Annotated in this window: 44 protein-coding genes; 34 read left to right on the top strand and 10 right to left on the bottom strand. The window is 50.1% G+C overall.

Annotated features, from left to right (window positions below):
- Positions 1-367 precede the first annotated feature (367 nt).
- From dpaL to C7R91_RS24795, 10 genes are all read left to right on the top strand, one after another.
- On the top strand, positions 368-1,606 hold the full coding sequence (dpaL, locus tag C7R91_RS24750; RefSeq protein WP_047071800.1) for a diaminopropionate ammonia-lyase: 1,239 nt from the start codon (positions 368-370) through the stop codon (positions 1,604-1,606).
- Positions 1,603-2,763: an ArgE/DapE family deacylase gene (locus tag C7R91_RS24755; RefSeq protein WP_047071801.1), complete on the top strand. Its 1,161-nt coding sequence runs from the start codon at positions 1,603-1,605 to the stop codon at positions 2,761-2,763. The genes dpaL and C7R91_RS24755 overlap by 4 nt, the downstream gene beginning before the upstream one ends.
- Positions 2,764-2,836: 73 nt before the next feature.
- Positions 2,837-4,618 (top strand): sigma-54-dependent Fis family transcriptional regulator, encoded by a 1,782-nt coding sequence (locus tag C7R91_RS24760; protein WP_047071803.1) that lies wholly within the window; start codon positions 2,837-2,839, stop codon positions 4,616-4,618.
- Between the two features lie 99 nt (positions 4,619-4,717).
- Entirely contained in the window at positions 4,718-5,275 is a 558-nt protein-coding gene (gene lepB, locus C7R91_RS24765) for a signal peptidase I (protein WP_047071804.1), read from the top strand.
- A gap of 111 nt (positions 5,276-5,386) precedes the next feature.
- Positions 5,387-5,602: a hypothetical protein gene (locus C7R91_RS24770; RefSeq protein ID WP_047071806.1), complete on the top strand. Its 216-nt coding sequence runs from the start codon at positions 5,387-5,389 to the stop codon at positions 5,600-5,602.
- Between the two features lie 95 nt (positions 5,603-5,697).
- Positions 5,698-7,194, top strand: coding sequence for a helix-turn-helix domain-containing protein (locus tag C7R91_RS24775; RefSeq protein ID WP_047071808.1), 1,497 nt, complete (start codon positions 5,698-5,700; stop codon positions 7,192-7,194).
- Positions 7,195-7,357: 163 nt separating this feature from the next.
- A complete protein-coding gene (gene hutU, locus C7R91_RS24780) occupies positions 7,358-9,028 on the top strand; it encodes a urocanate hydratase (RefSeq protein WP_047071810.1) in 1,671 nt (556 codons plus the stop codon).
- Positions 9,029-9,033: 5 nt separating this feature from the next.
- Positions 9,034-10,308 carry an imidazolonepropionase gene (gene hutI, locus C7R91_RS24785; protein ID WP_047071812.1) on the top strand — a complete coding sequence of 425 codons (1,275 nt, stop codon included), beginning with the start codon at positions 9,034-9,036 and terminating at the stop codon, positions 10,306-10,308.
- Between the two features lie 72 nt (positions 10,309-10,380).
- Complete coding sequence (locus C7R91_RS24790) at positions 10,381-11,721, top strand: YjiH family protein (RefSeq protein ID WP_047071814.1); 1,341 nt, start codon at positions 10,381-10,383, stop codon at positions 11,719-11,721.
- A gap of 72 nt (positions 11,722-11,793) precedes the next feature.
- The gene (locus C7R91_RS24795; RefSeq protein ID WP_047071816.1) at positions 11,794-12,432 is read left to right on the top strand and encodes a pyridoxamine 5'-phosphate oxidase family protein; all 639 of its coding nucleotides are present in this window, start codon (positions 11,794-11,796) and stop codon (positions 12,430-12,432) included.
- Between the two features lie 54 nt (positions 12,433-12,486).
- Here the strand turns inward: C7R91_RS24795 and C7R91_RS24800 are convergent, their stop codons facing one another.
- The 3 genes from C7R91_RS24800 to C7R91_RS24810 are packed head-to-tail and all read right to left on the bottom strand — an operon-like array spanning position 12,487 to position 15,939.
- Positions 12,487-13,923 (bottom strand): eCIS core domain-containing protein, encoded by a 1,437-nt coding sequence (locus C7R91_RS24800; RefSeq protein WP_047071818.1) that lies wholly within the window; start codon positions 13,921-13,923, stop codon positions 12,487-12,489.
- 2 nt (positions 13,924-13,925) lie between these two features.
- Positions 13,926-15,533 carry an MORN repeat-containing protein gene (locus tag C7R91_RS24805; protein WP_047071820.1) on the bottom strand — a complete coding sequence of 536 codons (1,608 nt, stop codon included), beginning with the start codon at positions 15,531-15,533 and terminating at the stop codon, positions 13,926-13,928.
- Positions 15,534-15,552: 19 nt separating this feature from the next.
- The gene (locus C7R91_RS24810; RefSeq protein WP_047071821.1) at positions 15,553-15,939 is read right to left on the bottom strand and encodes a DUF4280 domain-containing protein; all 387 of its coding nucleotides are present in this window, start codon (positions 15,937-15,939) and stop codon (positions 15,553-15,555) included.
- Positions 15,940-16,110: 171 nt separating this feature from the next.
- Between C7R91_RS24810 and C7R91_RS24815 the strand changes: the two genes are divergently transcribed.
- The 19 genes from C7R91_RS24815 to C7R91_RS24905 all read left to right on the top strand — a co-directional run bounded on the left by C7R91_RS24815 (position 16,111) and on the right by C7R91_RS24905 (position 42,980).
- A complete protein-coding gene (locus C7R91_RS24815; RefSeq protein ID WP_047071822.1) occupies positions 16,111-18,867 on the top strand; it encodes an adenylate/guanylate cyclase domain-containing protein in 2,757 nt (918 codons plus the stop codon).
- Between the two features lie 18 nt (positions 18,868-18,885).
- Complete coding sequence (locus tag C7R91_RS24820) at positions 18,886-21,048, top strand: ATP-binding protein (RefSeq protein WP_047071824.1); 2,163 nt, start codon at positions 18,886-18,888, stop codon at positions 21,046-21,048.
- A gap of 130 nt (positions 21,049-21,178) precedes the next feature.
- Positions 21,179-21,733 (top strand): Pvc16 family protein, encoded by a 555-nt coding sequence (locus tag C7R91_RS24825; protein WP_258183171.1) that lies wholly within the window; start codon positions 21,179-21,181, stop codon positions 21,731-21,733.
- Positions 21,733-22,539, top strand: coding sequence for a hypothetical protein (locus C7R91_RS24830; RefSeq protein WP_047071827.1), 807 nt, complete (start codon positions 21,733-21,735; stop codon positions 22,537-22,539). Before C7R91_RS24825 ends, C7R91_RS24830 begins: the two co-directional genes overlap by 1 nt.
- A gap of 173 nt (positions 22,540-22,712) precedes the next feature.
- Positions 22,713-24,473 carry a phage tail sheath subtilisin-like domain-containing protein gene (locus C7R91_RS24835; RefSeq protein WP_047071828.1) on the top strand — a complete coding sequence of 587 codons (1,761 nt, stop codon included), beginning with the start codon at positions 22,713-22,715 and terminating at the stop codon, positions 24,471-24,473.
- Positions 24,474-24,510: 37 nt separating this feature from the next.
- The gene (locus C7R91_RS24840; RefSeq protein ID WP_007721341.1) at positions 24,511-24,942 is read left to right on the top strand and encodes a phage tail protein; all 432 of its coding nucleotides are present in this window, start codon (positions 24,511-24,513) and stop codon (positions 24,940-24,942) included.
- An 86-nt stretch (positions 24,943-25,028) separates the two neighbouring features.
- Positions 25,029-25,406 (top strand): hypothetical protein, encoded by a 378-nt coding sequence (locus tag C7R91_RS24845; RefSeq protein ID WP_047071832.1) that lies wholly within the window; start codon positions 25,029-25,031, stop codon positions 25,404-25,406.
- Positions 25,403-25,594, top strand: a complete 192-nt coding sequence (locus tag C7R91_RS24850) for a DUF6760 family protein (protein ID WP_007721336.1) — start codon at positions 25,403-25,405, stop codon at positions 25,592-25,594. The genes C7R91_RS24845 and C7R91_RS24850 overlap by 4 nt, the downstream gene beginning before the upstream one ends.
- Before the next feature lie 5 nt (positions 25,595-25,599).
- Positions 25,600-26,064 carry a phage tail protein gene (locus C7R91_RS24855; RefSeq protein WP_047071834.1) on the top strand — a complete coding sequence of 155 codons (465 nt, stop codon included), beginning with the start codon at positions 25,600-25,602 and terminating at the stop codon, positions 26,062-26,064.
- 33 nt (positions 26,065-26,097) lie between these two features.
- Positions 26,098-29,931, top strand: coding sequence for a hypothetical protein (locus C7R91_RS24860; protein ID WP_047071836.1), 3,834 nt, complete (start codon positions 26,098-26,100; stop codon positions 29,929-29,931).
- Positions 29,932-29,987: 56 nt separating this feature from the next.
- Positions 29,988-30,623 (top strand): CIS tube protein, encoded by a 636-nt coding sequence (locus C7R91_RS24865; protein WP_047071838.1) that lies wholly within the window; start codon positions 29,988-29,990, stop codon positions 30,621-30,623.
- Positions 30,624-30,630: 7 nt separating this feature from the next.
- On the top strand, positions 30,631-31,746 hold the full coding sequence (locus C7R91_RS24870) for a phage late control D family protein (protein WP_047071840.1): 1,116 nt from the start codon (positions 30,631-30,633) through the stop codon (positions 31,744-31,746).
- Positions 31,743-32,468 carry a phage baseplate assembly protein V gene (locus C7R91_RS24875; RefSeq protein WP_047071842.1) on the top strand — a complete coding sequence of 242 codons (726 nt, stop codon included), beginning with the start codon at positions 31,743-31,745 and terminating at the stop codon, positions 32,466-32,468. Before C7R91_RS24870 ends, C7R91_RS24875 begins: the two co-directional genes overlap by 4 nt.
- A 16-nt stretch (positions 32,469-32,484) precedes the next feature.
- Complete coding sequence (locus C7R91_RS24880) at positions 32,485-32,886, top strand: GPW/gp25 family protein (RefSeq protein ID WP_047071844.1); 402 nt, start codon at positions 32,485-32,487, stop codon at positions 32,884-32,886.
- A 48-nt stretch (positions 32,887-32,934) separates the two neighbouring features.
- Positions 32,935-36,009 carry a putative baseplate assembly protein gene (locus C7R91_RS24885; protein WP_047071846.1) on the top strand — a complete coding sequence of 1,025 codons (3,075 nt, stop codon included), beginning with the start codon at positions 32,935-32,937 and terminating at the stop codon, positions 36,007-36,009.
- Between the two features lie 17 nt (positions 36,010-36,026).
- Positions 36,027-38,270: a putative baseplate assembly protein gene (locus C7R91_RS24890; protein ID WP_047071848.1), complete on the top strand. Its 2,244-nt coding sequence runs from the start codon at positions 36,027-36,029 to the stop codon at positions 38,268-38,270.
- 33 nt (positions 38,271-38,303) lie between these two features.
- On the top strand, positions 38,304-40,403 hold the full coding sequence (locus tag C7R91_RS24895) for a phage tail protein I (protein ID WP_236697929.1): 2,100 nt from the start codon (positions 38,304-38,306) through the stop codon (positions 40,401-40,403).
- 36 nt (positions 40,404-40,439) lie between these two features.
- On the top strand, positions 40,440-42,077 hold the full coding sequence (locus C7R91_RS24900; protein WP_047072046.1) for a hypothetical protein: 1,638 nt from the start codon (positions 40,440-40,442) through the stop codon (positions 42,075-42,077).
- 78 nt (positions 42,078-42,155) lie between these two features.
- A complete protein-coding gene (locus C7R91_RS24905) occupies positions 42,156-42,980 on the top strand; it encodes an aldo/keto reductase (RefSeq protein WP_047071852.1) in 825 nt (274 codons plus the stop codon).
- A 54-nt stretch (positions 42,981-43,034) separates the two neighbouring features.
- Here the strand turns inward: C7R91_RS24905 and C7R91_RS24910 are convergent, their stop codons facing one another.
- Positions 43,035-43,772, bottom strand: coding sequence for a YheC/YheD family protein (locus C7R91_RS24910; protein WP_052773422.1), 738 nt, complete (start codon positions 43,770-43,772; stop codon positions 43,035-43,037).
- Between the two features lie 227 nt (positions 43,773-43,999).
- Between C7R91_RS24910 and C7R91_RS24915 the strand changes: the two genes are divergently transcribed.
- Positions 44,000-44,746: an IclR family transcriptional regulator gene (locus tag C7R91_RS24915; RefSeq protein ID WP_047071855.1), complete on the top strand. Its 747-nt coding sequence runs from the start codon at positions 44,000-44,002 to the stop codon at positions 44,744-44,746.
- 26 nt (positions 44,747-44,772) lie between these two features.
- Here the strand turns inward: C7R91_RS24915 and C7R91_RS24920 are convergent, their stop codons facing one another.
- The gene (locus tag C7R91_RS24920; RefSeq protein WP_047071857.1) at positions 44,773-45,915 is read right to left on the bottom strand and encodes a glycosyltransferase family protein; all 1,143 of its coding nucleotides are present in this window, start codon (positions 45,913-45,915) and stop codon (positions 44,773-44,775) included.
- Positions 45,916-46,068: 153 nt separating this feature from the next.
- Between C7R91_RS24920 and C7R91_RS24925 the strand changes: the two genes are divergently transcribed.
- The 4 genes from C7R91_RS24925 (at position 46,069) to C7R91_RS24940 (ending at position 49,513) form a co-directional block, all read left to right on the top strand.
- Entirely contained in the window at positions 46,069-46,701 is a 633-nt protein-coding gene (locus tag C7R91_RS24925) for a TetR/AcrR family transcriptional regulator (protein WP_047071860.1), read from the top strand.
- A gap of 9 nt (positions 46,702-46,710) precedes the next feature.
- On the top strand, positions 46,711-47,214 hold the full coding sequence (locus tag C7R91_RS24930; RefSeq protein WP_047071863.1) for a DUF4188 domain-containing protein: 504 nt from the start codon (positions 46,711-46,713) through the stop codon (positions 47,212-47,214).
- 105 nt (positions 47,215-47,319) lie between these two features.
- A complete protein-coding gene (locus tag C7R91_RS24935; RefSeq protein WP_255322414.1) occupies positions 47,320-48,645 on the top strand; it encodes a phytoene desaturase family protein in 1,326 nt (441 codons plus the stop codon).
- On the top strand, positions 48,623-49,513 hold the full coding sequence (locus tag C7R91_RS24940) for an RNA polymerase sigma-70 factor (RefSeq protein WP_047071865.1): 891 nt from the start codon (positions 48,623-48,625) through the stop codon (positions 49,511-49,513). The genes C7R91_RS24935 and C7R91_RS24940 overlap by 23 nt, the downstream gene beginning before the upstream one ends.
- A gap of 48 nt (positions 49,514-49,561) precedes the next feature.
- Here C7R91_RS24940 and C7R91_RS24945 read toward each other — a convergent pair whose 3' ends face one another.
- The 5 genes from C7R91_RS24945 to acnA form a co-directional block, all read right to left on the bottom strand.
- Positions 49,562-50,875 carry a phytoene desaturase family protein gene (locus C7R91_RS24945; protein WP_047071867.1) on the bottom strand — a complete coding sequence of 438 codons (1,314 nt, stop codon included), beginning with the start codon at positions 50,873-50,875 and terminating at the stop codon, positions 49,562-49,564.
- 186 nt (positions 50,876-51,061) lie between these two features.
- On the bottom strand, positions 51,062-51,385 hold the full coding sequence (locus tag C7R91_RS24950; RefSeq protein ID WP_047071868.1) for a DUF3892 domain-containing protein: 324 nt from the start codon (positions 51,383-51,385) through the stop codon (positions 51,062-51,064).
- A gap of 255 nt (positions 51,386-51,640) precedes the next feature.
- On the bottom strand, positions 51,641-53,233 hold the full coding sequence (locus tag C7R91_RS24955) for an alkaline phosphatase family protein (RefSeq protein WP_047072048.1): 1,593 nt from the start codon (positions 53,231-53,233) through the stop codon (positions 51,641-51,643).
- Positions 53,234-53,310: 77 nt separating this feature from the next.
- Positions 53,311-54,492 (bottom strand): alanine racemase, encoded by a 1,182-nt coding sequence (alr, locus tag C7R91_RS24960; RefSeq protein WP_047071871.1) that lies wholly within the window; start codon positions 54,490-54,492, stop codon positions 53,311-53,313.
- Positions 54,493-54,703: 211 nt separating this feature from the next.
- Positions 54,704-57,433: an aconitate hydratase AcnA gene (acnA, locus tag C7R91_RS24965; protein WP_047071873.1), complete on the bottom strand. Its 2,730-nt coding sequence runs from the start codon at positions 57,431-57,433 to the stop codon at positions 54,704-54,706.
- Between the last annotated feature and the right edge of the window lie 238 nt (positions 57,434-57,671).

The following is a 57,671-nucleotide window of genomic DNA, read 5'->3' on the forward strand; positions in this document are numbered from 1 at the left end:
AAATAAGCGAAGATCTTTGGGGCACCTACCGAGGCTCCATGGAAAAAGAGAAACACGCCTTTAAGCGTCCACCTCTGAAAAGCATCCCTGAACCTCTACTTTGGACGCGGTTTCGCTTTTTCCATGGAGCCGTGCAGTGAATCCCCCTAGCAGGTGACCCAAGAAGCTGGAGCGTTTTCTCCTGTTTCCTCCCACCACAGCAGCCGGAATAACGAGTCTCAAAAACATACTTAAAGTATCAAATTGATATAAATAAGTCTCATTATGATACGATCATCCACCGAAATAATAAGCCACCTATGCCTCAACCGTTGGCACGATCCTTGCTTAATCAATTAGGATGAAACCACCTAAGGAGGAAGCATCAATGGATAAACGACCACCAATTTACGTTGTGAAAAATAAGAGAAAAAATAGCGAGAGTTCTCGCATTCCTACCTATTTGACCGCAAACGAAACTCGTTTTGCCAAAGCTTTTCACCAATCTCTTGCAAACTACGAGCCGACTCCCCTTGTTGCATTGCCTGCCCTGGCACATGAGCTGGGAGTAAGACAGGTACTTGTAAAAGATGAGTCCAAACGATTTGGGCTCAATGCCTTCAAGGTTCTGGGAGCTTCTTACGCGATGGCGCGTTTTTTGTGCGAGAAGCTGGGGAAATCGACAGAAGAGATGACCTTTGAAGCACTGTGCTCCCTAGAAATGAGAGAGAAAATCGGAGAAGTCACCTTCGTCACTGCGACAGATGGCAATCACGGACGGGCAGTTGCATGGGCTGCGAAGGCGCTCGGACAGCATGCTGTTGTATACTTGCCCAAAGGCTCCGCCCAACAACGGGTAGATGCGATACGCGAGGCGGGCGCACAAGCCCACGTCATCAACGGAAACTACGATGAAGCCGTGCGTCTTTCTGAACAAATGGCCAAAGAACGTGGCTGGCAAGTGATTCAAGATACGGCATGGGAAGACTATACGACCATTCCCATGTGGATCATGCAGGGCTATACGACGATGGCAGCAGAGGCCATGGAACAACTCTCAGCCCTCACCGACGCCCAACAGCCGACGCATCTATTCTTGCAGGCAGGTGTCGGTTCCATGGCCGCCGCAGTCTTGGGACATTTCGTAGCGGCGTCAGCAAACAAAGACCTAACAACCGTGATCGTCGAGCCGCATAGCGCCAACTGCATGGTTCTCTCAGCAGAAAAGAACGACGGGCAGCCACATGCAGCTACGGGAGAGCTAGGAACCATCATGGCAGGTCTGGCATGTGGCGAGCCGAATCCGATGGCATGGGAGATCTTGCAGGAGCATGCAGACTTCTTCGCCAGCTGTGCCGATTACGTGGCGGCAAACGGCATGCGTATAATTGCGGCACCGACCGGAGACGACCCTACCATTGTGAGCGGGGAAAGTGGAGCAGTTGGAGTAGGGCTGCTCGCTGCCTTGATGGGCAAGCCAATGTATCATCAACAGCGTGAGCAGCTCGGCTTGAATGAAAATTCCGTTGTTCTGTGCTTTAGTACGGAAGGTGACACGGATCGGGATATATACAGACGCATCGTCTGGGAAGGCGCATGCCGAGAAGAGGAGGAAATGACAAAATGAACGTGACGATCAATCGAGACGAACTGATTTCATTGGTGCAGGATTTCATTCGCATTGATTCGGTGAACCCGTACCTGGATGAGGATGGCCCGGGCGAAAAAGCGATCGCCGCTTTTATTCGAGAGCGTTTGGAGGCGGCAGGACTGGAGGTCCATGTCACGCCTATTAACGACACAGCGGTCAATGTCGTCGGGATCCTACGGGGAACAGGCGGTGGCCAATCCTTAATGTTGAACGGACATATGGATACCGTGAGTGCAAAGCGCATGGAGATTCCGCCGTTTGAGCCCACCGTTGTGGACAACAAAATTTACGGCAGAGGCAGTCAGGACATGAAGGGCAGTCTGGGGGCCATGATCGCCGCAGTTGAGGCAATCGCACAGGCAAAGGTTCCGTTGGCAGGAGATGTCATTTTGACTTTTGTTGCTGACGAGGAGTATAAAAGCATCGGCACGGAGGAGTTGTTAAAGGCATACAAAGCAGACGCGGCGATATGCTGTGAGCCTTCCGATCTGGCGATTGGCGTCGTTCACAGAGGATTTGCCTGGGTCAAATGCGAGGTGCTGGGCAAGGCAGCTCACGGCAGTCGTCCAGCGGAAGGGATTGATGCAATCGTTCGGGCGGGCAGGGTCCTGCAAGAGCTGGAGCGTCTCTCGGATAGGTTGGCTCAAGGTCCCGCTCATCCGATTCTCGGTGCCGCATCTGTTCATGCTTCGCTCATTCAAGGCGGAACGGAGCTGTCCACCTATCCAGACTATTGCCGCATCGACTGGGAGAGAAGGACGTTGCCGGGTGAGACAGAAGCAGATGTTGCAAGTGAAATAGAAGAATTACTACAGAAGCTGCGCGCTGAAGATGAGTCGTTCCAAGCAAGCGCCGAGCTGACATTTTTGCGGGAGCCATTTGAAGTCGGGCTGGATGAACCTGTTTATATAGCCCTTCAGGCCGCATGTAAGAGCGTGATGGGAAAAATACCCGAAGTATGCGGATTCTCGGGATGGACGGATGCGGCATTATTGCAGGAAGCGGGAATTCCTACCGTCTTGTTTGGACCAGTGGGTGCCGGTCTGCATGCGGCAGTCGAATATGTAGAGGTGGATAGCTTGGTAGACATGAGTGCTATCTTAGTGGAGACGATTTGCGATTTTTGTAGGTAAAAAATGCATAAGACCTGGCTTCTCCTATGATGCGCTATAATGGAGGCAAGAGATTGACGGGAGGGGAAGCCAGATGCCCTTGCGAGAAATTCAAGAAAGTGTGCAGCAGATTGCTTCGGCAGTTGCATCCGTTCTGCGCGTAGAGGTAGAGATCGCGGACAGTCAGTTTTTGCGGATCGCAGGGACCGGGAAGACTGAGGCTGGCGTTTTGCGGACGATGGCAGGAGAGGACCATATATACCGGGAGTCGTTGCTCGCGGGGCATCCTGTTGTGATTATGCATCCAGGGCAGGATGAGCGGTGTCGTCCCTGTATGCATTATGGGAATTGTGTGGAGACGGGAGAGATTTGTTGCCCGATTCAATTAGACAATGAAAATATAGGTGTGATCGGCCTGCTCGCTTTCGATGAGGAGCAGCGCGAACGGTTGTTTGCGGATGTGGATGCGATATTGACCTATTTGCAAAAAATGGCCGAGCTGATCGCCATTAAGCTAAAAGAGCACTACTTGTACGTCGAGCAGCAGCATACGGTAGAAAAGCTGCGTGTCGTCATGGATGAAATGGACAAAGCCATGTTTCTCGTCGATCAAGACAACCGGATCATTCAGGCGAACCAGCGTGCCCGTCAATATTTGCGGCTCGATCACGACGACAGTCAAACGGCAGAATGGATAGATGCCATTCGCCGTGCAGATGCCGCGCAGTCTGCGCCAAAGCAGGTCGTTCTGTCGATCGGGCAGGAAGACAAGACATTTTTGTTTGCCATCAAGCCCATTCTACTGGAAGGAACGGTCAAAGAATGGGTGATTACGCTTGATGACGTACAGGAAGTCGTACAAATCGCAAGGCAGGTGAGTGGATACTCAGAGCCCGACCCTTTTCGGATGATTGGCGGAAACAGTCCTGCGATTGTACAAGCGAAGGAAGTGGCAAGACGTGTAGCAGCCAGTGATTCGACTGTCCTGCTCCAAGGTGAAAGCGGTACTGGCAAGGAGCTTTTTGCCAAAGCCATTCATCAGGCAAGCCCGCGCCGTGACGAGCCGTTCCTTTCGATTAATTGCGCGGCAATCCCTGAGCATTTGATGGAAAGCGAGTTGTTCGGTTACGAGGAAGGCTCATTCACAGGAGCACGAAAAGGTGGAAAACCAGGCTTGTTTGAGGTCGCAGGAAAAGGCACGCTGTTTCTCGATGAAATCGGGGATATGCCCATGCCTTTGCAGAGCAAGCTGCTGCGCGTGTTGCAAGAAAAGGAATTGTATCGAATTGGAGGCAATGGCAAGCCCATACGCTTAGCGGCAAGAATCATTGCAGCTACCCATCTGGATTTGCAGGAGCGGGTAGACGCGGGGTTGTTTCGGTTGGACCTGTACTATCGTTTGCATGTGATTCCCATCCACTTGCCCTCGCTGCGAGAACGTAGAGAGGATATACTGCCGTTGGCGAACGATATCCTTTTGGCGCATGCGAATCGGGTGGGGAAGAGGCTGCACGGCTTTTCCCAAGAGACGCAAAACGTTTTGTTTCATCACGGCTGGAGAGGTAATGTCCGAGAGCTGGAAAATGTAATCGAGTACGCGGTCAATATGGAAGCAACCTCTTGGGTGCAGCCTTCGAGCTTGCCCATTCGAACGGGAATGCTGCGTGAATCTTCCTCGCATTCCGTAAAAGAACACCAAGGGTCATTCGACTGGCAAAAGCAAGGACTTACGCTAAAAGAGCTGGAACGGGCAGCAATCGATACCGTGATGCAGCAAATCCGCGATAGAAACGGACGAAAAGAAGAAGCGGCTGCCCTTTTAGGAATAAGTCGTGCAACGCTGTTTCGGAAACTGCGCGAGTACGGTCTCACCTGATCCGACTTCTGGCTGATTTTTTGGGATTGAGCGGATAATGTGGTATGATGGTTTGGATACAGGAAGAGAGATGGTAAAAGGAAGGAGTGCCAAAAGGAAATGAAAGAAGTTTTGGGATGGATTCGATCGATAACCTTTGCTGTCGTATTCGCTCTTGTCCTCGGAATCTTTGTATTTCAACCGTTCAAGGTTGATGGGCATTCCATGGACCCTACCTTACAAGACGAACAGCGCATATATGTATCTAAACTATCACACACGTTTTCTTATTTGCCAGATTACGGAGATATTGTCGTGATCGACAGTCGGGTAGAGCGAGACCGTACATTGATGGACGATATCATGGGGCATCCCTTGGTGTCGCTGGTCACAGGTCAAGGCGATGATCACACGATGTATGTCAAGCGGGTCATTGGAAGACCAGGCGACGTACTGGAGTTCAAAGACAACAAGGTGTACCGAAACGGTGAGGCATTGAACGAACCATACATCAAAGAAACGATGGAATATGTAGCAGACGGAAAGATCACGGTTCCAGCCGATCATGTTTTTGTCATGGGAGATAACCGGAATCACAGCACAGATTCCCGCGATATTGGTTTTATTCCCCTGGATCATGTGATGGGAACCATGATCGAAAATCCTCTCAATATGTAAAACGTGAAGGAGAAAAGGTTGTCCATTTATGGGCGACCTTTTTTTGATGAAACAAAACTCTTCTGTCCACGTCTTAAGGGTAATGATTAAGAGGGGGAAGAGGTGTAGTCCTTGAAAAAACAGTTTATCTTCACCAAGCTTTTATGGATAGGGATGCTTGCTTGTGCAACTACTGTAAGTGCACACTCTTCAAGTAACTCAAATGCGGGGTTCCACCATCATTTCATCCCGAACGCAAAACCAACCGACTGGCAAGACGCCAATATCATGCCACTTCCAGGTCCCGATGAGTGGAAGACCCATGTAAGTCTTTTGAAGACGGACTGATAGCAGTCAATATGGTAAACTAATACCAGCCCCATTCTCTTTAGGCTGGTATTTCTTTTGCTAGTTAATTAGGTAATGGTCGAGGAGGACGGCTTATGCCCAGCATTTTGATAGCGGATCGGGACCAGAACGAACGAATCGGGATCGGATGGCTCGTCAGCAGCTATGCCATTCCGTATGACAAGGTGCATAGTGCCGGGACCATGGAAGACGTTTTCGAAATGATGGAAGCGCATTCACCGGAAGTACTCTGTATTGAACTGGACATGATCGGGCGCGGGCAGTGGGACCGGTTGAAGCTTCTGGTGGACCAGTATCGTCCGACCGTTGTGGTGACCACCTCAGAGGCCACGTTCGAGCGTGCGATGCAGGGGATTGGACTTTTTGCACGCGATCTATGGTTGAAGCCACAGACACCGGAATACATCAGGAGAATCCTGACGAGATGCTGCCAGGAGCGCTTGGATCGGAAGCGAATGAACGAAGAGAAGGGAACAGGTTCGGACAATGACAGGGATGTCTCGTATCTTGACCTGTTTTTCCCCGGGCACGTACAAGCCAAGTCTTATTCGCTCATGCTGGCTCAACTGGAAGATCCAAAGAGGCATCCGGAACTGCTGCGCTTTTTTGAGGAATATCCGTTTCGCGACAAGCCAGACCTTTTGCCGCTAGGGGACGCAATTGTGGGGGTATTTCCAGCGGATGCTGCGGTCTCGCCTTCTACGTTCAACCAAATGGGCAAGCGTTTGCTGATGGACTGGGAAGCAAGCAATGATGCACCGCTTTTTTTGGTCATGTATGATGCAAGCAACCATGAGCAGAGCTTGAACGAAACGTATGCGGAAGCGAGCCAAGCCCTGCAAGTCCGCTTTTTCAAAGGATATCGGCAAGTGACGGTGATGGACAATCGCGTGAATTGGACGATGATTGACCCATTTCTGACGCCCGCCGAACAGCGCACGTGGGTAGAAATGCTGGATGAAGGCAATCGGGAAGAGCTGAAGAAGTGGCTGTATACACACTTCTTTTTCAAGGAAGAGCCTTATCCAGAGCCGGGACTGTTGCGTATTCGGCTGACGAGTATTTTGGCCCAAGTCAGGCGCTACATGATATCACGTGGTCTTGACGCTCTACCTTTGGAAGAGGAGTATCACCGGGTTTTCGAAACGATTCTTTACTCGCCGATCTTGTATCGGATCGTAGTGGAATTGCTGCTGTTCATCAATCAGCTTCTTGATGCTGCCCACCATCCCATTGACGAGTCCCGTGTCGATGTCGTGGAACAGGCGATTCGCTATATAGAAGGACGTTATACTGATCCGGCACTGCGCCTGGAGGAAGTCGCACGCTATATCGACCGCAGCCCTTCCTATTTCAGTACGCTACTCGCGCAAAAGCAAGGAAGCTCTTTTCGTCAAATACTCACTTCGTTGCGGGTAAAAGAAGCACGCCGATTGCTTCTTGAGACATCCTTGTCTGTCCAAGAGGTGGCAGAGCGATGTGGATTCATTAACGCCAATTATTTCAGTAAAATTTTTAAGGAAAAAACAGGGACAACTCCACGTTTGTTACGAAATCAGAAGAAAAGATAGAAATCGAAAAAAAAGACAGATTTTTTTGTCAAACCATGAATGCGTTTGCAAGTGAATCGAAAATAGAGGCACCAAATCGAAAGCGCGGTGCCTTTTTTGTCTTTCCGTGCTTTTTTACAATGGAGGTAAGAAGTATATCCTTTTAGAAAAGCAGGTGGAAATGATGACGACGACACAATCCGTTGAACAATTGATCCAAGCCTTTTCAGGTACCCAATTACATACAAAGGGATGGGTACAGGAAGCTGCGCTGCGCATGCTTTTGAACAACCTCAATCCTGATGTAGCTGAGCGTACAGAGGACCTGGTCGTATACGGCGGAATTGGCAAGGCGGCACGGAACTGGGAATGCTTCGATGCGATTGTCAAAACATTGCAAACGTTAGAGAGCGATGAAACACTCCTCATCCAGTCTGGGAAGCCAGTTGCTGTATTCAAATCGCATACAGATGCGCCGCGTGTTCTGCTGGCAAACTCGAATCTGGTGCCTGCCTGGGCGAATTGGGAGCATTTCCACGAGCTGGACAAAAAGGGATTGATGATGTACGGACAAATGACAGCGGGAAGCTGGATTTACATTGGCAGCCAGGGCATCGTACAAGGGACGTACGAGACGTTTGCAGAGCTGGCACGCCAGCATTTTGAAGGCACGCTGACCGGAACGATTACCGTCACAGCGGGCTTGGGCGGCATGGGTGGTGCGCAACCGTTGGCCGTATCGCTCAATGGCGGTGTGAGCATCAATATCGAGGTGGACTCGACCCGTATTCAACGCAGACTGGACACGAAATACTTGGATGTGATGACAGAGAGTCTGGATGAAGCGATCCGTTTGGCGGAAGAAGCGAAACGCGACAAAAAAGGCATTTCCATCGGTCTGTTGGGCAATGCACCCGAAGTGCTGAATGCCATGCTGGCTCGCCATTTTATCCCGGATGTGCTGACGGACCAGACCTCCTCGCATGATCCACTCAACGGCTACATTCCCATCGGCATGTCGCTGGAGGAAGCAGCCGAACTGCGGACACGCGATCCGAAAGCGTACGAATCTCGCGCAAAAGCAAGCATCGCTGAGCACGTTCGCGCCATGCTCGCCATGCAGGAGAAAGGAGCAGTCACTTTCGACTATGGCAACAACATCAGGCAGGTGGCAAAAAACGAGGGTGTGGAGGACGCGTTCCGTTTCCCTGGCTTCGTGCCAGCTTACATCCGTCCGCAATTTTGCGAGGGCAAGGGGCCGTTCCGCTGGGTGGCACTGTCCGGCGATCCTGAGGATATTTACAAGACAGACGAGGTTATTCTACGCGAGTTTTCCTATAACACGCATCTGTGCAACTGGATTCGCATGGCACAGGAGCGCATTCAGTTCCAGGGACTGCCTTCCCGCATTTGCTGGTTAGGCTATGGCGAGCGTGCGCGTTTTGGTCAAATCATCAATGAGATGGTGGCGCGCGGTGAGCTGTCGGCCCCTATCGTCATTGGACGTGACCATCTGGACTCCGGTTCTGTCGCTTCGCCAAACCGTGAGACGGAAGCGATGAAGGATGGCAGCGACGCGGTTGCGGACTGGCCGATTCTCAACGCCATGATCAATGCGGTTGGCGGAGCGAGCTGGGTATCTGTGCACCACGGAGGCGGAGTTGGCATGGGCTACTCTCTCCACGCCGGAATGGTCATCGTGGCAGACGGAACACCAGAAGCAGCACGTCGTCTGGAGCGCGTCCTCACGACCGATCCAGGCATGGGTATCGTCCGACATGTGGATGCAGGATACGCCCTCGCGATTCAAACAGCCAAGGAAAAAGGCGTCAACATTCCGATGATGAAGGAGTAAGAGCCATGACAAAACCTGTATGGATTCGCCACGCCAGTCAGCTCGCCACGCTGGCTGGCGGCTCCTCTTCCCCAGTAGTTGGAGCGCAAATGAACGAGCTGTCGATCATCGAGGACGGAAGCATCTGGCTGGAGGACGGCGTTATCCAGCGTGTGGGAACAGATGAAGAGCTGGCGCTTTACTATCGAGACCGTGCGAATGAGGCGCAAATCATCGATGCTTCGGGCAAGCTGGTCACGCCAGGGCTGATCGATCCGCACACACATCTGGTGCACGCGGGCAGTCGGCAAAACGAGTTTAACATGAGGCTAAATGGTGCGACCTATATGGAGATTATGAACAATGGCGGCGGAATTCACTCGACAACCGCAGCGACCCGCGCAGCTACCCACGAAGAGCTGTTTGTCCAGAGCAAGCAGCGTCTTGACCAGTTTCTGTTGCATGGGGTCACAACCGTCGAGGCGAAAAGCGGCTACGGCCTGACATTGGAGGATGAGCTGAAGCAGCTGGAGGTCGCCAAGCAGTTGCATGAGGCACATCCCATCGACATCGTCAGCACTTTTATGGGTGCACATGCGGTGCCGCGTGAATACAAGGAAAATCCGGATGCGTTTGTAGACGTGGTCATCGAGGAAATGATCCCAGAGGTCGCTCGACGCAAACTGGCTGTTTTTAACGATGTGTTTTGCGAAAGAGGTGTGTTCACCCCTGAGCAGTCCAGACGCATTCTTGAAGCAGGGGTCCGTCATGGGTTGCTGCCGAAGATTCATGCGGACGAAATCGAACCGTATGAAGGGGCAGAGCTGGCAGCTTCGGTTGGAGCGGTATCTGCGGATCATTTGCTGCGCGCCTCTGACAAGGGAATTGAACAGATGGCAGAAGCGGGTGTCATCGCTGTGTTACTGCCCGGTACGGCGTTTTTCTTGATGGCAGAGTCAGCAAATGGCAGGAAAATGATTGATCGTGGCGTGGCTGTCGCGATTTCAACGGATTGCAATCCGGGCTCGTCTCCAACGGTTTCGCTCCCGCTCATCATGAATCTGGGTTGCCTGAAAATGGGGATGACGCCAGCCGAGGTATTGACGGCAGCTACGATCAATGCCGCTCACGCAATCCGCTGCGCACATGAAGTCGGCAGCCTTGAGATTGGGAAAAAAGCAGATGTCACGATTTTTGACGTTCCTGATTTCATGACCTTGCAATATCGGTATGGGATCAATCACGTAAACACGGTCATCAAAAACGGAACAATAGTCGTTGCTGAGGGCAGACTGGCGTAATACAAGAGAGAGCAAAAGAAAAACGGATAGTAGTGGAGGAGACCGGCTTGTCTTTGAAATGGGGGGACATGTATGGGCAAAATTTCGAACAGCAATCTTGCACCTCATCCTGGTCAGCAAGCCGTATCCGCCACACATGCTTGGAAGTTTTTTGTTTTTAGCCTCATTGGCATTTTCGTCTTTTTTATTCCTGTTACCGTTAATGACACAAGCTCAATTATGCTCGATCACATCGTGACATGGGTTCGGCAAATCATGCCGGGTGCAATACCGATATATGCCTTGCTTGTGATTGTGCTTGGGGCCATTTATCCGTTTGTGACGGGCAGTTGGAAGCAGAGCAAAGTGAATCTTGTCTTTTCTGCGCTAAAGGTCCTGGGTGTGCCTATCGCTCTGTTGATCTACTTTCAGGCGGGTCCTGCATGGCTGCTGGACAAGAATATGGGGCCATTCCTCTTCGAAAAGCTCGTGATTCCCGTAGGCATGGTGGTCCCGATCGGCTCCGTTTTCTTGGCGTTGCTGGTCGGCTACGGTCTTTTGGAATTTATCGGGGTACTGGTGCAGCCGATCATGCGCCCGATTTGGAAAACACCTGGCCGCTCTGCGGTAGATGCAGTGGCTTCCTTTGTGGGAAGCTATTCGATTGGTCTTTTAATCACGAACCGGGTATTCAAAGAAGGCAAATATACGATTAAAGAAGCAGCCATTATTGCAACAGGCTTTTCCACCGTATCTGCGACATTTATGATCGTGATCGCGAAAACATTGGATTTGATGAATTACTGGAACCTTTACTTCTGGGTGTCACTCGTGGTGACGTTTCTCGTAACTGCCGTGACGGTGCGTATTTGGCCGCTGTCCAGCATGAGCGATGCGTATTACGAAGACAAAGCAGATCCGGAGAAAGTGATCAAGGAAAAACGGTTACGTCAGGCGTGGGCAGAGGCAATGGAAGCGGCGGGAAAGGCGCTGCCCTTGACGCGGAACATTTGGGAGAACTTGCGGGATGGTTTCATCATGACCATGAGTATTCTCCCGTCCATCATGTCAGTCGGTTTGCTCGGGTTGGTGCTGGCTGAATTTACTCCTTTGTTTGACTGGCTGGGCTACTTGTTTTATCCGATTACATGGCTTTTGCAAATTCCAGAACCGTTACTGGCTGCAAAAGCGTCAGCGATCGAAATTGCCGAGATGTTTTTGCCCGCGCTTCTTGTGGTAAAAGCACCTCTGGTCACCAAGTTTGTCATTGCAGTTGTCTCAGTCTCTTCCATCCTGTTCTTTTCCGCGACGATTCCTTGCATTTTGTCTACCGAGATTCCGATTAGTATTCCAAAGCTTCTGGTGATTTGGGTAGAGCGTACGATCTTAACGCTGCTGCTGGTTACCCCGCTAGCTTTCCTGCTTCTGCCATAATCATGAAAGGCGAATGGACAAATATGGTATGATGGTGGCAGGTTTGAACAACAGAGGAAAGAGGGGCTAGTCATGTCAGGATTCGGAATTTTCCGTGATGTTATTACGTCAGAGCAGCAACTGCGCGAAATGGTCGGAGAACCAAGTCGTCTCGTACAGAACAAGGCGATAACCCAGCTGGATGACCATAGCCGCAATTACATTGCCCAATCGCCATTTCTCATCATTGCCACAGCAGACAAAGATGGCCATTGCGATGCTTCGCCACGCGGAGATGCACCTGGCTTTGTGCATATCATCGATGATCACCATCTCGTCATCCCTGAGCGCCCAGGAAACAAGCGGATGGACTCCATCACGAACATTTTGGTCAACCCGCATATTGGGCTTATCTTTTTGATTCCCACACTGGAAGAGACGTTCCGCGTGAATGGCAAGGCTTGCATTATTCGCGATGAAGAAATACTCGCGAAGATGGCGGTAAACGGCAAGGCGCCAACGCTCGGGATCGGCGTAAAGGTAGAGGAGTGCTTCGTCCACTGTGCGAAGGCATTTATGCGCTCTGGTCTATGGAAGCCGGAGTCATGGCCGGCAGAGGGGACGACTCCTAATGTCGCGCAAATGCTGGCGGATCATGTGAAGCTTCCGGGTGTGACGGCAAAAGAAGTGGCAGAGGGCTTGCAAGACAGCTATACGAATCGATTGTACTAAGCATAGGAAAAACGGCAGTTCTCCCAGTTTGCTGTGGAGCCTGCCGTTTTCGGTTTATTCAGGGATAGGGTCATCTACCAGCCACCCAGTATTGGAGCTGCCACAGTAATAGCATTCGACTGTATAAGAGGGCAAGTTCGAATAGCGTATATGTTCCGGGATTAAGAAGGTCGGGTCAGCGGTTCCGGTCCCACCGGTTGGGGTTCCTTTTGTAATGCCCCTGAAAATGACCTTGATATCATAAGCTGGCAGATTGGTCATATTGCTCAATCTGGCAGTCAGTCTGGTTTTTAGATCAACCAGCGGGGCGCTTGCTCTATTTTCAGTAGCTGTGTACGGCCAAGGGTTTTCAGGATGATACTTTTGAATGACAATGACATACTCTTTATATCGATTCATATCCCGCCGCTTGTCTAATTGACCGATCGCTTCATGAATGCGGGAGCCAATTTGTAAATCATCATGAGAGCTGATTGTCTTGATCTCCATAGCAACACGTTTTTCCTCGTATAAAACGGTTGAATCCTCCTCATCCTCCAGCATGCGGTCTTCCTCAGGCGTGTCGTTGTGCTGCTCCTCCAAATAGGTGTAATCGATGTCAGGATCGGTGTCCTTATCCTTGCCGAAAAAGGGCGTGATATGTTCTCCGAATAGACGCTGTGCCTCCTCCAGCTCTGTATAGTTCCCCCCGGTAACCGAGAAAATATCAGAAATTTTGGCGTGCAGACTGATACCGTAACGTATTTTGTCAAAGTAGTTTTCTATGTCGTCCACTTGCTCAAAAAGCTCATTTACCGTTACTTCATCCAGGTTATTTGTTTTTTCCACATGTTTGTCCCACATTCTACGCGCATCTTTTACATCTTCATCCCAAGTGCCTTGAATGATCGGGGATGGTACGGAACTACCAGTATCCGCCGTATCTCTACCATCCGTCATGGTACCTGCTGCTGCCAGTGACCCATAGCGATCCGCTTCCGCTTCGAGAGCAGGATCGTCATTGATCGGCAGGCTGGCATCCGGAACGTTCGCTTTTACCCGTCCTTGTCTTTGCTGGACCACATGTGTCAGCTCATGGCCGAGCAACTGCTGACCGCTTTGCGTCTCTGGCTGATACGTACCCGGAGCAAAGTGAATGTCATTCCCTTGGGCGAAGGCAACAGCCCCGATTTGGGAGGCGACAGACGATTCTGGATGAATCTGTACGTCTGAAAAATCAGTGTGGAAAGCCTTCTCCATTTTTGCTTGGACGGAATCGGGGAGTGAACGACCGCTGCCGGAATAGAGATTCTCCGATTTTTGCAAGGGAGTCCTCGATAACATGCGCTGGACAGCCTGATTGCCAAGAGTCTTTTGCAGAGAAAGGATGTGGGAAGAGTGACTCGCCTTTCTTTGGACCTTATTTGGTTGGAGCATAGGCCTGGAAGCAGATGCTTTCGTTTTTTCATGGTCTGCATCCATAGACGGCTTGCTAGATTCATAGCGTCGCATGATTACACCCCCTCTGCTTTTGACACGTCCAATTGAACGGGTTCCGTTTGCTGTGCTTGATAGAAATAGAGATACAGATACGGATCGACCAAATAGCTCGTAATAGCGCCAGTACGGTTAGAGTAGGTGGAGGATGTCTTGGGCAAAATGGCAGATTTGCTGTCGAGCTCGTTCCGATCTTCTTTGACGATCGAGATGACCTGCGGGTGATATACGTGAACGGCAGTAACAATCTGCTTGCTAGGATGTCCTGGTGCTGGTTCAAGTGTAAAAGCTATGTTCATTTCACGATACGCAAGTTTTTGCGGCGATAAGGTGGTATCCTTCGGTGTGTCATCTTCGGGCTTGCCCATAATTTCTTCCAGCTTGCTCCTGGAGATGCCGATGAATCCAGGCAAATAAATACGCCCTTCGCGGAAGTACCCCTTGTACAACGGCAAGCCTTCCTTGTCGTAGAGTACCCCTATGCCGTCGTAGGCACCTGCCCGAAATTGCCCTTGATACAACAGAGCGTCTTCAGCAGAACGAAGCTCTCCCGTTCCGTGATAATGCCCTTCGGCAAAGCCGCCTTTATACAGCGTTACGCCACTTGCATCTTTCAGCTCGCCCTGCCCGTGATACACACCCAGCAAAAAATCACCTTGATAAACGATGCTGCCACTGGTGGAGAATTTGGTTCCGGCTCCATTGAAGTGCCCATTGCGAAAATGACCTTCATACACGAGCTTGCCATCCCGATCAAAAAGACTCCCGGCCCCGTTGTATCTGCCGTCCACAAATTGCCCTTTATATTGCACGAGCCCGTTTTCGTAGTAATCAGTACCTTCGCCGCCGTAGAAGCCATTGTCAAAAAGTCCGTCATAGAGCAGCTTTCCATCCTTCGTAAAAAGTCGGCCAGACCCGTTGTACACGCCGTTTTTAAAAGCGCCTTCGTATTTGATTGCGCCATTTGTGTACAATTCCTGACCGGCTCCATCCAGCTTCCCATTTTTGAATTCTCCCTGAAAAACGACTTGCTGGTTGTTGTACAACGCTCCCTGACCGGCGTACACGCCATTTTCAAATCCACCTTGATAGATGAGAACGCCTTTTTGGTATCCTTTGCCGAAGCCTTGCGGAGTGCCGCTTTTGAACTCGCCGCTGTATAGAAGCTTCCCATAGTTGTCATAGAGCTCGCCTTTTCCGTCATACAGACCATCCACGAGCTGGCCAGAATAGATCATCGTGTCTTCCGGGTTGTAGATGATTGCAAGACCCGTGTCGGAAATCTGTTGATTGGGAGTTTTTAGATGAATGACGATGGGACGTTGCAAAAAGCGGTTAAGCGCATCGGGAGGATTGATGAAAAGGAAGTAGGCCAGGACAAGGAGGAATAGTCCTGTCAAAATGAGAAAGCGTTTGGCGATGTAAAAACGGCCGATATGTACGTAATCGTTGAGTGAAGTCTCTTTTTTGGTGAACAGTCCGGCAATGCCGTTCTTGATCCAATCGAGGGCTTGCTTGGGGAGGGCGGCTCCTTTTTTTATCCAATCTTGCCCCCATTTTTTGAGCGGGTGGGTAAGCGGGTCGATAATCGTTTGTTCCGTTAGCTTTTGGAGTTGTTTGTCCATATCGTGACCTCCCTACTTGTCAGGGAACTTGTATCGTCGCTTGTCCGGGGTTCGTGATCTGAATGACGCCACCCCAGCTGCACATGAGCTTGGAGGTTTGATTGAGAGCAGGCATGTTGGCGACGAGAACAGTAGGGGAGCCAGGGACCCAAGGGGCGGCGGTGACAGGAACGCAGGGGACAGGAGTGAAAACACCCAGCTTCGCTGCTGTGGCTGCTGCGACCTGAGGGTTGGACATCGTATTACACATCCCGAATGGAAGGATGTTTACCATCGGTTTATTGTCCATAATGTTTGCGATCGGCATACTGGTTGTCACGCGATTCACCGGGAGCACCATGAGTGAACTGGGAGCAGCACCGAAGCTGCACTGTAGCATGGCTCCTCCGCAGACGAGTTGTCCCATGAAGCCAACTCCTTTACATAAAGTCATCTGGTAAGATATTGAAAATCAATCTGTATAGTAGTATAAATGTCAAATAGAGAAGATGTATAGCGAAATTTGTAATTTTTAGTATAATGTTGCTTGGTATCATTTTCGAAAATACGTTTTCGAGAGATGGGAGAACCGCAAACGATGGGAAATAACAAGAAGTATTCCTGGTTGACCGGATTGCTGATTGTATTTGTTGGGATCGGCTTGCTGCTCGCTTGGAACGTGAATAGAAGCGGGAAGCAGGATGAACCGTTTCAAGGGATCAACAGCATCGCGGTCAATAGTCAAAAGGATGTCGTCCTCATAACGGATGGACACCAAAAGCTGACTAGCCTGTACCCCGATCGGACGCTAAGGTACCAGCAAGTACTGGAGCAAAATCCAGAAGAAGGCTTGGAAAATTTCACAGAGGTAGCCATCGACGAAGAAGGCTATGCGTACGTGCTGATCACAAAGCTCGATAGCTTTGGTTTGCGGACCGTATCTGAGAGAATCGTGCGAATGTCGCCAGATGGAGAAATCGTACAAGTCGTGTATGAGGATGCATACGGAGCGAACAGCTCGTACAAGCGAATCGGCAAGATACGCTCCCTGCAAGTCGCGAAAGATCGCCTTTATTTTTATGTGTATCAACATCCTGAAGTGATTGCCTATCAATTTGTACCCTCTGATTCACCCCCCACACAACTCTATCAAATCCAATTGCCTAATGAAGTATACGTCAATGAAATTACAGGAGTAGACCCACGACATACCTATGTCACTACCAAGCGCGGAGAGTTTTTCCAGATCGACGTTCCCCCAGGAAGCGGGGAAGCTCAAGTAAAAGGTCCGCTTTACATTCACTCCGAACGCTCGGAAAAGAATCGTACCGTCCCCGATCATGTCAAAGTGGGGCCAGCAGGTCGCCTTCTTTTCTACAATTCTGATCAAAATGTCATTGAACGCTTCGATCCCGCACATCCAGATGAAATCGCCTTGATGGTGCCCTCCAAAACATTCGAGCAGATCAAGTCAAGCGATAGCAGCGCCTTAACGGCGTTTGCTATAACTCCCCAGTATGAGATCGTAGTCGCCACAGATAGTCAACTGGCCTTCCTGGACCAACAAGGAAATGTGATGACCAAGCTCACGTCCCCGTCTATATCCGGAGAAGACCGCTTGAAGGAATGGACCTGGTGGACAGGATTGGGTATGGAAATTCTCTTGTTTTGTGTCATTCAGTTTCTGCTGTTTCGCCTCTTCCGGATTCCGTTGATTATCAAGCAAACGATTGTGATAGCCCCACTTATTGTTGTCCCTGTATTCCTTCAACTGGAGGGAACGAAGCTGACCTTCTCGTTTATGGAGCAGGAAAATCAAACCGATCTTCGTCTCCAAGCCTATGTGATTTCTACGCTGATCGAAGGGGACAAGCTGGATGGAATCAACGGAGCCATTGATTACATGAATGCGGATTATCAAGCAGTACAGGCCAACCTGAAAAAACTGGAGGTCCCAGATGATGTGAATGTGAACAGGGGGCTGTACAAAACGATCTACAAATACAAAGATGGCGAATTGTTTCTCATGATGGATGACAATGACAGCGCAGAAGTATTTGAGAATGTGTCCATTGATGACGAGTTCCGCAGTGTGGTCATGAAACGGGAGATCGTCTCGGGTAAAGCACAGGATCGGACAGGCTACTGGATGTACGCGATGGCCCCGATCTACAACTCCGCAGGCAAGCTATCCGGTGTGTTGGAGTTGGGCAGAGAAATGAACGGGGTCCGCATACAGCACAACGAAATGTCCCGTGAGCTAGGCCGTGGCGCTGCGCTAGTCTGGTCGATTTGTGCGAGTCTATTCTTCCTTTTCTCGTGGCTGACATACCGAAACATCCGCAATCTGCAAACGAGCGTCTCCGATATGGGAAGAGGCGACTACAGCGTGGTGGCTAGGGTTCGCTCCATGGATGAAATTCAAAAGCTGGCAGAAAGCTTCAACCAAATGGCAAAGCGCATTCGTCAGTACATTTCGAATATCACGAGGATGAGCGAGGCGAACAATCGCTTTGTGCCGCAGCAGTTTATCCATTTTCTCGGGAAGGAAAGCATACTCGACGTGGAGCTGGGAGATCAGGTGGAGCGGGAAATGGCCATTATGCGAATGAGTCTGCAATCGTTTCATGCCATCTCGCATCGTCTGCGACCAGAGACGACCTTCCGCGTCATCAATGCGTTTCTCAAGCGTTTTGCTCCGATTGTGAACGAGAATCAAGGGATGATTACCGAATATCTCGATCCCGGGGTGCTTGCTGTTTATCCAAAAGAGGCTAAAGACGCGTTGGATGCGGCGGTACAGATGCGTCGTACGTTAGCAGACTATAACGAGCAACGGGCGGAAAAAGGATACGATCCGATTGAATTGCGAGTTGCCCTGCATCACGGTCCGCTGATGCTCGGAATTATTGGCGAGGCGACACGTCTCGAGGCTGCGATCATATCAGATCACGTCCGCGTAGTGGAGAAAATGGAAAAGATGGCAGAAACGCTCGGAGCCTGCATCCTGATGTCCGATTCGCTGTTTGCCGAGATGAGAGAGAGTACGCCATATCGATATCGTGATTTAGGCTGGGTGCATATCGAGGGAGAAGCTCAGCCGATGCATTTGTACGACGTATACGAGGGGGACGCTGCCCAGATTCGCGCTCACAAGGATGAGACGAAGGAGTTGTTTGAGCAAGCGATTGCGATGTATCAAAATGGGAGGTTTCACGATGCACGCTCTGCTTTTTTGTCCGTCATCAAGCAAAACCGCTGGGATCAGGCGGCGCGACAGTATTTCTACTTATGTGACGAATACGCGCAAAAAGGGGCAGAACGAGATTGGTCTGGCGAGTTGAAAATATCGTAGGAGCGGTGAAAAAGCGAAATGACGAGTCCCGAACCGAATCACAACCAGTGGAACTATTACGAAGAAATGCTTCGATGGCTGGATATTCATCTGATGCGCTTGCTGGCTGTGCGAGCACAGCAGGGGGATGATTATCCGCTTGATCAAATGAGGGGGGTGATTGTCACAGAGGAAGAGGTCATACAATTACTCGAGGCAGCTCCGCCTGCAACGCAGCTATGGGAAGTCTTCACAGAGCGGCTGGCAGCATGCGAGGAACGACTTCATGCCCTGCACATGCGTGAAGCGGAAGCGGGTAGCGTACCGATTTTGGCAGTGGCAGACGCTTTTTCACTCAACCGCTTCGAGCTGGGGTGTTTATTTCTTTGCCTGTCAGTCGAGCTGGATCGGAAGTACGAAAAGCTGTTTGGCTACCTCCTCGATGATATTACGTGCAAGTCACCTACTCCCGAATTGGCGATGCAGCTATTTTGCCGGACAGCGACCGAGAGAATGGAAGCCTGGACAGCGTTTGCGCAAAAAAGCAAGCTGGGCCGATTGTTGCTTTTTACCGAGGGGGACATGGGCGGCAGCGGCTCTTGGCTCTCTCGTCCGTTAAAGCTGGATGAACGCATGCTGCACTTTTTGACAACGAAGAATGGAGGTGATGCGAGTCTGCCGCTTTGGCTATCCTGGAGCTTGCCAGATCAAGAGTTGGAACCGTTGGTAGGAGAGAGCGCGATTCATTTGCAGGAGCGCTTTGAAACATTGTGGGAAACGGCAGGAGCAGATTCGGAGCGGCTACTCCTGCATTTGCATGGTCCGACTGGCGTTGGCAAAAGGCATCGAGTGAAGCATCTGTTTCATCGGGTCAGGCGACCGGTGCTGTTCGTCGACGCAGAGCGCTTGATCCGCGAGGAAGCTTTTTCACGAAGAGTACAGCAGATCTTGCGGGAGGTACAGCTTCGTCGGGGTGTTCTGTGCTTGCATCAGTTCGAGGTGTTTCTGACAGAAGAGGTACAAACAGTTGGGCGCAAGCAGCTGTTGATAGATGAACTCGAAAGCTTTTCACGCCCCATTGCCATTGTGTCGAAAAGTCAATGGAAGCCGGAAAGCGCTCTGGGGAAGCGGATTTGGCTGGAAATGGAGGTGCCTAGTCCAGATGAAACGGAAAGGAGGCGATTATGGGAGACGGGCCGTGCAGGCATGAGCTTTTCTCAAGAGATTGATGTAGGCGTTTTGGCAGGTAAATTCAAGCTGAATGCCGGGCAAATCACCCGGGCGCTTCACAGAGCAAACGAGATGGCGATGCAGACGAAAGACAGGATCATTACGAAAGCACATCTCCATGAAGCTTGCTTCCTGCAAATGCGACATGGGCTAGAAAAGCACGCCACACGCTTGAACCCCAAATACAGCTGGGAAGATCTGATTTTGCCTGAGGAGCAACTTACTTTGTTGCGGAATGCCTGCAATCAGGTGACCTATCGAAATGTCGTTTTGGGGGAGTGGGGCTTTGGGCGAAAGCTCTCTTATGGCAAGGGCGTCAGCATGTTGTTTGCTGGGCCTCCGGGTACGGGCAAGACGATGTCGGCGGAAGTCGTGGCAAAGGAGCTAGGTCTGGAGCTTTTTAAAATTGACTTGTCGCAGGTGATCAGCAAGTACGTTGGAGAGACGGAAAAAAATCTCCACCACATCTTCTCGGAAGCGAGAATAGGCAATGCCATCCTCTTCTTTGATGAAGCCGATGCCCTTTTTGGCAAGCGCTCAGAAGTGAAAGATTCGCATGACAAATACGCAAATGTGGAAACGGCCTACTTGCTGCAAAAGATGGAGGAGTACGAGGGAGTCTCCATTTTGGCGACGAATCTCCTGCAAAATTTTGACGAGGCCTTCATTCGCAGAATCAACTACGTGGTGAAGTTTCCTTTTCCTGAACCGTACTATCGCGAAGAAATATGGCGCAGCATGTTCCCGGCCGATACACCGCGAGCTGCTGACATCGATTTTGAGTTTCTTGCGTCCAAGCTGCACATTGCTGGGGGCGGAATCAAAAATGTGGTTCTCGCAGCATCCTTCTTAGCTGCATCGGAAGGCAAACCCGTTTCCATGAGTCATTTGATTGCGGCTGCGAAGCAGGAGTTAAAAAAGACGGGTAAGCTGCTATTGAAAGAGGATTTGGGGGAGTACGCCAACAGGTAGCATGTCGAAGGAAGTGTGTAATTTTACAAAATTAGATAAAAATTCATGCAAAACCATTAATTTGAATGTTATGATAAGTATATTCTGTCAAATAATGTCGAGGTGAACAGGTATCAGCCAGTACACCGCCATTGCTGAAGTAGGAGAGACGCTGCTCGCTCTTTTGCGAAAAGAGATGACGCCGGAGCCGATCAGCCAACCCGAGCTGATTGGTCTAAGCTCGCCTGCTCAGCCAGGAGATTTGGCGTTAGCCTTGTTTTTATACGAAATCCGGGAAAGTCAGGAGAGGCAGCACATGATGATCAGTGAAGGTACTGATCAGTTGCGATATCCCCCAATGACGGTCAATCTCTCCTACATATTGACTGCCCATTCCCCAGCAGAACAGCATACCCGCATGCTGGACGAGCACCGCATCCTCGGGCGTGCCATGCAGGTTCTCTACGACAACGCCATTTTGCGTGGCGATCAGCTCCAAGGCTCTCTTGCAAACATGGATACAGAGCTTCGTGTCGTCGTGGAGCAGCCTCCCGTTGATAAACTCATCCAACTCTTTCCACATGTTCCGTACAAGCTATCCATCGGCTACTCGGTAGGGCCGGTTCATATCGATTCAACCCGAGTTCGTTCAACGAAGCGCGTACTGGAACGGGATATTCGCATACGAGGGGAAGGTCATGGTTAATGGATCAGCATTTCCAGGTGCGCATTCGTTCCGTCTTCTCGTATGCCGTCCGTCTGGTGGACATGTATACAAGAGGAGCTCCTTTTCGCTCGAGCTTGTCTGTTCGTTTGGCGAATCATCCACAAGTGCCCATAGCCAAAGGGGACGGATGGTATATCTTTACTGATTTGCCTGATGGGATTTACTCGCTCAACATAAGCAGCCGGGAGTATATGGATCGCTTCGTGACTTTCTCCGTGATCACTGGGAGTACATCTTACTCCGAACGAATCATTTACTTGCATCCGAGTCCAGCCTATCCATTCCGGTCAGGAGACTCCCTTGTTCGAGGGAGAGCCTGCGTGGCGGATGGTTCCCCAGCTGGCGGAGCCTGTGTGCAGGCTGTCATCTCATATGAGCGAGATGCCCCGGTGAAATTGGCCGAGGACGCAGACAAAGAGGCTACGGAGCTAATCGTAGCCAGTAAAAAGGGTCAAGTCGATTTGGCTGACGCTTTTCTTCTCGAAACACCCACATGCAAAGGGACGATCATTCGTTTTGCAAGTCCCCCAAAAGGTCGGGTTTACCCCTTGGCCGAACCTCTTTCTTTTGCCTACCCAAGAGGCACTGTCTTACTCCCACTGCTCGAGACGAACTGCGACGACAGAGGAGAATTCGTAGTTGCCCTTCCTTTGTTTCTGGAAAAAACTCATGCGCGTATGAAAATTGAAGTGCGGCGGGAAGAAGCCGCTGGTTTTGCCGAGCTTTCCATTCAAGCCGGTACGACCCAATCCATAGGTATCATCCAAATGAACAGATTTAAATAGGGTGATCCGGCAGTTGTTTGGCGTCGGTTCATGACATCCTGCTGCCTGATTATAGAGCAAGATTCACGTATCCAAACAATAAGTGGTGAAGCAAGTGATGAAATTAATCGGAGGGAGGGACTGATTGCAGGTTTCTGCTGCTGATACATGCGGAACTCTCCAATCAGGTTACGATGCCAGAGTACTTATCACCAGGGGTGTATGTCGAGGAGTTTGATAGTGGCCCCGTTCCCATGGAGGGAGCGAGTACGAGCACGGCCGGCTTTATCGGGCTGGCCCAAAAAGGACCCGTTGCGGGATTGCCTGAGCTGATTACAGGTGTCAATGATTTCCGCAAGTTGTTCGGTTCCTATTTGTCTGAGAATGCGTTTGGCGAATACCGTTATCTTGCCTACGCAGTGGATCACTTCTTTCTGAATGGAGGCTCCCGTTGCTATGTAATGCGGGTAGCGCCAGCAGATGCGAAGTCGGCTTCCAATGAAGGCAACAGCGAAGGAGCTGTCCTTCGAATTGCTGCCAAAAACCCGGGGGCATGGGGAAATCAGATCCGCGTAAATTTGATTCCGTCGAGCAAGGCAAAAACGCAGATTTACGAGCAGCTAGGCGAGACTCCTAAATACCGCGTGAAAAACAGTGCTGGCTTTCAACCAGGTGATGTCGTTTCTTTCTATGACGGTGAAACCAAGCAGTACAGCGAAGTGGTTTCTTCCCAAGACAATGTGATCGAGTTGTCTGCCGTGCTTACAGGAGACGTCATCGATAACAATCTGCTGCCGGTCAAAATTTTGTCTACATGCGAATTTACCGTGCAGGTCTTCTACAACGATGAGGCCGAAGAGTTCGATAAATGCTCGCTCAATGTCTCTGCTGCCAATCATGTCAGCAAGCTGTTGTCCAAGAGCAATATCGTAGAGGTCGAAGCGGGTGCTGCCCCAGCGGGCCCAGAGGTCATTCCGCCTTTTACCGTCATTTCAGGGATAGCGGAAGAAATCCAATCTGAGGGCGGGAAGACGGAATTCGGTCTGTATCCAATCTCGTTGGCAGGGGGCAGCGACGGTTCTGTCGCCAATCTGTCAGCGGGCGAATACATGGGGGAGGACCATGGACCGGGAAAACGTACGGGAATTCAAGCCTTCATTGATAACGACGAAGTGAGCATTATGGCCATTCCTGGCGTGACAGACCCAAATGTGCAGCTCGCGCTTGTGGCTCATTGTGAAAACCTGAAAAGCCGCTTCGCCATCCTCGATATCCCACGCGACAAGAAAAAAGTAAGCGATGTGTTGACGCATCGCAATATTTTCGATACGCAATACGCTGCTATCTACAATCCTTGGCTGCAAGTGTTCGATCCGCTGGACAAGCGTAACATCTACATTCCGCCATCAGGCTCCATGGCTGGTATTTACGCGCGCTCGGACAACACCCGCGGCGTCCACAAGGCGCCTGCAAACGAGGTCGTACGTGGCTGCACAGGACTGGATTGCCAGTACAATACGGGCGAGCAGGATATTTTGAATCCAAAGGGAGTCAACCTGATTCGCGCGTTTACAGGTCAAGGAATTCGCGTCTGGGGTGCACGGACGATGTCATCCAACGGGCTATGGAAGTACATAAACGTACGCCGCCTGTTCATTTTCCTCGAACAATCGATCAAAAACGGGACAAACTGGGTGGTATTTGAGCCGAATGACGAGAGGTTGTGGGCCCGCGTCCAACGCACGATTGATTCTTTCCTGACGCGTGTCTGGCGAGATGGTGCGTTGATGGGCTCAAGTCCGCAGGAAGCCTTCTACATTCAAATCGGCAGAAGCACGATGACGCAAGATGATATCGACAATGGCAGATTGATCTGCGTGATTGGTGTAGCTCCTGTCAAACCAGCAGAGTTCGTCATCTTCCGTATTACGCAAAAAACATCTGATCAGCAATAATTCACGGCGAAAAACGGTGTGAGGAAAGGGGTACAGTATGGCAGATCGTAAGGATCCATACCGCAAGTTTCGGTATCGGGTAGAGATGGACGGCATTCAGCAGGCAGGCTTCAGTGAGGTGTCGGGCTTTGATGCGTCTGTGGACGTAGTCGAGTATCGCGAAGGCAATGAGGTGATTACACCGCGCAAGCTCCCGGGCTTGGCGAAGTACGGGAATATCACGCTGAAATGGGGCGTGACGGATTCGATGGATTTGTACAACTGGATGCAGGATACCATTCAGGGCAAGGTCGCACGCAAAACGGTCACGATCATTGCCATCAATGAAGCCGGAGATGATGTCGCTACATGGAAGGTCATCGAAGCATGGCCGACCAAATACACGGCGCCTGATTTTAACGGTACGTCTTCAGAGGTAGCGATTGAGCAGCTGGAAATTGCCCATGAAGGAATGACACGCACGAAATAATAGAAAATCCCGACGTCAAAGAGTGGCAAAGAAAAGGCTTACCTTTGTCACTCTTGCTGGCCTCGGATGATGAGGAGGATGACACCATGGCATTTAAAACGGAATACGAATTTGAGCTCCCACGCGGCTATGTCGATGAGGAAGGCAACCTGCACAAGCGAGGAATCATGCGCTTGGCGACGGCTGCCGACGAAATTTTGCCGATGCGTGATCCGCGCGTTCAGCAAAACCCCGGCTACCTGACGATTATTTTGTTGACGAGAGTAATTACCAAGCTGGGAGATGTACGGGGAATAGACACAAAAGTGGTGGAACGGCTGTTTACGGCGGATCTCGCGTACCTGCAAAACCTGTACAGACAAATCAATGAATTGGACAGCTCGATGTTCAAGACATCTTGTCCGAAATGCGAGCATGAATTTCAGGTAGACATGGCTTTTTCAGGGGCGCTGGAGGGAGTATGAGTGGATACCCCGTCGACAAGATCTATGAAGAAGCCGCCTTCATCGCCTACTATTTTCACTGGCCTCACGACGAGATCATGTCGATGGAACACAAGGAACGGCGGCGCTGGTGTGAGGAGATATCCGCCATCAATCGCAAGCAAAATGACGAACCGGAAAATGTTTTTGATGTGTTTAAGCGGAGGTGATTCTGGTGTTTGCCAATGAGAATCCATATTACACCAACCTCCGATTTCGTGTGGACTTTCTTCCGTTTGGATTGGAGATGGATGGCATCTGGGTCGCTGGATTTAGTGAAGTGTCCGGACTGGCAGTCGAAACAGAGCTGGAGGAGTACCAAGAGGGCGGCGTGAATCATTTCGTCCACAAGCTGCCGAAACGCAGCAAGTTTCCCAACCTGGTCTTCAAACGAGGGTTTGTGAGATCAAACGAGCTGTGGAGATGGTATGAGGAATTCCACTTTGGCCCGCCAGAAAAGCGCAAGCGCAAGCAAGGGGCAATCATTCTTATGGACGCAAACGGAAACGACGTGGGGGCTTGGGCATTTGAAGGGGCTTATCCGGTCAAGTGGGTAGGACCGGAGTTCCGGGCCACGCATGGAGAAGTAGCCGTCGAGACATTGGAAATCGTGCACCACGGCTTAAAATCGTATTTTTAAGCCTTATTCCGTCTGCAAGGAGCAAAAGAAACGATGATAACGATCAAGGCGCTCCCACCTTCGAGTCGTCCATCACTGCTGCCAAGGGCGTCCAACCAAGGCTTTGCACAGAGCATCATGCAGAAGTATCGGCACGGGGAAGGTCGCGATCCTGGCTATCTCGCTTTGATCCATCGTGATTTTTCGCCGAGTATCGGAGGGCAGGAAAACCACTTTTATCAGACTGTCATTCATGTACGCATGCACGTACAAATGGGCTCCTACCTCGGATTGAATCGAGAAATGTTGCCGAACGGACAGGCTGGCTTACCAGGGTCAAAAGAGCGTGTCGTCATGACGGAAGCATCGGGATCAGGACGAAAAATACGATCTGCTACTTTGATACATGAGCTTTTTCGGAAGTGGGAGCCATCCAAATCAATCGAGAAGGTTTACCTCCCACGGATCATGGTTGTCTCAAATGGAACAGATAGATATCACTGGTCCAAATATGTTCAGTCTTCGGTTCCGCGAGCAAGCTCACTTGAAAAATGGCTGCCGCTGTGGCGGTCTGAAGAGCAGATTCACCCGGCCGATTTTGCTCCGCCGGAGTTTTTGGTACACACGTCGCTAAAGGGTGACGCTGGCGAACGCAGGAGCATGCAAAATGAACGTGAGCGGATACGGCTCGAATTAGCGACAAGAGTAAATGCCAATTGGATTTCACGTCTCAGAGCGACTCGTTCTGAAGAAGTCCGATTCGAACAATCGGGAGTTCGCTACTTTTTGCAGTTCCGCAGAGGGATGGAACCGAGGTTTGGGATCTGGTCTTCTCCTGTTTTGCTAAAAAAAGCAGAAGGACGGGCTGCGAACTCTTTCTTGGAACGCTCGGTGCGGACAGAGAGAGAGGAAATTGGCGGCCGAGATATCACAAATCTAATCGTTCATGAAAGTGAACGTACACGTTGGTCAGTAGCTTCCCAGCAGACTGAACTGTGGGGGAGTCTGAGCTGGCAGCAAGGTCGCGCAACATGGCTGCCAAAGACGGTGACCGCGCATGCACGTCTACGTGTTTTACTGCCGATTGTTTTTCAGAGAAACAGTCAACATCCGAAAGCAAAAAGCGAGTGGATGCTGAAAACACTGTCTGAAGCTTCTTTTATTCCATTGGAACGGGAGATACTTCAGAGCAATGAGCTTTCGAAGATATTCACGTCCTTATTGCCTCGCATGCTTCATCGAGCGGATGCTGGTCGGACCAACCAGCAGGCTGTAAGGGAACGGTTTAAACAGCTGTTTCGTTTGGCTCAACAGTTTCCGAAGGCAGTAAGCGAACGTGGGCTAGCGGTGCTCGGTTCTCGACAGAGGCTGAAGCAGATACAGAGCAGGCGGGAAGACCAGTCGAGCACTTTGTTGCATTGGTTACGCCAGCTTGTCCTAAGCCAAGAGCAACTGGCAACCGTGTTGGGGCCTCAGATAGAGCAGAAGCAGCCGAATCGCATTACTTTACACCCGTTGCAACTGCTTTCTTTCGAAACTATGGCAACAAGGAATCAAAGGAATCAGCGGACATACGAGTTGCTTCAACAGATGGTATTACAGGTAGCCAGACTGAACGAGAGTGTCAGGGAGCAGTCCGTTCGCTTTCGTTCAAGCCATGAACAAACTCATTTTGGCAAAACGAGCGTGATTCCGGCTGTGTCTCGTGCTTCTTATCAACAGCTTGACTTGCTACAGCAAGAGTGGTGGACGGGGGTGTCGTTACGCGTTTTGCACCCCATGCATGGGCTCCCGTTCTCATTGCCTATAACACGTGTCACAGATAGCTCCCAAACAGTCCCGCCTCCGCCTCTTTCGCAGTCAGTTGTCAGGAAGTCGATCACTACTCATTGGATACAGAGCCTGCCGTCCGCTAATGCTTCTGTTTTCTTTGAAAAACGGGGATGGTTGAACCAGCCTTGGCCCAAGGAATATCTTGAAACTATTAACGAGATCGAGCGTGAGCCAGTTGGTATAACTAGTACTACACGGTTTGAATGGAAACGCTTCGTGCCGATCCTCCATATGAATCGCCAACGCTGGCAGAAGCTACAAAATCGTTACGTCAGTTCGACCCACCAGGAGACGAACGGGAAGTCTGTGATGTCGTGGGCACATGTTCAACAGATGGTGGCAGAACAGCTCAGAGAAAGGAAGCTCCTTGCTACTAGCACTCATGCACCAAGAAACCTTCTGTATGAGCCGGAGAATCAATCTCTGCATCCTGCGGCAAGTATGCCTAGTAGATGGTTGATGCACCCGTTGAATGTTCGGACCAAAGAGAGTACATCCGAAGGCATCTCTCATCCATTTTTCCGGCTAGCTATTCATTTTCTGCAAAATAAGCATCTTATTCAGATGTCATACGAGATGATACGTCAGCAATTATCGTCTCAGGGTGGGAAGTACAAGCAGACAGATGTCGCCTTCTCTTTGGCCAAGAATCAAGCAATGTTCAGCGCGCCCGAACGAAAAGCGACGGTCATGATGGTACACGAGCATGAGCATAGTCCAATATGGCACACCGTCTTCCTAAAAAATGAACAGAGTACAAGTCGAGCATTCGTGCATACTCGTCGTCATGATCGGGAAATTGCCATAGACTGGATTGGATTGGGAGGAACAGACCATCAGCGATTGTACAACACGTCTGCGAAGCCGTTTTCTATCAAAGAAGACGTCTTTGACAGGAACGCATTGCGACGGATAGCTGCTGCGGAACTAGGGCTTACGATCCTCTTGCAAAAAAGCTCGAAGCTGGCAGCGATGAGCGAATATGCAAAGGTAGGCTCAACATTCACAAGTGGGAAAGCTCCTCCCCCGAGCAGTGATAAGCAACCGAATGATCACTCAAGGTCTCGCAAGGGCGAAAGCAATCTATTACGAGAAAGCCATCAAGCTCGTGAAAGCAGTCACACTCGCTTTTTACAGAAGACAGCCAGCTTGCTGACAAGCTCCCTTGCCCTACGTGCTCGTCCCTATCTTCAAGTCATGGAGCAAATCAGAAAAGCAATCCAGACTGATTTCCGGACGGAAGCATATGTACAGAACCAACATTCACTCTCGACTGTTCTGAATCGTCCCGATGCACAAATGGTTGTTCAGAATCAATGGGGAGCACTCCATAGCCTTGTGAATGGTCAAAGCGTGTTGGTGCCCGAAAGTTTCATGCATGAAAGTGGAGGATCCATTGATTTTGTCTTGGAGAGATTGCATTCCAGACAGCTTAGTCGCCGCAGCCGTTTTCAACAAAGCAACCATGAGCATATTCTGACGGTCAACCAGAAGGCGCAAACGGTCAAACGGCTAACAAGTGATGAGGCGCAGGAGGTCGAGGTTCGAGACGCTAGGCTTACGCCGCTGCAAAGACTAGGGCTATTCAACTTGGGGTCAACATCAATAGCGGCGGGAACAGTGGAACAGGCGGAAAAAAACACATCCCTAACACTTGTTTCAAAGCCAATGGTTGCAATAACAATTCAGCCATCACTCCTGCATGCTTTGCAGCAAGGCCAAAGAGTACCCAGAGAATTCGAGCAGCGCTCCCTGTCCGAAAACGCAACCCATATTCATCGCCGAGGATTACGCACAGCAGACAGCCACGCAAGCCCTGCGGCTATCGTTCAGTCGCCGTCCATGGAGTACCTGCGAAAAAGCATCCCTCCTCAAGAACCCGCGGTGCAGCAAGCGACAACACTTCCACTCCAGCGACAAGTCGATCTACACGTGCAAGAGAGGGCTGGCAATCAGACGTCGTTATCTCCACAAGAAGTGGAGCGATTGATGGATAAAATGATGAAGGAGCTGGACAAGCGCCTCACTCAAGAGCGGCAGCGACGAGGTCTATAGGCAAGAATTTCGCATTCACAGACGACTATTTCTTCGGTAAAGAGAGGCAAATGCCAATGATGGGTCAGGAGAAAAAGGCCAAAATTTTAGTGGATCGCAGCGGGCAAGGAGACTTCAAGGAGAGTATTTCCGTTCTCTTTAACCCATCAGAATACAAGGTAGATGCTTCCAATAACTACTCTTGGCAAAAGATATTGGGGCAATCGGTACCAGTCGGGATGTTCACGAGCGGTGATATCGAGACATTATCGGTCGACTTGTTTTTTGATACATACGAGGCTGGAGTGGATGTGCGTGCATTCACGAATCAGGTGCTGGGACTGATGGCCGTAGAAAAGAAAATCAGTACGCCGCCCCTATGCAAATTCGTATGGGACAGCTTTCAATTCACTGGTGTAGTCGAAAAGGTTTCGCAGCGGTTTACGATGTTTCTCGACCAAGGGACACCGGTACGAGCCACGTTAGGCGTCACGTTTAAAGGCACGAGCGTGAAAAAGTCCGCGGACGATATCGGGGCTGCAAGAGAAAAGGTCGCACAACAAATGGTCAACCAAGGAGACCAGCTGTACCTGATGGCGTATCGCACGTACAATGATGCGTCGAAATGGCGAAACATAGCGAACGCCAATCAGATCGACAATCCCAGACTTCTAAAACCGGCTACTACCTTGCATGTGCCACTTGTGAGGTGACGAAGAAATGAGCGAATTGAAATTGACGACAGATCGCCATTCCTTCGATGACCTGCGCCAAACGTACAACAATTTTCATGCTCCAGCCTTGGAAATACTCGTTGGAGGGAAAAAACTGATCAGCCAGGTAGGTGTCGCCATTACCAAAGCAACGATCAACTCCACCTTGGAAGGCAAAGCAGATACGTTCTCGTTTTCGGTAACCAATGCTTTTGATACGGCAGCGTGGGAGTTCCGCTGGGTAGATGACTATCTGGTTCCAGGCAACGAAATTGAAATTCAGATGGGCTATGGAACCGAGCTATCTAGTCTCTTTTACGGACATATTACAGCCGTTTCGTTTGCATGCGAGGAGACGCCCACCATAACGGTAAAAGGGATGGACAAATCGTTCCTGCTAATGGTCGATAACAAGTCTACCTCATGGAATAAAAAGAAATACAGCGATGTCGTGAAAGAGCTGGGACAAAAATACGGCTTGTCAACGCATGTGGATGATACGGTTCAGACAATCGAGACCATTACCAAGACGGTGTCCGAGACTGACTTTCAGTTTTTAAATCGTCTTGCAAAAATTTGTAACTACGACTTTTTTATCGTCGGGAAGAACTTGTATTTCCGTAAGCCACTGAGCAACATGACTCCGGTCCTCACCTTGATCTGGGGAGTGTCCTTGCGTAGCTTTTCTGTCGATGTCAACATTGCTTCCCAAGCCTCCTCCTATACGGTGCGATGGGTAGACAAGGACAAAACAACGGTGCTCCAGGAAGCGAAAGCAACGAACGCAGATATTGGGAAGCTCGGGACCAATTCGAAGACAAGCGCTGATCTGCTGCGAGCAATCGGTGATTATTTTGATAAATACGAGTCTACGAAAAAGCTGGACTCACCTGAGGAGATAAAAGCGGTCGCCAAGGCACGCCTGAATCAACTCGCCATGAACCTTCTCGACGGCAACTGCGAGGCCATCGGTCTGCCAGAAATTCGTGCTGGCCGCTATATCATGCTAGAGGGCATGGGGAAAAAGCTGAGTCAGCCTTATTACATCACATCTGTTACACACACCATCGATGTGGCATCTGGCTATGTGACGACGTTTCAAGTGAAGGGAAATACGATATGAGCTTTGATCATTGGTTCTACCAGGATGAAATAACAGAAGAAGAACGGGCAAAAATCCACGGTGTCATTGTCGGGATTGTGACGAACAACGAAGACCCGGAAAAGCTCTCGCGTGTAAAGCTGAAGCTGCCTCTGGTTGATAACGAGCGGGAGACAGATTGGGTGCGAATTGCCACGCTGTTTGCAGGAAAAGATCGCGGCAGCCTGTTTATTCCGGAGGTAGGCGACGAGGTGCTGGTCGCTTTTCACTGGGGAGATGTACGCGAGCCATTTGTGATCGGGATGTTATGGAATAAGGAAAACAAAGGCCCGGAAATGGCGGAGAAAAACAACATCCGAAAAATCACGACCCGTGCAGGCCATGAAGTGATTTTTGGCGATGATCCGAATGACGGGAAGATCACGATTGCCACGAAAAAAGGACAACAGGTGGAGCTGTCGGACAAGGATGAGAGTATTGTGCTTACGGAGAGCAGCGGAAACAACCAAATCGCCATGAAAGGCGGCAGCACGGGCGAAGTTACAGTGAAGAGCGGCTCAAGTACGATTACGTTGAATGCAAAAGGGCAAGTGACCATTCAGTCAGACACATCGCTGACAATCAAGTCCACCCAGCTGAATCTGGAGGCGCAGGGAGCCATGTCGATTAAAGCAGGAGCGTCCTTGAACATCAAATCTGACGGAATTGTTGCCATCAACGGTTCGGTGATCAAATTGAATTAATTCATGGGGGGATTCCATGCAGCAGCCATTCGGTGAAAAAGGATGGAAGTTCCCTATTCAGGTGGATCAGGCTACAGGCCGTATTCGTTTGTCTGATTACGAGGATGACATCGCGGAATCAATTCGCATCATTCTTTCTACTGCAAAGGGAGAGCGTGTGATGCGACCGAAATTCGGGAGCGGATTGCAAGGCTTCATGTTTGATGGTACGGACGGAACGAGCCTGGCTTTGCTCCAATCGGACATCGCAGAAGCGATCATGATCTGGGAACCGCGTGTGCGGGAGGTGCAGGTGGAGGCCAAGGTCGACAAAACTCATTCCGAAACGGTGAACGTTACGATCAGCTATACCGTACGAGCGACAAACAAAGGCTATCAGCTGTTGTATCCTGTCCATCGCCTAGGTCCACATGGGTAGCGCAAGAGTCACAGTCGCGTGAAGAAAAAAGGAAGGGAGGTGGGTAACGTGAAACCACCGTTGGTCGATTCGCGGGACATGCAGGCAGTCATCCGAAAAATGCGCGAAATGGTGCCATTCTACACCCCGGAGTGGCGCTTCACTCCAGAAGATCCTGATGCGGGTACGGCTTTATTTCTCCTTTTCGCAGACATGCTGATGAATAATCGTGAGCGTTTGAATCAAGTGCCGGAACGAAATTTTATTGCGTTTCTCAATATGCTCGGTGTCGGAATGGCTCAGGCAAGGCCGGCAGAAACCTTTTTGACATTTGAATTGAGTACAGGTGTGCAAAAGCCAGTGTGGATTCCGGCGGGCACAAAGGTTTCGGGCAAGTCTGCCCTTGGCGATGAAGTGGTTTTTGAAACGGATCAGCCTATGCTGGCTACCCCCTCTCTCCCGACAGATCTGTTGTTTTCCAATGGCAGTCGAGACTTTTTAACAGATGTAACGAGTTGGCTTGGGACAAATGCGTCGCTCTCTCTCTTGGACTGCCAGGCTTTGCCTAATCACCAGGAGCATTGCTGGTATTTGGGGCATGAGAACTTGTTTTGTTTAGGGGACCGTGCTTCCATCCAGCTCACGATGGTTTCCAATCAGGAACGCTACCTGGAATCCTTGCTGGCAGAGAAGCTGGTGAATCCAGCGCTGGTCGAGTGGGCGTATCAGTCAGAGGGCGAATGGGTTTTGTTCGACAAGATCGAGGCTGATCAAAATCGGCTGCGCTTGGAAAAAAAGCAGCGGAAAAAATGGCAGTCCAGTGAAGTGCAAGGAATCGAAAATCGTTGGCTTCGCTGTAGAGTGAAGCCAGGCATGATTCATGAATGGATGAAAAATGGCGGGAGCCTCTCTCTGACCCACATCCAGATGAAGACGGATTATTTGCCGACAGATGATCCGAATGGCCTTGCACCCGACATGCTTTTCTCCAATGATGTGCAGGTTTCTGGGAGTGGCTGCCTTGCATTTGGCGAGCAGCTCGCGCCGTATGGCATGTTTTTTTTGTCCTGTGAAGAGGCGTTTACGAAGCCTGGAAGTACGGTCGCCCTTCGTTGTCGGATGAAAACGATGCCATATCCTGCAACGCATCTGTCACAACCGGAACCAAAATGGAAATGGATCATGAAGGAATCGACCTTTGACCCTCCAGCGACGACACCCGTCACAGTCAGCAAGGTGGTATGGGAATACTGGAATGGCAGCGGATGGATGGTGCTTCTGTCAGGAGAGGATCGTGAGAAGCTGTTTGCTGGCACCGATTCGGATGAGGAGATTGTGGTTGCCTTTACGTGTCCAGATGATTTGCAGCCGACAACCGTGCAATCCCAGTATGGTTATTGGATTCGTGTACGAATACTTCAGGTGGAAGGCTTATATGGCCCGAATCCTGTATACATGGCCCCGTGGCTGGAAGACATGCGCCTGACCTATTCGTATCGAGAGTCCCTGCATGTGCCGGAAGCGATTGTCACACAGAACGACTTGGATTGGCAGCAACCTGTTGGTACAGGGAATCATCAGGCTAGCTTCCAGCCGTTTTTGCCATCCGAATGCATGCATCCCGCCGTCTATTTTGGATTTGAGCAGCCCCCATTGCAAGGACCGCTCTCTTTCTACTTTTCTATTCTACCAATGGACGAATCCCCGGGGGCTGCTCCGGTTGTGCAATGGGAATACAAGCGCGGAGATGCAGGAGCGACGACTTGGGCCAAGCTGCAAACGATTGATCAGACCGCTGGTTTTACGGAAAGTGGTACTGTACGTTTCGCTGGTCCTTTTGATATGGAAAAAAGCAAAATGTTTGAACGGGAGCGTTATTGGATTCGCGCCGTCAACGTAGACAATCGTCTTGGAGGATGCGATTCGGATGCACGACATCCCGTGCTAAGCGGCTTTTATCCGAATACGATACGAGCCATTCAACAAGAGACGATTCGCAATGAAATGGCAGAGCGGATAACAGAGGGACCACAAGCCGAGTACAGACTGATCCGACATCCCGTCATGGGCGAAGAGGTATGGGTAGATGAAACAGGCTTCTTTTTGCCGAGCGAACGAAAGAGCTGGCTGGAGCATCCGGAAAATCGGGTGGAGCTTCTCTATGATTCTGAAGGGAACGAGCAAAAATGCTGGGTTCTGTGGAAACGAGTAGAGCATCTGCACGATTCTGGTCCGGATGATCGCCATTACTGCTTGGAGAGTGCCAGCGGAAAAATTTTGTTTGGCGATGGCCGACATGGTAGGGAGCTTCCACAAACCGGACTCGGTTCCGTGAGGGTGACGTATAAGGTCGGAGGGGGAACAGCAGGGAATCTTCCCGCTGGGCAGTTGAATCAATTGGAACAATCGATTCCCTTTGTCCAAGCTGTCAGCAATCCGGTGCCTGCGATTGGGGGAAGTAATCGGGAATTGCTGACGGAAGCCTTGCAGCGCGGTCCTCAGACAATCAAGCATCGCTATCGAGCGGTGACGGCTGAAGATTTCGAATGGCTCGTCCGTGAAGCGCATCCGGGGATAGCCAAAGTGAAGTGTTTGCCGAATCGGAACAGCCGCCTGCAAAAAGAAGCAGGCCATGTCACTGTGATCGTATTGCCCGCAGCGGGATATATCGGCATACAATTTTTGGAGCTTCGGCGTTCTGTCACGAACTACTTGCTTACACATGCGGCAGCGACGATAGCCTCCCCCGAGCGGATTCATGTTAGGGAGCCTGTCTACTTGGAAATTGCGGTGACAGCAGAGCTGGCAGTAGGGTCTTTGGAGGAAATCGTTGAGGTGGAGCTGGAGACACTCGGCAAGCTCACGCGATTCCTTGACCCCATATCGGGAAATCTGCATGGTGGAGGCTGGGAAATAGGCCAGCGTGTGCACCCTTCGCTCTTGTTTGCCTTACTGAAATCCGTAAAGGGCGTCCGCTTTGTGGATCATCTGACCCTGACTGTATTTCGAACGGAAAATGGGCAACGAAAGGAAATACTCGCTTCTGAATACGAAACGATTGTACATGGGATCGTTACAGAGGGAGTACATCGAATCAGCGTCCGCGTTCAGGAAGGACAGGCTTTCTTCCCACCCAAACATTGAAAAAGGAAGTGTGCGCTATGCTTCCATCCAAGAATCTGGATGATCGCCACTTTGAAGAGATCGTCGAACAAGCAAAAAACGCGATCCCCAAGCTGCAGCCAGAGTGGGGTGACCACCGTCATCACGATCCAGGCATTACGCTTTTGGAGATGTTCGCGTGGTTGATGGAAATGCAGCAATACTATCTCAACCGGATAACGGAAAAGAACGAACGCAAATTTTTGCAGCTCATGGGTGTACACCCAAAGAACCAGTCATGTGCGACGACGGATGTAACGTTTTTCGCCGTGTCAGAAGAAGCGATCCTTCCGGAGAAGACGAGATTGTTCGCGGGGAGTCTTCCTTTCGAGACGGAACATTCGCTTGTTCTGGTACCGGCCAGCCTGGAGCGTGTTTTGGTTCATACAGAAAGCGGGACTACGGATGTAAGTTCATCCAATGCGCATAATGGTGTTTCCTACTACGCATTTGGCCAGGAACCAAAGATAGGGAACAAGATTTACTTAGGCTTTGATCGGCCACTCCCAGTAGGGAAGGCAGTCTCCATCGGATTGCGCCTGTTTGAGGACTATCCTCTCCCAATCGCCCCGCTTTCGCCCACATCCCTTTTCGTTCCATCAGCCACTCTCGTGTGGGAGTACTATGGACAGAACGACCGCACGCAAGAACTGGGATGGAGTCCGTTGCCAACAGTTTCGGATGAAACGATGAATCTCTCCTTTTCGGGACGAGTCTTAATCGAGCTGGAAGGGACTATGAAGCCGCTCATGCTTTACCCCGCCAATGATCGGCCACGTTTCTGGCTTTGTGCGACATTGCGTGCAGGTCGATTCGAATTAGCTCCTCGCATGGAAAAAATCGAGCTGAACACTGTGAGCGCTATTCAACGAGAAACCTTCAGTCAAATGTGGGAGTTCGATGGAACCGGGCAAGCGGATCAGACGGTTGTCCTTACCAGCTCGCTATCGTACGACGGCATTGTGGAGGTTCAATGCAAAAAGGGACGTCATTGGCAAAGTGGTTGGGATCAGGATGAACCAGACCAAGCCGATACAGGCGTATTTTCGTTTCGCGTTTCGCGTGACCCAGAAAAGGGCACAACGATGATTCGGTTTGGAAGTCCAATGCCTGAAGGCCACAAAAATATTCGGGTCATTGCCTATCGGAGTGACTTTGAAGGGCAGCGGTTCGTTGGAGAAAGCAGTGGCTTGCCACATCAAGTGTTTCGGCTGAATGTCCAATCGATCTTGCCGGAGACGTTTGTCATTCAGGTGGCACGTCAGGTCGAAGGCAGTCCGTTTCCCGTCTGGGAGGACTGGTCGCTGGTCACTGATTTTGACCGATCGGGGCCACAGGATCATCATTTTATGCTGACGGATGTGGACGGCGCAGAAATTGCCTTTGGCAACAATGAGCACGGAGCTATTCCCGAAAAGCTGGAAGGCATGGCCGGCATTCGGATCATATCTTGTCAGACAGGCCAAGGGGCGAAGGGGAATGTACAGGGTGGCCAAATTACCCGGTTTCTCCCGCTAACCAGGCAGCGAACCACCGCGCAGGTGACGAATCCCCGTCCAGCCAGCGGGGGAAGCGAACGCGAAACAATTGATCAAGCCAAGCGCAGGATGAGAATGGAATGGAAAAAACCGCAGCGGACCGTTACAGCAGAAGACTATGAGGCCATTGCGCTATCGACTCCCGGATTGCGTGTGGCCCGCGCGAAGGCAATCCCCCTATACAAAGTAGGGGAGATGGGAGCTTCCGAGCAAAACGCAGCCGCTCAAATGACCGTGGTCATCGTGCCATTCAGCGATCAGCCGACGCCACTGCCAAGTGAAGGTTCCTTAAGGACCGTTCGCCACCAATTGGAACAACGGAGGCTGCTGACGACAGAAGTCCATGTGGCTGCTCCGGCCTATATCAAAGTGACCGTTTTCGCGACCATCGTGGTGGAGCCTGCGTTTGCAGACAAAAAAAGAATCGTGCTACAAGCATTGCAGCGATATTTGACTCCATTGGATCTGCACAATCCTTCCACTCACCATGGAAGAGGATGGGAATTTGGCCGACCTGTTTATAAAAGTGATCTCTATGAGGTGTTAAACCAGATCGAGGGTGTGCTGTATGTGACGGATTTGTGGGTTTCCGCAGAGGGCACAGGCATCATCAGGGATGAAGGGGGCGATATTCAGATTCCGCGTCATGCGCTGGTGTACTCAGGAGAGCATGTTCTGGAGCTCGTTGTGGATAGAGAAAGATAGACGGGAACAAACGGAGGAGTGTGCGTGGATACAATGAATCGTTTCTTTTCCCTGAACAATCCGTCCGATTGGCAGCGGGGGGTCTGGTATAACCTTCACGTCTCTAACGAGGGGATCGCGCTGAATAAATCGCCCGAATATGTGATCGATCATGTGCATCAGGCCGGGACGACACATCACTCTCGACTCTTGGATTTTGCCATGGCACGCGTTGGCTCATTGCTTTGGCTGGATGAAAGCGGGCATATCACGCATTACGATGACAGCAATAATTTCAAGGAGACGGTGTTTCGTGCTGGACGCGGGTTGTTTTCCAAAGATTCATTTCTCGTCGCTGACGATGAATACGTGTACATCATCGATCCCGAGGCGAGACGAAAAGTCGGTGCGTATTCCACAGCCAACGGCCAGTGTATTTGGAGCTGGGAAGAGGGGGAGGAACCGCAGCTTTTTCCTTTGGATGCAGGGCTGGATGAAGAAGGACGTCTTTACATCACGACACCTGTGGTCGTAGATCGAGACAATGAACGGAAGGAAATCGCGGCGGGAACACAAGTCGTCGTCCTTCGGCTGAATCGGGCAGGCAAGATAGACGCTACATACGCGCATGCGGAATTGAAAGTGACAGAGGCAGCTACCCTTCGTGAGATCAGGCGAAGAAGGTTGTTTCGCCTGTCCGTTGCCAAAGCGGGCATGGTCTATCTATTTTGGGCAGAGACGAATCAAGTGTTTCGGTTCTCTTCTGAAGGCTCCGATGTGTGCACTCTGGCGATCCCGTCAGGCACCAAGCCCGCGGGGTTTGCAGTGGGTCCAGGTCCCATTCTCTATGTGGGTGATAGTCGTTCCATCGATTCGGCTCATGATCATACCCGATTCATTTTGCGTTTCCAACCAACTGGAGAAGCACTTGCGCCATTGATTAACTACCACGGCCGAGCAGACAAGCTCGTTTTTGACAACCAGCAACGGCTGTATGTTTGGGACGCACAGAAAAATGTTCTGACCATGTTGAGGCTTGTTTCGCGGACGTCCAACCTGGATACGACTGGAATACCGATGGGCATCTACTTCTCTCGTGCATTGGATAGCACGGAATTTGAAACGGTGTGGCATAAATTTACACTGGATGCAGACATACCGGAAGAAACGCAGTTACTCATCTCGACGTTTTCTTCTGATCGAAAAGAGCATGTGATTCATGGAGCTGTACACAATCTGGATGATTTTTTGCTGGCACCCGACATGGACTGGAAAACCAAGCTGCACAGGACGGCCAATCTATGGTCGGAGCCGGTAATCAACGCTTCAGATGCGCTGATTCATTCAGCAAAAGGCCGCTATTTATGGCTCAAAATCGAATGGCTCGGAACGGACCGCCACTCCCCTTTGCTCAGACAAATGCGGATTTACTCGCCGCGCGACACATTTTTACGTTATCTGCCAGCGACCTATCAAAGTGAACCTGCCAGTGCTGATTTTTTGGAACGCTTCCTCTCCCTTTTTGGGACGTTTTACTTGGAACTGGAGGAACAGATTGATACCATCTCACGTTTGTTCGATCCTGATACGACACCTGGAGAGTTCGTCCCTTGGCTGGCTTCCTGGTTAGGGATGGGCAGGGATGAGCATTGGACAGAGGCACAACGCCGAGAGCTGATCCGCCGCGCGCCGGAGCTGTATGCAGAGCGGGGCACTCGTGCCGGGTTGGAAAAGATGGTGGAGCTGTATACCGGGGAGCGCCCGATGATCGTTGAGTATTTTCAAATCAGGGACATGAAGGCGATCCCGGAGCTACACGAGCTGATTTCTTCCCTGTACATGGATCAGCCGTATCAATTTTGCCTAATCGTTTCGCAGGAATCCGCGAAAACAGAGCGGGAGCAGTCGGTTCTGCAAAAGATTTTGGAGGATCAAAAGCCTGCTTTTACAGAGGCGAAGCTCATCGTTCTGCGCCCGGGCATCTACGCCGACCTCCATAGCTACGTGGGGATTAATTCTTATTTGACGGAGCCGTCGTTCCTTACGCTTGATCAAAATTTATCCATGCCGTACAACACGGTGCTAAGCGGGAAAGACCGCAGCAGACGAATCGATTATGACACGAGGATTGGCCTGGATGCAGAGCTGGAGTAAGAAGCCGAGGTTTTTATGCAAAGTGAGGTGTTCGAGATGAAGAATCTGCGTTATTTTCCACATGAACGGAATGTGTATTTCAAAGGGAAGCTGTTGACCGTCAGAGATTTCGAATCAGAACAGCGCTATTTCAATGATAAACGTCGACTTACCAATCGCTTGCTTCACGGGGGTGGGGTGGTATGCGGTTTGCAAGTGATCGCTGTGGACGAAAAGCAGATTTCGGTCGAAGCCGGAGTCGCTCTCGATTATCTCGGGAGGGAAATCGTGCTTCCTGAGCCTGTGAAGCTGAAGCTGTCCATGATGGAAGGCTTTAGTAACAACGATTACGCGAAAAATGTGTACGTCTGCTTGGCTTATGATGAAAAAGGCAAAGAACAGGTCTTCTCCGTCTCCGAAACCGTCGAGCAGGAAATGGCTGAATACAACCGGGTGGCAGAAGGATATCGGCTTTTTATCAAAGAGGAGGCACCGCATCCTGCTTCCATCGAAGGGGTGCAACTGGTAGAGCAAAGAGTGCTGCTCTATGCAGATCCACAGGTTCGCATTTGGCAGGCAACTCCGCGATACGTCAATCCGGGTGAAGTATTTTCATTGCAGTTGCACATCGAGAAGACGGTACAAACGTCACGCGTGCAATTCCACTACAAGCTGGATGCGCCAGGGCTGACAGTCTTGGAAAGCAGTGACGGTAGTGTATCCTTCTTAGAGCCTGTTGACGCGAAAGAGACGGATTACGTTGTTTCCATTCCGATCAAAGCTGGCTGGGATCGTGGAACGGTGGAGCTGGCAGTGCTGGGTGGCAAGGCAGAGGTTCGACTCGGCGATCGCTTGGTGCATACCGATCTCCTTTCCGTAGGAAAAATCGAAATCACGCCAGACGATCTGGTAGAGCGGCTCGTGTCCGATTACTACAATCGCAAGCTGGATCAGGTGACACAGGCAAACGAACAGCCTTTTCTTTATTTGGCAAAAGTATGCTTGCTGCAAATGAACGCAACCTATGTCATCGAGAAGGTTGTTCCTGTTCCGTTTGGTGAGTACGTGTACACGCCAGCGCTTTTGCAAAAGCTTGCGATGCGTGCGCAGAAGGGAAAGCAAGTCGAGCAAAGGTCCCCTGCGGATTCCTTTCGAGTGACCACGCGTGTGAAAGAAATCGCGGCAGGCGATAAGGCGCAGTTCGATGTAAGCTACGATAATCTGGCGTCTGTCTACCAGTTTGAGCTTGGACTGCCCCGACCAGGAAAGGCATATGAACAAGTAGCAACTGGCGTGGTGGAAATACCGATTGAGCCATACTCCTCCAACTGGCCGTTTGGGGTCAAGATCGGCAATCGTTATTTTTCTGAGGAGCTCAAGCATTCTCTCGGAAAGGGGAATGTGTATGTCAGTGCAGGAATCGAGGATTCTCATGCAGATGTGATCGATGAGTTGCTTTCCCAACATGAGCAAGTGATGTACGGGCATAGCAGTGTTTTTGATGATTCGGAGTATGCGACAGATGCAGCGCATTTTGCAGTAGGGGTCATCGTTTATCCACAAAAAGGAACGTTTCGGATCGGCGTCCAGGTGAAGGGACCTGTTCAGACAGATCGGGCAAGGATCAGGTGGTGGGCGATCAAACCGCTGGTAGCAGGGACAGAGGACGTGGCGTTCCAAGATTCGCAAGAGTAGCAAGGTTTGCATCATTTTGTATTTATGCTACACTTTCTTAATGTAAGTACATATCAGCGTAAGACGGGAGGAGATCCAATGGCAACACATATCACAGATCATTCCGTTTTGAACAACGGGGTGAAGATGCCCTGGCTGGGTCTGGGTGTCTGGAAGGCAAAAGACGGAAACGAAACGTTGGCCGTTCGGTCCGCGATTGAGGCGGGTTATCGCAGTATAGACACGGCAGCTATCTACGGCAACGAAGCCGGCGTAGGCGAAGGAATCCGTCAAGCCGGGATCGATCGCGATCAATTGTTCATTACGACCAAGGTGTGGAATGCGGATCAAGGCTACGAGTCAACGCTGAAGGCTTTTGATGAAAGTATGAAAAAATTAGGCATCGATACGCTTGATTTGTACTTGATTCACTGGCCCGTAAAAGGCAAGTATGTCGATACGTGGAGGGCTTTGGAAAAGCTGTACCGCGATGGATATGTACGTGCGATTGGCGTCAGTAATTTTCACAGCCACCACCTCGAGGATTTACGCCAACACAGTGAGATCATTCCGGTTGTCAACCAAGTCGAGTATCATCCATTGCTTACCCAAAAAGAATTGCATGCGTATTGCAAAGAGCACCACATTCAACTAGAAGCATGGAGCCCATTGATGCAAGGAAATCTCGATCATCCTCTCTTGGTGGAATTGGGACAAAAATATGGCAAGTCTCCTGCGCAAATTGTGCTTCGGTGGGATTTGGAAAATCAAGTGGTGACGATTCCGAAGTCGATCACACCAGAGCGGATTCGCCAAAACGCAGATGTTTTTGACTTCTCCCTTAGTGCAGAGGATGTAGAAAAAATCACTGCCCTAAATGACAACAAGCGTTTTGGGCCAGACCCGGATGATTTTGATTTTTAAAGGGACAATCACATCAGATCAAAGGGGAGCCCCGAACGAACGGCTCCCTTTTTCTTATACGTGCCTTTGATAGGCACATATATGGTTGTACATCGATTTGTCGGCAAGCTTCAGGAACAGGGTAATGTCTGGTCGTAGATTGGCTTCAATAATCCATACCCGGCCATTTGCGTCTATGCCCATGTCCAGACCAAAGACTTTCTGGCGCGTGTAATAGCTTGCCAAACGATTCGCAGCGAGTATGGCGATTCTTCGCAGGCGAGCAATAATCGTGGAGGCAGAAGCACCGCGAATCGAAGAGCGTTGAATGGCTGAGCGGATCGGAAGCACCCGTCCCTTGCTTCTTTTGACATTGGTGATGATATAGCCTCTGCCTGCTACTTTTGCAAGCATTCCGGTGACGACCCAGGGAAAGCCTGATCTTCTTTGGACCATCACTCTTACATCGAATAAGGAACCATTGACGCGTGCCAGCGAGATCCCTCGCTGAATCAGATAAGGGGTCGTTATTTTTCTGCGCAAATACCTGTACGTCTCCAACTTTCCACGCAACATGCGGTGTGAAGGTCCACGCTGGACGCGGTAATGCCCCTTGGCTTTCCGTGTGACGAGTATGACGCCAGCACCACCACTTCCTGCTGCTGGTTTGACGATCACCTTTTTGTATTGATCCAGAAAAGCAGACAAAGACTGCTTGGAAAAACGGCATGTCCGGGGTAAGGCCGAGACCAGCGAGGAGCTTGCCCGGAGCACGCTATGCTTGGTCAGTTTGGATTTGCTCTTTTTACTCAATGAGATCATTCCCCCAATCGAGAATGGAGTCGTTGCAATTTTGCTGTCAGTGTATGTCCTATCTGGTGCTAACGCTTGTGGGAGTGTCCTCGTGAACAGAAAATAGGTGGGGGAGCCTTCGGATTCGCTCTTTACTATGGTTTATTTTTTCGTATACTGAAAAGTAGCATATTCGTTTCATCAGATGAAACGATCGGAACAAAGTAGGAAGCAGGTGTCAAACACTTATGGAAGAAGAACAAAAAGCAAACGTTCGGGCAGTCGATCGGGCTTTGGATATCCTGCTCTGTTTTACGGACGCTACGGATCTGGGCCTGAGCGAGATAGCGAGTCGACTCTCCTTGCATAAAAGTACCGTGCATCGTTTGCTGGCAACGCTGGAGAACAAAGGGTTTCTGATCCGAGATGTCCAAACGGAGAAGTATCGACTTGGGTTTCGAGTTTGGGAGTTATCCGCCAATTTGTCGCAAAACGATGATCCAGCGACATTGCTGCTGCCGGAAATGGAGCGATTGCGGGATTTGGTGGAGGAAACGATCAGTCTGTATGTGCGGGATGGAAACGAGCGGATACGCGTACAGGCAGTCCAAAGCAAACAGCCGATTCGCAGGGTGGCGCCAATCGGAGCGCGTATGCCACTCGCGGTGGGGGCATCCAGCAAGGTACTCGTTGCTTACGCAGAGCCTTTCATTTTGCAGGAAGTCATCAGCGATCCGAATTGGCCTGACTATGTGAACAAGGAGTCTTTTATTGAGCAATTGGATCAAATCAGGAAGCAAGGCTTCGCGACTAGCGTGGAGGAGCGGGAGCTGGGGACAGCAGCTGTAGCCGTCCCGATATTCAATCGCAACGGACAATTGGTAGCGTCTATTGCGGCGTCGGGTCCTTCCAACCGCCTGACTCCTGAAAAAATGAGCCAATATGCGCCTTACATCATGGAAGCAGCCTATCGAATGGGAAAAATGATGAAATAACGAAGAAGCCAGCACATCGCCTCACATTAGGAGGGATGCACTGGCTTTTTTTGATTGTGTTCCTTTTGCAAAATCCCCCAAAAAGACTGAATCGCATTATCAGCGAGAAAACGTTCCCCCCGAGACGCAACGTATTGACTCATTTGCTTATAGTAATCGGGGTCGCACAGCTTCTCATACTGGAAGCTTATATCGTAAGCATCTTGCACGAAGAGAGGATAATGTTCACCTAACAAAGCGACATTGCCGATGGTTTTGGTCGTAAGGACGGGGACACCCAATGTCATACATTCGATGATTCGAGACAGGTACGAATGAGAAGGGTTTTGATCTTCCGTATTATCATACAACAGAGCAATGCCAATTCCGCTCTTCACGATCATTTTTTTGGTCGTCCACATTGATTTTTGCCCGTGATCGACCACGCCAGGAGAGCGGAGCAGGATACGTGCTCTTTTTTTGTACGCACCTACGATCGAGGGGTAGAGAACGCGGAGCTTGGCTTGCGGATAGCTTTTGCGAATCAGGCCAATAGCCTTGGCAGCAACTGCAAGTCCATAGCGGGGACGGATCACCCCTGCCCAGATCAAATCAAGCGGATCTTCCGGCTGGCGAGTGATGCCAGGGTCTTGTGATTCCTCAGCGAATTGGGGCAGAACCTGAATTTTTCGTTGAAGCTCCTGGTTGGCGTATTTTCCTTTGTTCAAATGGTACATACGATATCTTTCTGCATTCGGTTCAGTTTGGAAAAATACGATCCGTGAATGCTGAAAAATATGGTCAAGCCTACCCATAATATACTTGTCATCGAGATTGTATTGAACTGCCAAGTACAGGAGCTTGCTTGCGAGATGCGGATAATTCTTTAACAGATGAAATGATTCATTACGGCCGCGGATAAACAAAAAGTCGTAATTATGCTTTTGATCACGAGCAAAGATGTCAGCTATGAGTTGATCGGATTGAAAGAAGGAAACGTGTTGAAACGTAAAGCCACCCATTCCATTGCGAAATTGAAAAGGGAGGATACAGTGAAGCAAACAACGGTTTCGGTCTCGGGCAGGCAAACGGGCTACTTTTCGATCGAGTGCAGCAAGCATGATAAAAAATTGCAGAACATTTCCCTTAGGTTTGAATTCTACAAGATTGCAAGAAAAACAAATCCGCATGAAATTCTCTCCTTTATAAGGCTATATCCTATCGTATGGATTTATTGCCTGATGGGTACTGAATTGGAGTAATCAGCAACAAACTTGAATTAAAATATTTACTCGAGTAAACTTATATACTAATATAAAGGAAAATGGAGAAAGGAGAACAAGATGGCTGAAGCGATATCATTACGAGAAAAGAAGAAGGCGAAAACGAAATTTGCTCTTTTGGATGCTGCCTTAGAGCTGATTGGAGAAGGCAGCTTCCGAAATGTTCTGGTGGAAGACATTTGCGAACGAGCAGAGGTGTCCAAGGTCACGTTTTTTAAATTTTTCCCGCAAAAGGAAGAGCTCCTGATTTATTACATGAGCATTTGGCAAGCAGAATGCTTTGTTGAACTACAGATGACTGGCAAGAGAGGCTGGGAAGCCGTTCGGCATATTTTTGCCAAGGTCACGCGCGATACCGAGAAACATCCAGGAATTATGCTCAGTCTCGTCAGTTTTTTGGCAGAGCAAAAAATGCATCCATGTGTGCCCATTTTATCTGAGGCGGAATTGTCTTTGCGCTTCCCTGAACAGGTGGGGAGAGAAGCTATTCGAGCTACTGATCTTCATCAAATGTTACAGAAGTGTGTACAAGAAGCAGCCGAAGATGGTCAGCTTGCTATTCATGTTAAGGAAGAGGAAGCGATTATTTTGCTGTTTACCATGTTTTACGGAGCCTATCTGACGGCACATTTGTTCCATGTGTCTGATTATATGGCGTGTTACGAGCTGCACCTCAAATCTTTGATAAGGTAGGGGAGTCGGATGGCAAAAGTAGTTCCGGGGCGTTTTACAGCACAAATGGAAGGACCTTTCGTCGTATTTATCATCGGGATGCGAATCAACCGTATGCTTGCGGTTCATAAGTGGATGCCAGTAGCCAACGCCATGGGAGGCATGATGCGAGAGTTGTATCAGCACCCGGAGCTCGGACTTTTGGGGCACACTTCGCATTTTAATCTCCGTGAAATCACCCAGATCCAGTACTGGCGATCCTATGAGCACCTGGAAAATTACGCGAGAAAAAGCCACAATCATCTGAACGCTTGGAAGAAGTTCAACCAAGCGGTAGGAACGGATGGAACGGTGGGGATTTTTCACGAGACGTATTTGGTCGACGCGGGAAAATATGAATGTCTTTACGGAAATATGCCTGTCTGGGGATTAGCCAAGGCAGGAGAGCATCTACCGGCAGTGGGAAAAAGAGAGACAGCACGCCGCCGTTTGGGCGGTGAGAACGAGCCGGCCGTTCCTACTCCTGCACCTTGATCGATTGACGTCCAAGTCAATCAGGAATTTTTCCTAAACCGTGTCACAAAAAAAAGCCCTCTAAAGACTTATGTGTAAATCGATTGGAGGGATTGAAAGATGGAAATGTGGGATGTTGCCGTTATCGGCGGAGGAATGAGCGGTTGGGTTGCCGCTGCATATGCAGTGAAAGCTGGTCAGCGGGTGATGCTAACTGAAAAAGCGAGGATGTTTGGCGGCAGGGCCCTGACGGTTCATAAAAATGGAGTGTTCCTTAGTCTGGGCGCGCATGCGATTTACAGAGATGGTGAATGCTTTCATATCCTCAATGAGCTTGGCGCAACACCAGATGGCAACGTACCGGCGATGGCTGGTCATATGCTACGAGAGAGACAGCTCCATGACTTGCCCGGGTCTCCCATTTCGCTTATGACATCACGTTTGCTTTCGGTCAGGGGCAAGGTAGAGCTGGCTCGCATTTTGATGTCCCTAAAAAAGCTGGACAAACGAAACCTTCCACAAGGCTCGCTGAAGGATTGGGCGGAACGCTCCATCCGCGAACCGGAGGTCAGACACATGATCTACGCCTTGTGCCGTACGGCCACCTTTGCACATAGGCCCGAGATTCAATCGGCTGGGCCGGCTCTGCGACAAGTGAATCATGTCCTTAATGGCGGCGCATTGTATGTGAACGGTGGATGGAGTTCCATTATAGAGCGATTGCGCCAAACAGCGATGAAGGCGGGTGTACGGGCCGAGACGGGGAAAGCCGTGGTTAGCATCACTCGGCAGACGTCGGCCCAACCGAATTCAGTAGAAAGCTTCTATGAAATCCGGTTCGCGGACGGTGAGGTCCGTTATGCAAATGCAGTCATCTTGGCCGTCCCCCCGACCGAATGCTACAAAATTGTTAGCGGCTCCGAGAAGACAGCTCTCGAAAGATGGTGTCGGCAAGCGCGACCAGTCACGACAGCCTGTCTTGATCTCGGGATGCGAAGGCTACCTAATCCAAAAGTACAGTTTGTCATGGGGCTTGATTCTCCTTTTCTATTTAGTAATCAGTCGAGAGCGGCGAAACTTAGCGATAACGGTGGGCTTGCGGTTCATATCCTGAAATATCACGGTTCTTCGCAGCCCGACGCTGAGCAGGATAAAGCCGATCTGGAGCGAACAATGGATATTTTGCAGCCAGGATGGAGGAAGGAATTGCAGGCGACTCAATATTTACCACATATAACGGTTGTTCACGACTATGCTCACACTGAACGCATGGAAGCGCCCGGGCCTGCTGTCCCCGAGTTGCCAAATCTTTATATCGCTGGCGATTGGGCCGGACATGGCGAGCTGCTTGTGGATGCCGCGGCGGCCAGCGCCAAGCGCGCCGTCGTTGAATTACTAAATCGATCAATACCGAAACAAGGGGAGTACCATGAATATCGCAGAACAATATGAAATGTATAGACCGTTGTTATTTTCGATTGCTTATCGGCTGCTCGGCAGTGTTTCGGATGCCGAAGATATTGTACAGGAGACGTTTGTGGCTTGGACGGAACGAGATGGCGATAGATCCGTTACCAACACAAAATCGTATCTTTGTCGTATTGCTTCCAATTTATGCGCAGACCGAATTCGGAAACAAACCAAACAACGGGAAACTTATATCGGTCCGTGGCTGCCCGATCCGTTGGTCGAAGGAAGGGGTGGACCCGAGGATATTTGCATAAGGCGAGATACGATCAGCACGGCCTATTTGCTCTTGCTGCTACAGTTGAGTGAAGTCGAACGCATCATCTTTGTTTTGCGAGAGGCGTTCGGCTTCAGCTATGAAGAAATTGCCGCCTTGACCGGCAAAAGTGTAGCCAACTGCCGACAAATCTTTCACCGGGCAAGGCGAGGCATGCCGCGCTCTACGGAAGAGGAGACTCCGACGTCAACACAAACTGTGCGTGCGCATCAGATCGTTCGCCAGTTCATGCAATCGTTCGAAAGCGGTGACATCAGTCGTGTGATGGAACTGCTAACGGCGGATGTATCACTTATCATGGATGGCGGCGGTAAGGTGAAAGCAGCACTTAACCCGATTCTTACAATGGAACGGGTTATTGCTTTCTTTACTGGGACAGCCAGCAAGCTTCCGGAAGGCATGGTTTATCACCATGCAACGGTTAATGGATTGCCAGGCTTCCTATTTATGATCGGTGAAACCGTCCATTATGTCCTATCCATGGAGCTCGAAGGTAACCGTATCTCAAGATTTTATATGACGGTGAACCCTGACAAGCTGGCCCACCTGAACATGGCAAAGACTTCACCATCATAGACGGCGAAGTCCGGAAGCTGCCGAAAGGGATAGGATAGATAGCCAAGATCAGCTGCGCAAGTCTGACCTCACTTCAATTGAGTTATATTCACGAATGACCTCTTGTGCAGCTCGTTTCGCACTAGCAAAAACCGCGTCTACTAAAACTTCACCTCGCCCAGTCCAGTCACCGGCCACATACAACCCGTACACTTCTGGAACGGAGGGGCCATAACTTTTATCGATCCGATCGATAGAATCAAAGTCGTGAGCAACTTTGATTTTCGGCAAAAATTGACGGGCAACCTGTTCATTTTTCCATCCAGGTTGTATAAAGTCTAATGCCTCCTCCAATTGGCTTTCTTCGTTCTTTGAGTGGTCTGAGCCGAAACCGATATCTTTGCATGCATGGATGATGACCGATCCATCCTCACTTGCATTTGAAATAACGGAGGGGGTACTAATAAAAATGGGCCGATCCAAAAAGAAAGTGAAGTGCCGTTTGGGATTAGAAATGGGCAGCTTACGCAATGCGACGTCCAGACAAGCGGCATATATTGGTTTTGTACGATCCCGCCACACTTTCAGCGATGTACGCTCCGCATTCTTAACCATCTTGAAGGTTTCGGATGGTCCTGCTGTGACGATGACATAGGAGGTTTCCAGTTTATCGCCATCCGCAAAATAGAGCTGCCGGACTTTACCGTGATCATGGAAAATCTCTGCTATACTTTTACTGTTTAAAATCGTTACACCTGTACGGATTGCTTCTTTCTGCAGATGATCAACCAGTTGCCCCCAACCGTGATCGAGATATAACACTTGGTTTCCTTTAAAAACAAGTTGCAATCGTCTCACTCCTGGAGCCGCCAAGAGTAGCTCCGGGTAAGGTACAAATGTATTCGTCCTGCAAACAGCGTAAATGAGCTGACGTATCATGGAATCGCGTATTTCCTGTTCGACCCATTCTCGAAAACTGATGGGAGGTAAAGCTTTTGTATCGATTCCCCTCAATCGGTTCACAAATCGAGTCAATTCCCATTTAGCCGAAGGTGACAGCAAGGGATTCTTCAAAAGGGAGAGTGGGCTTCCGGGGAGTTCGAAAAGTTTGCCATTCCACACCATGCCGCCTTTTGCAGGCGCGTACGCACCTTCGACGGAGATTCCCAGCTCCTGTAGAACTTCTTCGGCAGCTCCACCTTTGTAAAGTGCATGGAGGCCAAGGTTGAGAGAAGCTCCATTCTTTTTGATCGTTGCGGCCCGTCCCCCTAGCTGACTTGATTTTTCTATCAGAACGACTGACAGACCAGCTCTTGCCAAATAAATCGAACTGGTTAATCCGGACAACCCGCCGCCGATTACTGCAACATCATATGCATCCATGATCATCACCCTTTCTTATATATTACTAAGTCGTAAATAATCGGCTTTTTGTGACAACTCAAGTCGCCAAGGTTCGCAAATATTCAAAGAACGTTCGCCGCTCCAATCCCTTTCCAGATTCATCTACAAAACCAATGCAAGTAGATACAAAAAGGTCGCCCAGTTCATGTGGGCGACCTTTTTTCATCAAAAGTCAGGCAAATTATCCAAATTGTTTTCCTTAATCCCGTCTGGCTCACTTCGCAGAATGTCTCTCCCATACTTGTGAAATACGTCTACATGAGCCAGCTTGCCAGCCTTTGCATCGTTGAGTGCAGTGATATAATCGAGCTCGCGGCCTGTGTCTGTTTTAAAGGCGATCAAGTCTCCATCGTCGTTTTTCCTGACAGCCACGATTTGTTCTTTTCCCGTATTCGTCAGTGGGCTGTTATTTTCATTTTCTTGCATCGCCTGCTGTTCTCCGGCATTTTTGTACGCTGCATAAATTTGTTCAAAGCTTCGTTGATCCATGCATCATCCCTCCTCATCAGTAGGGTGCCTAAAATGGGGGAGAACATGTATTCGTTTTGATTTTCTGGGACTAAACTCTCTGTGAACTTAGAGGAAGCAAGGTCGCAGCTATCTGCTTATACTTTTCCTGGTCGTCGAGTGCAATCGCTAGTAGCTCTTGCAGCTGTTCAGGGGTGAGCATGCTGGTGACGACGGAATAAAAAGAGAAGAGGGCAGATTTGCCGGAGCCTGCCCTTTCAATAAAACCTGATTCACTCATTCGGTTGTCAGGCGCAACAGCCAGTCTTTCATATCGATGAGACGCAATGTTTGGGGGCGCGTCGTTGTCCCGATTACTAGCATGGGAACGAGTGAGTCCATCTCGTGCAGGGAACCGTGTGCAGCACCGCCGATATGGGTGGGGGAGTTTTCCGTTATAAGCTCATGGCCAGGCTGAACAGTAACGACTACATATCTGCCTTCATGCGAATTCATTGCGCCATAGAGCCTCGCTAAAACGTCCGGATATTTCCCATACGTGATCCGGTTCTTGTTGATGGAGATATCGAGCAGACGCGGATCACCACTGAAGGTCCATGCTTGACCGTATGGATCGGTATAGGAACCCTTTTGCTGAAAAGTAAATTGTCGGTTGACCGTGCCTGCTGTTACGACAATCTTGTTGCCTTCCTTCCGCGCAATGATGTCCAGCTTCGGTTCACGCTGCAAACGGTTAACAATATCGGGTAACGGAATACGCGGGTCCAGGGCATAAATATAGGCCATCCGTTCGTTGGTCGAGATCACGATTTGGTCAGTGGGGGTGAGGGGTCGACCGATTTTCGCGATCTGATAAGGGGTTAAAAAGTCGCGCAAATCGATGGTAGCGGCCTGGCGATCATCAAGAACAGCGCTCTGGGCACTGTCTCCCATGACGATCCATCGCGCTTCCTTGACTGCCTTGTCCCATGAACCAAAAGCATCAAGCACGGTTTGCAGGGCTTTATCTGCTTTTTCAATCCCTTCGATGGAAGCTGCTCCCTTCCTGTGCACCTCCATGTCATTTTCCGGGAAATACGCGATGGTAAGAGGGGGGAGCTTCTTGTTGGTGATGAGATAATTGATCTCCTGTGCGGAAAACTCATCATTCATCCCGTATTTTCGCCAAATGCGCTTTTCTCTTTTTTGATTCGGATCAAGCTGGGCAAATGCTGCATACGACAGCAGTTTTGGCCCGTTCACATTCACCTCGCCTGGCAAGCGCGTACTGAATTCAACGAGACGGGGAATATGCAAGGTGTGAGCTGTTTTGCCTCGCCATATAATACCATTGATCGAAGCGGTATCCTTGCCTTTTTCAGCCAATTCTTCATGGATGGTTTTCGTATGCGGATTGAGCTGGACCAAATTCAATTGATGAAGGATATCTAGCAGAACTTGTGGCTGATCGATCTTCAGACCTTCTTTGGGCCCATACCCGTAATAAATCATTCGCTTTTCCTTGTTGCTGAACCAGGATAATCCCGGTACATGATGCTGATTGGCATACGTACCTGTAAGGAGGGTGCTGTCGATCGTTACCGACATGGTAGGAAAAGAACTTACAACTTGCGGGTAATAGCGCCCGTTTGCAAGCAAATAACCCAAAGCGGGAGCGCGGCCTTGCCGGATCGCTTCTTGCAATGGTTTGTCCATTAACGAATCAATGAGAATGAGCAGGACAGGTTTTTGCGATTCGTTTCTCTCAGCTGAGGGTTGAGCTTTAAGGCTTTGCTGACGGATTTGGGAAGCTGAGTCTGGCTTGCAACTGATCACAGTCAGACTCAGCGCCAACAGGAGAAGGATGGCGTATGTGAATCGCGACTTCATGTTTCCATTCCTTTCCGCAAAATCGTTTCCCCTATTTTTTGTTTTCGGGGAAAAATTATTCTCCAAGCCTGCCTCAATTACCCTTCTGGCAATAGATGAGAGATCTCTACAACCTCTCCTTTTTCCAAAAACAAACGAGGAATGCGATTACTGAGGGTGGCAACGACTTCATAATTGATCGTTCCGAGCATTTCGGCAATCTCATCGACAGTAATCTCGTGGTTTCCTTGCTTGCCGTAAATCACGACTTCATCGCCTTGCTTTCCACTGCCTTCTCCCAAGCTGACCATCATCTGATCCATTGTCACTCGCCCTGCGATCGGCAACCGTCTGCCTCGATACAGAACAAATCCCCGGTTAGAAAGTGCACGCGAATAACCGTCGGCATAACCAATGGGAACCGTCCCGATAACCTCTCCGTGCTTTGCTATGTATGTAGCCCCATAACTGATGGTATACGGTGGCGTCAGCATTGTCTTCACATAGGAGAAGCGCGATTTCAAGCTGAGTGCCGGAACGAGCTTGACACGATTGAGTTGTCGGATATAAGCCGATGGATACAGTCCGTACATGCCGATTCCGAGGCGGATCATATCGGCGCTGTATTCGGGAAAAGCAATGGTTGCAGCGGTGTTGCTCATGTGTACGGTCGGAAGCTCGAAGTCTTTTTCCTTCAGATAACGAAGATAATCAACAAATAGCTCGTGTTGCGCTTTGGTCAATGTGTGATCAGGTTCATCCGCAGTGGAAAAATGAGTGAAGATTCCGGTCCATGCAAGGGAAGAGCTGGATGTTAAGGCCTTCACGACTGCAAGCAATCCGGATTTTGTCCGTACGCCCAATCGTCCCATGCCCGTATCTACGTTGATATGGATGTTCAGACGATTGGAGAAAGAGGTTGCTTTGACAATTTTATCGGCTTTTTTGATCCAATCGACCTGAAACGCGGACAGCTCAATATTCCAGGCGACCGCCTCTTTGACACGTGAAAGAGGAGTGAATCCCAGCACGAGTATAGGTGCGGCAATTCCCGCCTTTCGTAAGACGATGCCTTCTTCTAGGATGGCGACAGCGAGGGAAGTAGCCCCGTACTCGAGGGCATGGCGTGCTACTCCGACCGAACCATGGCCATAGGCATTTGCTTTTACAACCGCCATGATTTTCGTTTGTTCAGGAATATGCCGGCGTATTGCCCGAATGTTTTTCTTGACGGCATCGAGATTTACCTCGATCCAGGTTTCGCGAAACAACTGTTTCATCCCGAATCCCTCCCTTTTTCTGGGGAACAATTCCCCTCTTCCATGCGTATTCACAGTATCTTCCACTTAAGCGTGGCCTATCAGGAAGAGATAACAAAAAGCAGACCATGTTTCTGGCTGGAAACGTAAAAAGAGCAGACTGCCGAGATACTCGGAGCCTGCCCTTTTCGTTGGGTGGGTGCTGATACGAACTTATTTTTTATTCGTTTGCTTACGCGTTGACTGGTTTGCCTTCATCCAGCAATTGACGCAGAACCGTTTGCAGGATACCACCATTGCGGTAGTAGTCTACGTCTACCATGGAATCGAGGCGCACGATTACTTCGAATTCGAAAGTGCTGCCGTCTTTCTTCGTGGCTTCAACTTTTACGCGTTGGCCAGGTTGAACATCATCGGAGAGGCCTACAATGCTGAAGGACTCAGTACCGTCGATGCCGAGGGACTTCCAGCTTTGGCCATCAGCGAATTGCAGAGGCAGAACGCCCATACCAACCAGGTTAGCACGGTGGATACGCTCGAAGCTCTCAGCGATAACCGCTTTGATACCCAAGAGGAATGTACCTTTTGCTGCCCAGTCACGGGAAGAACCAGTACCGTACTCTTTACCAGCCAGTACAACGAGTGGAGTACCGTCTGCTTGATACTTCATGGAAGCATCGTAGATGGACATTACTTCGTCAGTTGGCAAGTATTTGGTTACGCCGCCCTCAGTGCCAGGAGCCACTTGGTTGCGGATACGGATGTTCGCAAATGTACCGCGCATCATTACATCGTGGCTACCACGACGAGCACCGTAGGAGTTGAAGTCTTTGCGCTCTACGCCGTTTGCTTGCAGATACAGACCTGCTGGGCTAGTTGGCGAGATGTTACCAGCTGGGGAGATATGGTCAGTTGTCACAGAATCACCGAAGAGTGCGATGGTGTTCGCTGCTTTGATGTCTGCGATTTTTGCAATTTCTCCAGCCAGGTTTTGGAAGAATGGCGGTTCTTGGATGTAGGTGGATTTTTCATCCCACTCGTACAGGTCGCCAGTTGGAACGTCGATTTTGTTCCAAGCTTCGTTTTGTGTGAACACTTGGCCGTACTCAGCGCGGAACAGAGCTGGATTCATAGCTTTGTCCATAGCAGCTGCAATCTCTTGTGGAGTTGGCCAGATGTCTTTCAAGAATACAGGTTGACCGTCTTTGCCAGTGCCGATTGGCTCTGTAGTCAGATCGATATTTACAGTACCTGCGAGTGCATAGGCGATAACCAATGGAGGAGAAGCGAGGTAGTTCGCTTTTACCTGTGCATGGATACGGCCTTCGAAGTTACGGTTACCGGAGAGTACCGCTGCAACTGTCAGATCTTCGTCAGCGATAGCTTTGCTGGTTTCCTCTGGCAATGGACCGGAGTTACCGATGCAAGTGGTGCAACCATAACCTACGACGTTGAATCCGATAGCATCCAAGGAGTCGATCAGACCAGCGTCTTTCAGGTATTGGGTAACTACGCGGGAACCTGGAGCCAGGGAGCTTTTTACGAAAGGAGGCTTTTTCAGGCCTTTTTCCACAGCTTTTTTCGCCAGGATACCTGCACCCAGCATTACGCTAGGATTTGATGTATTGGTACAGGAAGTGATCGCTGCGATAACAACCGAACCAGTTTTCAGCGTAGCTGTTTCACCGTTTGGATAAGCAACTGGTGCGCTAGCTGCGATTTTCTCTTCGGAGAGACCAAATCCGCCTTTGTCGATCGGCGTCACGAGGCTGTTATTGAAGGATTCCTTCATAGCAGTCAGTTCTACGCGGTCTTGAGGACGTTTTGGACCAGCCAAGCTAGGTACGACAGTGGACAGATCCAGTTCCAATGTTTCGGAGAATACTGGGTCTGGAGTCTCGTCAGTACGGAAGAGGCCTTGTGCTTTGGTGTAAGTTTCAACCAAGGAGATCAGGTCTTCTTCACGACCGGTTTGACGCATGTAGTTGAGTGTCTCAGCATCTACTGGGAAGAAGCCCATTGTAGCGCCGTACTCAGGTGCCATGTTTGCTACGGTAGCGCGGTCAGCCAGCGAGATGTTGGACAGGCCTGGTCCGTAGAACTCCACGAATTTACCAACAACACCTTTTTTACGCAGCATTTGCGTAACAGTCAGAGCGAGGTCGGTTGCAGTCGCACCAGCACTCAGGGTACCAGTCAGTTTGAAACCAACTACTTCTGGAGTTACGAAATACAGAGGCTGGCCGAGCATTCCTGCTTCTGCCTCGATACCACCAACACCCCATCCAAGAACACCAAGACCGTTGATCATAGTGGTGTGGGAGTCAGTACCTACGAGAGAGTCAGGGAAAGCAACCAGTTCGCCATCTACTTCGCGAGTAGCGATTACAGTTGCGAGGTACTCCAAGTTTACTTGGTGAACGATACCAGTAGCTGGAGGAACCGCACGGAAGTTGTCAAACGCAGTTTGTGCCCAACGCAGGAAGCGGTAGCGCTCTTGGTTGCGTTCGAATTCCAATTTCATGTTGTTGTCCAGAGCGGACGCGTTACCGAAATCGTCAACCATGACGGAGTGGTCGATAACGAGGTCAACTGGAACCAATGGGTTGATTCGTTTTGGATCTCCACCAGCGCGCTTCATAGCGATGCGCATCGCTGCCAAGTCTACTACAGCCGGTACACCGGTGAAGTCTTGCAGAACGATACGAGCTGGCATGAGCGGTACTTCTTGGTTTTCGTCGCGGCCTTTTGTCCAGGTCGCCAATTGTTGTACGTGTTCTTTGGTGATCGCGCGGCCGTCGAACTGACGTACAGCAGCCTCGAGCAGAACTTTAATGGAGAACGGCAGTTTGGAAACATCGCCCAATCCTTGTTCTTCCAACCCTTGCAGGCGATAGTAAGCAAAAGACTTGTCGCCTACTTGCAGGGAAGACTTTACTTTGTAAGCATCTTTGTTAGCCAATGTATACAACCTCCCTATAATAACTTGGAGTTTCATCTGGTGAAACGTTGTTTCGTTTCTTCATTACGAACCTATTATATACGATTTGTTTCCCGGCTTCTACCCCAAATTCATCATTTATATACAAAAATCACAGGTAAAGAAAATTGGATCAAGAACGTCTTCTTATTAGAAAGAACAAAATTGCACGCACTTCAATTATTATCTCGTTTATATTTCGTTTACATTCATGCAGTAT

This window comes from Brevibacillus formosus (genome assembly GCF_003013405.1).
Taxonomy (GTDB): Bacteria; Bacillota; Bacilli; order Brevibacillales; family Brevibacillaceae; genus Brevibacillus; species Brevibacillus formosus.

Bases quoted from the DNA above. Each gene is read 5' to 3' on its own strand.
- dpaL (WP_047071800.1), top strand. From the start codon at position 368: ATGGATAAACGACCACCAATTTACGTTGTGAAAAATAAGAGAAAAAAT.
- C7R91_RS24755 (WP_047071801.1), top strand. From the start codon at position 1,603: ATGAACGTGACGATCAATCGAGACGAACTGATTTCATTGGTGCAGGAT.
- C7R91_RS24760 (WP_047071803.1), top strand. From the start codon at position 2,837: ATGCCCTTGCGAGAAATTCAAGAAAGTGTGCAGCAGATTGCTTCGGCA.
- lepB (WP_047071804.1), top strand. From the start codon at position 4,718: ATGAAAGAAGTTTTGGGATGGATTCGATCGATAACCTTTGCTGTCGTA.
- C7R91_RS24775 (WP_047071808.1), top strand. From the start codon at position 5,698: ATGCCCAGCATTTTGATAGCGGATCGGGACCAGAACGAACGAATCGGG.
- hutU (WP_047071810.1), top strand. From the start codon at position 7,358: ATGACGACGACACAATCCGTTGAACAATTGATCCAAGCCTTTTCAGGT.
- hutI (WP_047071812.1), top strand. From the start codon at position 9,034: ATGACAAAACCTGTATGGATTCGCCACGCCAGTCAGCTCGCCACGCTG.
- C7R91_RS24790 (WP_047071814.1), top strand. From the start codon at position 10,381: ATGGGCAAAATTTCGAACAGCAATCTTGCACCTCATCCTGGTCAGCAA.
- C7R91_RS24795 (WP_047071816.1), top strand. From the start codon at position 11,794: ATGTCAGGATTCGGAATTTTCCGTGATGTTATTACGTCAGAGCAGCAA.
- C7R91_RS24800 (WP_047071818.1), bottom strand. From the start codon at position 13,923: ATGCGACGCTATGAATCTAGCAAGCCGTCTATGGATGCAGACCATGAA.
- C7R91_RS24805 (WP_047071820.1), bottom strand. From the start codon at position 15,533: ATGGACAAACAACTCCAAAAGCTAACGGAACAAACGATTATCGACCCG.
- C7R91_RS24810 (WP_047071821.1), bottom strand. From the start codon at position 15,939: ATGGGACAACTCGTCTGCGGAGGAGCCATGCTACAGTGCAGCTTCGGT.
- C7R91_RS24815 (WP_047071822.1), top strand. From the start codon at position 16,111: ATGGGAAATAACAAGAAGTATTCCTGGTTGACCGGATTGCTGATTGTA.
- C7R91_RS24820 (WP_047071824.1), top strand. From the start codon at position 18,886: ATGACGAGTCCCGAACCGAATCACAACCAGTGGAACTATTACGAAGAA.
- C7R91_RS24830 (WP_047071827.1), top strand. From the start codon at position 21,733: ATGGATCAGCATTTCCAGGTGCGCATTCGTTCCGTCTTCTCGTATGCC.
- C7R91_RS24835 (WP_047071828.1), top strand. From the start codon at position 22,713: ATGCCAGAGTACTTATCACCAGGGGTGTATGTCGAGGAGTTTGATAGT.
- C7R91_RS24840 (WP_007721341.1), top strand. From the start codon at position 24,511: ATGGCAGATCGTAAGGATCCATACCGCAAGTTTCGGTATCGGGTAGAG.
- C7R91_RS24845 (WP_047071832.1), top strand. From the start codon at position 25,029: ATGGCATTTAAAACGGAATACGAATTTGAGCTCCCACGCGGCTATGTC.
- C7R91_RS24850 (WP_007721336.1), top strand. From the start codon at position 25,403: ATGAGTGGATACCCCGTCGACAAGATCTATGAAGAAGCCGCCTTCATC.
- C7R91_RS24860 (WP_047071836.1), top strand. From the start codon at position 26,098: ATGATAACGATCAAGGCGCTCCCACCTTCGAGTCGTCCATCACTGCTG.
- C7R91_RS24865 (WP_047071838.1), top strand. From the start codon at position 29,988: ATGATGGGTCAGGAGAAAAAGGCCAAAATTTTAGTGGATCGCAGCGGG.
- C7R91_RS24870 (WP_047071840.1), top strand. From the start codon at position 30,631: ATGAGCGAATTGAAATTGACGACAGATCGCCATTCCTTCGATGACCTG.
- C7R91_RS24875 (WP_047071842.1), top strand. From the start codon at position 31,743: ATGAGCTTTGATCATTGGTTCTACCAGGATGAAATAACAGAAGAAGAA.
- C7R91_RS24880 (WP_047071844.1), top strand. From the start codon at position 32,485: ATGCAGCAGCCATTCGGTGAAAAAGGATGGAAGTTCCCTATTCAGGTG.
- C7R91_RS24890 (WP_047071848.1), top strand. From the start codon at position 36,027: ATGCTTCCATCCAAGAATCTGGATGATCGCCACTTTGAAGAGATCGTC.
- C7R91_RS24895 (WP_236697929.1), top strand. From the start codon at position 38,304: ATGAATCGTTTCTTTTCCCTGAACAATCCGTCCGATTGGCAGCGGGGG.
- C7R91_RS24900 (WP_047072046.1), top strand. From the start codon at position 40,440: ATGAAGAATCTGCGTTATTTTCCACATGAACGGAATGTGTATTTCAAA.
- C7R91_RS24905 (WP_047071852.1), top strand. From the start codon at position 42,156: ATGGCAACACATATCACAGATCATTCCGTTTTGAACAACGGGGTGAAG.
- C7R91_RS24915 (WP_047071855.1), top strand. From the start codon at position 44,000: ATGGAAGAAGAACAAAAAGCAAACGTTCGGGCAGTCGATCGGGCTTTG.
- C7R91_RS24920 (WP_047071857.1), bottom strand. From the start codon at position 45,915: ATGCGGATTTGTTTTTCTTGCAATCTTGTAGAATTCAAACCTAAGGGA.
- C7R91_RS24925 (WP_047071860.1), top strand. From the start codon at position 46,069: ATGGCTGAAGCGATATCATTACGAGAAAAGAAGAAGGCGAAAACGAAA.
- C7R91_RS24930 (WP_047071863.1), top strand. From the start codon at position 46,711: ATGGCAAAAGTAGTTCCGGGGCGTTTTACAGCACAAATGGAAGGACCT.
- C7R91_RS24935 (WP_255322414.1), top strand. From the start codon at position 47,320: ATGTGGGATGTTGCCGTTATCGGCGGAGGAATGAGCGGTTGGGTTGCC.
- C7R91_RS24940 (WP_047071865.1), top strand. From the start codon at position 48,623: ATGAATATCGCAGAACAATATGAAATGTATAGACCGTTGTTATTTTCG.
- C7R91_RS24945 (WP_047071867.1), bottom strand. From the start codon at position 50,875: ATGGATGCATATGATGTTGCAGTAATCGGCGGCGGGTTGTCCGGATTA.
- C7R91_RS24950 (WP_047071868.1), bottom strand. From the start codon at position 51,385: ATGGATCAACGAAGCTTTGAACAAATTTATGCAGCGTACAAAAATGCC.
- C7R91_RS24955 (WP_047072048.1), bottom strand. From the start codon at position 53,233: ATGAAGTCGCGATTCACATACGCCATCCTTCTCCTGTTGGCGCTGAGT.
- alr (WP_047071871.1), bottom strand. From the start codon at position 54,492: ATGAAACAGTTGTTTCGCGAAACCTGGATCGAGGTAAATCTCGATGCC.